The 56,508-nt window shown below is 72.5% G+C and carries 48 protein-coding genes, 1 tRNA gene, 1 pseudogene and 1 riboswitch (2 of these 51 cut by a window edge); of the genes and pseudogenes, 27 read left to right on the top strand and 23 right to left on the bottom strand.

Going from position 1 to position 56,508, the window contains the following annotated elements; genetic code table 11:
• From AB0F71_RS03550 to AB0F71_RS03535, 4 genes are all read right to left on the bottom strand, one after another.
• Positions 1-227, bottom strand: partial view of a hypothetical protein gene (locus AB0F71_RS03550; RefSeq protein WP_360227426.1) — the 5' portion only. 301 nt of this gene lie to the left of the window's left edge; the window shows 227 of its 528 coding nt (coding positions 1-227); its start codon is at positions 225-227; the stop codon falls past the left edge of the window.
• Positions 215-1,837, bottom strand: a complete 1,623-nt coding sequence (locus AB0F71_RS03545; RefSeq protein WP_360227423.1) for an alpha/beta hydrolase — start codon at positions 1,835-1,837, stop codon at positions 215-217. The genes AB0F71_RS03550 and AB0F71_RS03545 overlap by 13 nt, the downstream gene beginning before the upstream one ends.
• A 3-nt stretch (positions 1,838-1,840) precedes the next feature.
• Complete coding sequence (locus AB0F71_RS03540; protein ID WP_360227420.1) at positions 1,841-2,242, bottom strand: hypothetical protein; 402 nt, start codon at positions 2,240-2,242, stop codon at positions 1,841-1,843.
• 380 nt (positions 2,243-2,622) lie between these two features.
• Positions 2,623-3,177: a YbjN domain-containing protein gene (locus tag AB0F71_RS03535; RefSeq protein ID WP_360227417.1), complete on the bottom strand. Its 555-nt coding sequence runs from the start codon at positions 3,175-3,177 to the stop codon at positions 2,623-2,625.
• A gap of 336 nt (positions 3,178-3,513) precedes the next feature.
• On the opposite strand from AB0F71_RS03535, the gene AB0F71_RS03530 reads away from it, so the two are divergent.
• Positions 3,514-3,795 carry a helix-turn-helix transcriptional regulator gene (locus AB0F71_RS03530; protein WP_360227414.1) on the top strand — a complete coding sequence of 94 codons (282 nt, stop codon included), beginning with the start codon at positions 3,514-3,516 and terminating at the stop codon, positions 3,793-3,795.
• A gap of 79 nt (positions 3,796-3,874) precedes the next feature.
• Here AB0F71_RS03530 and clpB read toward each other — a convergent pair whose 3' ends face one another.
• A complete protein-coding gene (gene clpB / locus AB0F71_RS03525) occupies positions 3,875-6,481 on the bottom strand; it encodes an ATP-dependent chaperone ClpB (protein WP_360227411.1) in 2,607 nt (868 codons plus the stop codon).
• Between the two features lie 131 nt (positions 6,482-6,612).
• Positions 6,613-7,545, bottom strand: a complete 933-nt coding sequence (locus AB0F71_RS03520; protein WP_360227408.1) for a LysR family transcriptional regulator — start codon at positions 7,543-7,545, stop codon at positions 6,613-6,615.
• A 70-nt stretch (positions 7,546-7,615) separates the two neighbouring features.
• On the opposite strand from AB0F71_RS03520, the gene AB0F71_RS03515 reads away from it, so the two are divergent.
• The 6 genes from AB0F71_RS03515 (at position 7,616) to AB0F71_RS03490 (ending at position 14,438) form a co-directional block, all read left to right on the top strand.
• The gene (locus AB0F71_RS03515) at positions 7,616-8,824 is read left to right on the top strand and encodes a TDT family transporter (RefSeq protein WP_360227405.1); all 1,209 of its coding nucleotides are present in this window, start codon (positions 7,616-7,618) and stop codon (positions 8,822-8,824) included.
• 743 nt (positions 8,825-9,567) lie between these two features.
• On the top strand, positions 9,568-10,563 hold the full coding sequence (locus tag AB0F71_RS03510) for a LuxR family transcriptional regulator (protein WP_360227402.1): 996 nt from the start codon (positions 9,568-9,570) through the stop codon (positions 10,561-10,563).
• Entirely contained in the window at positions 10,553-11,542 is a 990-nt protein-coding gene (locus tag AB0F71_RS03505) for a LuxR C-terminal-related transcriptional regulator (protein WP_360227399.1), read from the top strand. Before AB0F71_RS03510 ends, AB0F71_RS03505 begins: the two co-directional genes overlap by 11 nt.
• On the top strand, positions 11,535-12,509 hold the full coding sequence (locus AB0F71_RS03500) for a LuxR family transcriptional regulator (protein ID WP_360227396.1): 975 nt from the start codon (positions 11,535-11,537) through the stop codon (positions 12,507-12,509). The genes AB0F71_RS03505 and AB0F71_RS03500 overlap by 8 nt, the downstream gene beginning before the upstream one ends.
• The gene (locus AB0F71_RS03495; protein WP_360227393.1) at positions 12,506-13,471 is read left to right on the top strand and encodes a LuxR family transcriptional regulator; all 966 of its coding nucleotides are present in this window, start codon (positions 12,506-12,508) and stop codon (positions 13,469-13,471) included. Before AB0F71_RS03500 ends, AB0F71_RS03495 begins: the two co-directional genes overlap by 4 nt.
• The gene (locus tag AB0F71_RS03490; RefSeq protein ID WP_360227390.1) at positions 13,464-14,438 is read left to right on the top strand and encodes a LuxR family transcriptional regulator; all 975 of its coding nucleotides are present in this window, start codon (positions 13,464-13,466) and stop codon (positions 14,436-14,438) included. Before AB0F71_RS03495 ends, AB0F71_RS03490 begins: the two co-directional genes overlap by 8 nt.
• A gap of 7 nt (positions 14,439-14,445) precedes the next feature.
• Here the strand turns inward: AB0F71_RS03490 and AB0F71_RS03485 are convergent, their stop codons facing one another.
• The 6 genes from AB0F71_RS03485 to dnaK form a co-directional block, all read right to left on the bottom strand.
• Positions 14,446-15,072: a hypothetical protein gene (locus AB0F71_RS03485; RefSeq protein WP_360227387.1), complete on the bottom strand. Its 627-nt coding sequence runs from the start codon at positions 15,070-15,072 to the stop codon at positions 14,446-14,448.
• 588 nt (positions 15,073-15,660) lie between these two features.
• A complete protein-coding gene (locus AB0F71_RS03480) occupies positions 15,661-16,659 on the bottom strand; it encodes a hypothetical protein (RefSeq protein ID WP_360227385.1) in 999 nt (332 codons plus the stop codon).
• 217 nt (positions 16,660-16,876) lie between these two features.
• Positions 16,877-17,434: a helix-turn-helix domain-containing protein gene (locus AB0F71_RS03475; protein ID WP_360227719.1), complete on the bottom strand. Its 558-nt coding sequence runs from the start codon at positions 17,432-17,434 to the stop codon at positions 16,877-16,879.
• Positions 17,435-17,456: 22 nt separating this feature from the next.
• Positions 17,457-18,611 carry a molecular chaperone DnaJ gene (gene dnaJ / locus AB0F71_RS03470; RefSeq protein WP_360227382.1) on the bottom strand — a complete coding sequence of 385 codons (1,155 nt, stop codon included), beginning with the start codon at positions 18,609-18,611 and terminating at the stop codon, positions 17,457-17,459.
• Positions 18,612-18,834: 223 nt separating this feature from the next.
• Positions 18,835-19,455: a nucleotide exchange factor GrpE gene (grpE, locus tag AB0F71_RS03465; RefSeq protein WP_360227379.1), complete on the bottom strand. Its 621-nt coding sequence runs from the start codon at positions 19,453-19,455 to the stop codon at positions 18,835-18,837.
• The gene (gene dnaK, locus AB0F71_RS03460; protein ID WP_360227376.1) at positions 19,452-21,299 is read right to left on the bottom strand and encodes a molecular chaperone DnaK; all 1,848 of its coding nucleotides are present in this window, start codon (positions 21,297-21,299) and stop codon (positions 19,452-19,454) included. Before dnaK ends, grpE begins: the two co-directional genes overlap by 4 nt.
• A 389-nt stretch (positions 21,300-21,688) precedes the next feature.
• Between dnaK and AB0F71_RS03455 the strand changes: the two genes are divergently transcribed.
• From AB0F71_RS03455 to AB0F71_RS03440, 4 genes and pseudogenes are all read left to right on the top strand, one after another.
• Positions 21,689-23,911, top strand: coding sequence for a (Fe-S)-binding protein (locus AB0F71_RS03455; RefSeq protein ID WP_360227373.1), 2,223 nt, complete (start codon positions 21,689-21,691; stop codon positions 23,909-23,911).
• Between the two features lie 354 nt (positions 23,912-24,265).
• Positions 24,266-25,339 (top strand): annotated as a pseudogene (locus AB0F71_RS03450) (NDP-sugar synthase); the annotation flags it as partial.
• A gap of 319 nt (positions 25,340-25,658) precedes the next feature.
• Positions 25,659-26,621, top strand: a complete 963-nt coding sequence (locus AB0F71_RS03445; protein ID WP_360227370.1) for a Yip1 family protein — start codon at positions 25,659-25,661, stop codon at positions 26,619-26,621.
• A gap of 133 nt (positions 26,622-26,754) precedes the next feature.
• Entirely contained in the window at positions 26,755-27,645 is an 891-nt protein-coding gene (locus tag AB0F71_RS03440) for a metal-dependent hydrolase (protein WP_360227367.1), read from the top strand.
• Between the two features lie 137 nt (positions 27,646-27,782).
• On the opposite strand, the gene dcd is transcribed toward AB0F71_RS03440, so the two are convergent.
• Positions 27,783-28,358, bottom strand: a complete 576-nt coding sequence (gene dcd, locus AB0F71_RS03435; RefSeq protein WP_360227364.1) for a dCTP deaminase — start codon at positions 28,356-28,358, stop codon at positions 27,783-27,785.
• A gap of 70 nt (positions 28,359-28,428) precedes the next feature.
• Positions 28,429-28,650: a hypothetical protein gene (locus tag AB0F71_RS03430; protein WP_360227361.1), complete on the bottom strand. Its 222-nt coding sequence runs from the start codon at positions 28,648-28,650 to the stop codon at positions 28,429-28,431.
• 278 nt (positions 28,651-28,928) lie between these two features.
• Here AB0F71_RS03430 and AB0F71_RS03425 point away from each other — a divergent pair.
• The 5 genes from AB0F71_RS03425 to AB0F71_RS03405 all read left to right on the top strand — a co-directional run bounded on the left by AB0F71_RS03425 (position 28,929) and on the right by AB0F71_RS03405 (position 33,032).
• Positions 28,929-29,002, top strand: a tRNA-Gly gene (locus tag AB0F71_RS03425).
• A gap of 537 nt (positions 29,003-29,539) precedes the next feature.
• A complete protein-coding gene (locus tag AB0F71_RS03420) occupies positions 29,540-29,797 on the top strand; it encodes a hypothetical protein (protein ID WP_360227358.1) in 258 nt (85 codons plus the stop codon).
• Positions 29,797-31,005: a putative T7SS-secreted protein gene (locus AB0F71_RS03415; RefSeq protein ID WP_360227355.1), complete on the top strand. Its 1,209-nt coding sequence runs from the start codon at positions 29,797-29,799 to the stop codon at positions 31,003-31,005. Before AB0F71_RS03420 ends, AB0F71_RS03415 begins: the two co-directional genes overlap by 1 nt.
• 14 nt (positions 31,006-31,019) lie before the next feature.
• Positions 31,020-31,364 carry a DUF6086 family protein gene (locus AB0F71_RS03410; protein ID WP_360227352.1) on the top strand — a complete coding sequence of 115 codons (345 nt, stop codon included), beginning with the start codon at positions 31,020-31,022 and terminating at the stop codon, positions 31,362-31,364.
• A gap of 1,170 nt (positions 31,365-32,534) precedes the next feature.
• A complete protein-coding gene (locus AB0F71_RS03405) occupies positions 32,535-33,032 on the top strand; it encodes a hypothetical protein (RefSeq protein ID WP_360227350.1) in 498 nt (165 codons plus the stop codon).
• A gap of 490 nt (positions 33,033-33,522) precedes the next feature.
• On the opposite strand, the gene AB0F71_RS03400 is transcribed toward AB0F71_RS03405, so the two are convergent.
• Both AB0F71_RS03400 and AB0F71_RS03395 read right to left on the bottom strand, forming a co-directional pair.
• Positions 33,523-34,191 (bottom strand): response regulator transcription factor, encoded by a 669-nt coding sequence (locus AB0F71_RS03400; protein WP_360227347.1) that lies wholly within the window; start codon positions 34,189-34,191, stop codon positions 33,523-33,525.
• Complete coding sequence (locus tag AB0F71_RS03395) at positions 34,188-35,420, bottom strand: sensor histidine kinase (RefSeq protein ID WP_360227344.1); 1,233 nt, start codon at positions 35,418-35,420, stop codon at positions 34,188-34,190. The genes AB0F71_RS03400 and AB0F71_RS03395 overlap by 4 nt, the downstream gene beginning before the upstream one ends.
• Positions 35,421-35,824: 404 nt before the next feature.
• On the opposite strand from AB0F71_RS03395, the gene AB0F71_RS03390 reads away from it, so the two are divergent.
• The 7 genes from AB0F71_RS03390 to AB0F71_RS03360 all read left to right on the top strand — a co-directional run bounded on the left by AB0F71_RS03390 (position 35,825) and on the right by AB0F71_RS03360 (position 42,569).
• A complete protein-coding gene (locus AB0F71_RS03390; RefSeq protein ID WP_360227341.1) occupies positions 35,825-36,385 on the top strand; it encodes a heme-binding protein in 561 nt (186 codons plus the stop codon).
• 195 nt (positions 36,386-36,580) lie between these two features.
• Complete coding sequence (locus tag AB0F71_RS03385; protein WP_360227338.1) at positions 36,581-37,003, top strand: hypothetical protein; 423 nt, start codon at positions 36,581-36,583, stop codon at positions 37,001-37,003.
• A 55-nt stretch (positions 37,004-37,058) separates the two neighbouring features.
• Entirely contained in the window at positions 37,059-38,006 is a 948-nt protein-coding gene (locus tag AB0F71_RS03380) for an NAD(P)-dependent oxidoreductase (RefSeq protein WP_360227716.1), read from the top strand.
• 152 nt (positions 38,007-38,158) lie between these two features.
• Positions 38,159-38,737, top strand: a complete 579-nt coding sequence (locus AB0F71_RS03375) for an NAD(P)H-dependent oxidoreductase (protein ID WP_360227335.1) — start codon at positions 38,159-38,161, stop codon at positions 38,735-38,737.
• A 406-nt stretch (positions 38,738-39,143) separates the two neighbouring features.
• Complete coding sequence (locus tag AB0F71_RS03370; RefSeq protein ID WP_360227332.1) at positions 39,144-40,283, top strand: LPXTG cell wall anchor domain-containing protein; 1,140 nt, start codon at positions 39,144-39,146, stop codon at positions 40,281-40,283.
• Between the two features lie 203 nt (positions 40,284-40,486).
• Positions 40,487-41,713 (top strand): hypothetical protein, encoded by a 1,227-nt coding sequence (locus AB0F71_RS03365; protein ID WP_360227329.1) that lies wholly within the window; start codon positions 40,487-40,489, stop codon positions 41,711-41,713.
• A 79-nt stretch (positions 41,714-41,792) separates the two neighbouring features.
• Positions 41,793-42,569 carry a MerR family transcriptional regulator gene (locus AB0F71_RS03360; protein WP_360227326.1) on the top strand — a complete coding sequence of 259 codons (777 nt, stop codon included), beginning with the start codon at positions 41,793-41,795 and terminating at the stop codon, positions 42,567-42,569.
• A 47-nt stretch (positions 42,570-42,616) separates the two neighbouring features.
• Here the strand turns inward: AB0F71_RS03360 and AB0F71_RS03355 are convergent, their stop codons facing one another.
• Positions 42,617-43,756: a helix-turn-helix domain-containing protein gene (locus AB0F71_RS03355; RefSeq protein ID WP_360227323.1), complete on the bottom strand. Its 1,140-nt coding sequence runs from the start codon at positions 43,754-43,756 to the stop codon at positions 42,617-42,619.
• Between the two features lie 367 nt (positions 43,757-44,123).
• Here AB0F71_RS03355 and AB0F71_RS03350 point away from each other — a divergent pair, with 367 nt between their 5' ends.
• Together AB0F71_RS03350 and AB0F71_RS03345 are read left to right on the top strand one after the other, a co-directional pair.
• The gene (locus AB0F71_RS03350; RefSeq protein WP_360227320.1) at positions 44,124-44,726 is read left to right on the top strand and encodes a SigE family RNA polymerase sigma factor; all 603 of its coding nucleotides are present in this window, start codon (positions 44,124-44,126) and stop codon (positions 44,724-44,726) included.
• Positions 44,723-46,162, top strand: a complete 1,440-nt coding sequence (locus AB0F71_RS03345) for a hypothetical protein (RefSeq protein ID WP_360227317.1) — start codon at positions 44,723-44,725, stop codon at positions 46,160-46,162. The genes AB0F71_RS03350 and AB0F71_RS03345 overlap by 4 nt, the downstream gene beginning before the upstream one ends.
• A gap of 106 nt (positions 46,163-46,268) precedes the next feature.
• Here the strand turns inward: AB0F71_RS03345 and AB0F71_RS03340 are convergent, their stop codons facing one another.
• Both AB0F71_RS03340 and AB0F71_RS03335 read right to left on the bottom strand, forming a co-directional pair.
• On the bottom strand, positions 46,269-47,768 hold the full coding sequence (locus AB0F71_RS03340) for an aminopeptidase P family protein (RefSeq protein WP_360227314.1): 1,500 nt from the start codon (positions 47,766-47,768) through the stop codon (positions 46,269-46,271).
• Between the two features lie 124 nt (positions 47,769-47,892).
• The gene (locus AB0F71_RS03335) at positions 47,893-49,344 is read right to left on the bottom strand and encodes a PP2C family protein-serine/threonine phosphatase (RefSeq protein ID WP_360227311.1); all 1,452 of its coding nucleotides are present in this window, start codon (positions 49,342-49,344) and stop codon (positions 47,893-47,895) included.
• A gap of 618 nt (positions 49,345-49,962) precedes the next feature.
• On the opposite strand from AB0F71_RS03335, the gene AB0F71_RS03330 reads away from it, so the two are divergent.
• The gene (locus AB0F71_RS03330) at positions 49,963-50,643 is read left to right on the top strand and encodes a bifunctional DNA primase/polymerase (protein ID WP_360227308.1); all 681 of its coding nucleotides are present in this window, start codon (positions 49,963-49,965) and stop codon (positions 50,641-50,643) included.
• Between the two features lie 218 nt (positions 50,644-50,861).
• Here the strand turns inward: AB0F71_RS03330 and AB0F71_RS03325 are convergent, their stop codons facing one another.
• From AB0F71_RS03325 to AB0F71_RS03310, 4 genes are all read right to left on the bottom strand, one after another.
• Entirely contained in the window at positions 50,862-51,845 is a 984-nt protein-coding gene (locus AB0F71_RS03325) for a DUF5926 family protein (protein WP_360227306.1), read from the bottom strand.
• 162 nt (positions 51,846-52,007) lie between these two features.
• Positions 52,008-52,553 carry an ATP-binding protein gene (locus tag AB0F71_RS03320; protein ID WP_360227304.1) on the bottom strand — a complete coding sequence of 182 codons (546 nt, stop codon included), beginning with the start codon at positions 52,551-52,553 and terminating at the stop codon, positions 52,008-52,010.
• A gap of 283 nt (positions 52,554-52,836) precedes the next feature.
• Positions 52,837-53,661, bottom strand: coding sequence for a glycerophosphodiester phosphodiesterase family protein (locus AB0F71_RS03315; protein ID WP_360227301.1), 825 nt, complete (start codon positions 53,659-53,661; stop codon positions 52,837-52,839).
• Positions 53,662-53,762: 101 nt separating this feature from the next.
• Entirely contained in the window at positions 53,763-55,175 is a 1,413-nt protein-coding gene (locus AB0F71_RS03310) for a cytosine permease (RefSeq protein WP_360227298.1), read from the bottom strand.
• A riboswitch (TPP riboswitch) is annotated at positions 55,168-55,316 on the bottom strand. It overlaps the preceding gene by 8 nt.
• Positions 55,317-55,524: 208 nt before the next feature.
• On the opposite strand from AB0F71_RS03310, the gene AB0F71_RS03305 reads away from it, so the two are divergent.
• Positions 55,525-56,508 carry the 5' portion of a trypsin-like peptidase domain-containing protein gene (locus tag AB0F71_RS03305; protein WP_360227295.1) on the top strand. 954 nt of this gene lie beyond the right edge of the window, so 984 of the gene's 1,938 nt are visible here — the first part of the coding sequence; the start codon lies at positions 55,525-55,527; the stop codon falls past the right edge of the window.

The raw sequence follows: 56,508 nt of genomic DNA, 5'->3' as shown, positions 1-56,508 counted from the left end.
CCGTCGCTGTCCCGGTCGGCGACTGCGGTCACCGGTTGCGGGAGGGCGGCGAATACGTCGGCGAAGTACGCCTCGGTCTTCTGTTTGGCCTGCTCATGGGTCATCGTCGGGCTGTCGTCCGTACCGGCGCAGGACGTGGCCATCAGCAGGACGGCGACGGCCGGCAGCGCCAACCTCGCGGCCTTGGTAAGGCGTTGGTGGGTCCCGTTCGCCATCACGGCCGCCATGTGCCGGCGATGACCCTGCCGAATTCCTTGACCGCGTCCCCATTTGGATTCCAGTAGTGGGAGTGATCGCTGTCCCCGGCCTGCAAATGCCGGGCTCCGAAATCGGAACTCATAGGATCCTGCCTGAACCACTCGCTTCGCGCTACCGCATACATCCCGGAGTCCTCGCTTCCCCGGGCGACGTATACGTGGGACGGGTCGATGTTCAGTTCCCTGGCGTGGTCGACGCCGACGCCGGGACTGCCGACGAGGATGACGTCGTCGACTGGTGGCTTGAGGTCGCGCATGGTGTAACCGACTGCGAGGGTTCCGTAGCTGTGGCCCATGAGGATGTTGTGCGACGGTGCGCCCTCGTGGGTCGAGCGCAGCCCGACCTGGAAACGGGCCAGATCCTTCTCCGCGTTCTCGGCGAAATGGTCCATTGCTGCGTCCGGGATCTTGTTCTGCGGCGCGTCATACCCGACCCACGCGATTGCCGCGGTGGACTTGGTTCGGCCTTCCGTGGTGGCTGCCTTCACCATCTCGTCCGCCTTGTCGACGTCGCCGCTGACCGCTGCGAACTTGGAGGTGGTGCCAGGGACGAAGGTCACGACGTTGTCGGCCGTGTCGGGGTTGTTGACCGAGACGATTGCCCGGCCGTTGCCCTTGGTGTCGAAGCCGAGGAGGAAGGCCGGCGTGTTGCCACGGGCGGCCAGTTTCTTGCCGTCCAGGCGGCTTTCGATGTCGTCGATTCCCTTGAGTTTCTCCCGCAGGTCGATGTTCTTGGCATCCCAGGCCATCCAGTCCGGGTTGGTGATGGGGCCCTGCCCGCCATCGATCTTGTGCGGTGGCTCGGGGCCCAGATGGTCGAGTTGGAGTTGGAGGTTCTGCTTGGCGTTCTTCATGTTGATGCGGTTGGCCTGGTCGCGGGCGACGGCGGGGATGCCGTCGAGGTTGCCGACCTGGTCGGGGTGGTCGTTGATGAACTTCTGACGCTCGCTGTCACTGAGGCCGTTCCACCACTGCTTGACGGAGGCCGGGTCCGTGCCCGCGGCGGGTATCTGCTCGCGGGCGGTCTCGGCCGCCTGGTCCTTCGCCACCGTGGCGGCGTCCAGGCCGGTGCCGTTGCTCGCGTTGGTCGCGAGGTGGTTCAGCCTGGCACTGATCTCCTGGTCCGCGTGGTCGGCTTCACTGAGTGCGGCGGCGATGCGATTGCTGATGGCGATCGCCGTCGTCTCGGCGCCGGCGCCTGCGTAGTTCGGGGACGTGGGCTCCTTGTCCCACGTGATGCGGCCGTCAGGGGCGACGTTGAGCTTCGCGTTCTTGGCGTCGTCCAGGGCGTAGATCAAGTGGGCCTGCGCCAGCGCGAATTGTTCGGCGGCCTTGGCAAGTGCCTTGCTGACGAAGTCGAGCTCACTGTGCGCGGACTGGAGTTCGGTGCCCAGGAACTGGATTCGGGCATGGGCGTGGTCGGCGGCGGTGCCGGTCCAGTGCGAGTTGGTGAGTCGGTCGACGACCTCGTGCTGCCAGGACTCGATGTGCTGGCCGAAGGCCGAGTAGAGCTTGTCGAAGGCGTTCTTCGCGATGGTGATGTTGTTGATGTTGGCGTCGTAGAGCGTCTTGATGTTCATCGCTTACTCGGCCGCCTTCGCGCTGGAGGGCTTCACCGGGCCCGGGACGACGGTCGTGCCGAAGGGGTCCGGCTCGTCCGGGATCGGCGCGGCCGGGTTCCTCATACTCGTGTGGACGTCCTTCTCTACCTGGCGGTAGTAGGCGGCCGATGCGGCGAGCTTGGTACCGACGTCCCCCATGTCGCCGGCGAGCTTGTCCAGCAGCGTCTTCCAGTTGGTGCCGCAGTCTCGCACCGCGGCGGCCGTCAGCCACCCCTGCAGCGTGCCGGCGGCCTGGCTGCACGGCTCCGTCACCTTCGAAGTCTCACCCGGTATCAGACCCCCGACGTGCTGCGCGCTCTGTGCGCAGCCGTCCAGCTCAGCCGGATTGACCTTGAACTCCAAGGCCAGATCAGGATCCGCCATGTGTTCCCCCCTGTAGCCGGCCCCGAGGCGTTGCCCGCAGCCCGCATTCCCCCAGAAATGATTACTGTCGGATAGTAATCGGTTGCTTCTAGCGGCGATCGGTGGACCTGGGCGTTGGGATGAACGCGAGCGGGGCATGGACAACCGAGGGATGGGAGCACTCGCAGGCGGACCCGGCATCTTGGCAGGGCCACCGCATTCGCCCTCAGCTCGCCAGCGAACAGGTAGGCGAGCAGGGCTTGACCCAGCCGAGCCGAGCCGAGCCGGGGCTGGGGACAAGGACGGCCAGGCGGCCGGGAGGGCGCGGGAGGGTACGGGAACGGCCCGGCCCCCGGCGTCTGCCGGGGGCCGGGCCGCAGGGGTGCGCGGCGGGGCCGGGATCAGGCCTCCTCGCCGTCCTCGCTGCCGCCGTCCTCGCCCTCGATCTCGTTCTGCAGGCCGAGGCGCTCGACGATCCACTGCTCGAAGCCGACCGCGGCCTGGGTCCAGTTCGCGGTGGTGGTGACGAAGTAGTCCAGGTTGACGCCGGTGCCGACGATCATCTGGACCTCGCCGATCAGGCGGACCACGCCGTCCTCGTGGGTGTGGGTGTACACCTTGGGCCAGAGGGTCTCGCGGTTCCACTCGTCGATCAGGTCGAGGATCTCGCCCTTCTTCTCCAGCGGGTACGCGCGGTCGTAGAAGGCACGGACCGCGAAGAGCTCCTTCTGCTCGCCGCGGAACATGTAGTAGACGCGGAAACCTTCCCAGGGGGCGGTGAGGTCGCCCTCCTCGTCCACGACGTGCTTGAGCTGCATCTGGTCGAGCAGCTGGGCGACCAGGGCCTGGTCCGGGACGACGATCGGCGGAGGGCCGGCCGGCCGGCCACCCTGGCCACCGGGCTGGCCGCCCTGGGGCACGCCGAACGACGGGATGGACGACGGGTCGATGCTCATGGGGGGTCCTCTTCCTCAGTGCACGTGGTGGCCGGCAATGAGAGGCCGCCCTTTCCACCTCCCATCCTGCCTCATTCGGGGCTCCGCTCACAGGGGAGGCGGGGGGCGCGTCGATCTTCGTACCGGGGTGTCCGGAGGCCTCCGTCACGCACGGTGCCCGGGGTGCGGCGGCCCCGTCGCACGCCCGGCGCGCGCGTGAGCCAAGTCACGCGCCCGGCGCCCGGGTTCGCCTGCCGTGCGAGCCGGATGCGGTTAGCGTGCGACGGAACCGGCCCGGGGCAAAGGCCTTTCCTCCCGGGCGAGTTGAGGTGTTTTGAACCGAAGGGGGGAACGGGGATGGAGCGTACGGTGACGGGGGAGGGCGCCTCGCTCGGGGCGTTGCTGCGGAACATCCGGCTGGACCGGGGGATGACGCAGGAGCAGTTGGGGGAGGCGTCGGGGCTGAGCGTGCGGTCGATCCGCGACCTGGAGCGGGGGGTGTCCTGCCCGCGGGTGTCCACCCTGCGGCTGCTCACCCAGACCTGGAACCTCCCGGAGTCCCAGGGGGCCGAGCTGCACCGGATGGCCCGCGCCTGGCGGGACCGCGCGCGGCGGGAGCAGCGGGCCTCGGGGGAGTGAGCGGGTGCCCGGCGGCCGCCCCCTCGCGCGGGCAAGGGGGCGGCCGAGAGCGGTGCCGGTGACGGGAGGGGGCCGGTGGCTACTTCTCCAGCGGGCCCCGGCCGCGGACCGTGAGCCGGTCGCCCTCCTCGTCCCGCTCGACCAGGACGGTGTCCCCGTCGTGCACCTGGCCGGAGAGGATCGCCCGGGCGAGCTGGTCGCCGATCGCGGACTGCACCAGCCGGCGCAGCGGGCGGGCGCCGTACGCCGGGTCGTAACCGGTCAGTGCCAGCCAGTCGCGGGCCGCCGCGGAGACCTCCAGGGTGAGCCGCCGCTCGCGCAGCCGCTCGCCGAGGCGGGCCACCTGGAGGTCCACGATCCGGCTGAGCTCGGCGGTGCCCAGCGGGTCGAAGACCACGATGTCGTCCAGCCGGTTGAGGAACTCCGGCTTGAACGCGGCCCGGACGGAGTCCAGCACCAGGGCCTTCTTCCGGTCCTCCGGGGTGGTCGGGTCGACCAGGTAGTGCGAGCCCAGGTTGGAGGTGAGGATCAGGATCGCGTTCCGGAAGTCCACCGTGCGGCCCTGGCCGTCGGTGAGCCGGCCGTCGTCCAGCACCTGGAGCAGCACGTCGAAGACCTCGGGGTGGGCCTTCTCCACCTCGTCCAGCAGCACCACGCTGTACGGGCGGCGCCGGACCGCCTCGGTGAGCTGGCCGCCCTCCTCGTAGCCGACGTACCCGGGCGGGGCGCCGACCAGACGGGCGACCGAGTGCTTCTCGCCGTACTCGCTCATGTCGATCCGGACCATCGCCCGTTCGTCGTCGAACAGGAAGTCGGCCAGGGCCTTGGCGAGTTCGGTCTTGCCGACGCCCGTCGGGCCGAGGAACAGGAAGGAGCCGGTCGGGCGGTCCGGGTCGGCGATGCCCGAGCGGGTGCGCCGCACGGCGTCCGAGACGGCCTGCACGGCCTCCGTCTGGCCGATCAGGCGGCGGCCCAACTCCTCCTCCATGCGCAGGAGTTTGGCGCTCTCGCCCTCCAGCAGCCGGCCGGCCGGGATGCCCGTCCAGGAGGCGACCACGTCGGCCACGTCGTCCGGGCCGACCTCCTCCTTGACCATCGAGGCGGAGGCGTCCTGGTCGGCGGCGCGCTCCTGGGCCTCGGCGAGCTCGGTCTCGGCGGCCGGGATCTCGGCGTACATCAGCTTGGAGGCCCGCTCGAAGTCCCCGTCGCGCTGGGCCCGTTCGAGCGCGCCGTGCAGGCCCTCCAGCCGCTCCTTGAGCTCGCCGACCCGGTTGAGGCTCTTCTTCTCCTGCTCCCAGCGCGCCGTCAGCACGCTCAACTGCTCGTTCTTGTCGGCCAGATCGCGCCGCAGCCGGGCGAGGCGGTCGACCGAGGCAGGGTCCGACTCCTTCTCCAGGGCCAGCTCCTCCATCCGCAACCGGTCGACGGAGCGCTGGAGTTCGTCGATCTCGACCGGGGAGGAGTCGATCTCCATCCGGAGCCTGGAGGCCGCCTCGTCGACCAGGTCGATCGCCTTGTCGGGCAGGAAGCGGGAGGTGATGTAGCGGTTGGACAGGGTCGCCGCGGCGACCAGGGCGGCATCCGAGATCTGCACCTTGTGGTGCGCCTCGTACCGGCCCTTGAGGCCGCGCAGGATGGCGATCGAGTCCTCCACGCTGGGCTCGCCGACCAGCACCTGCTGGAAGCGGCGCTCCAGGGCCGGGTCCTTCTCGATCCTCTCGCGGTACTCGTCCAGCGTGGTGGCGCCGACCATCCGCAGCTCGCCGCGGGCCAGCATCGGCTTGAGCATGTTGCCCGCGTCCATCGCGGAGTCGCCGCCGGCGCCCGCGCCGACCATGGTGTGCAGCTCGTCGATGAACGTGACGACCTGCCCGTCGGAGGACTTGATGTCGTTCAGGACGGCCTTCAACCGCTCCTCGAACTCGCCGCGGAACTTGGCGCCGGCCACCATCGCGCTGAGGTCCAGCGCGACCAGCCGCTTGCCGCGCAGCGACTCCGGCACGTCACCGGCCACGATCCGCTGGGCCAGGCCCTCGACCACGGCCGTCTTGCCGACGCCGGGCTCGCCGATCAGCACCGGGTTGTTCTTCGTCCGGCGGGAGAGCACCTGGACCACCCGGCGGATCTCGTGGTCCCGGCCGATCACCGGGTCGAGCTTGCCGTCCCGGGCGGCCTGGGTGAGGTCGGTGCCGTACTTCTCCAGGGCCTTGTAGGTGCCCTCCGGATCCGGCGACGTGACCCGGCCGCTGCCGCGGACGTCCTTGAAGGCGGCGAGCAGCGCCTTGGGCGTCGCGCCCTGCTGCGCCAGCAGCTCGGCGACCGCGCCGCCCTCGGCGGCCAGGCCGACCAGCAGGTGCTCGGTCGAGACGTACTGGTCGTCCAGGTCGTCCGCGCGCCGGCCGGCCTCGGTGAGCACGGCGAGGGTGTCCCGGGCCAGCTGCGGGGCGGCGACCGTCGAGCCCATGGCGCTGGGCAGCGCCGCCAGCTGGCGGCGCGCCTCGGCGTCGACCCGGGCGGGGTTCGCCCCGACCGCCTCCAGCAGGGGCCGGGCGATGCCCTCGGGCTGCTCCAGCAGGGCGATCAGGATGTGCACCGGCCTGACGTCCGGGTTGCCTGCGGCGCCCGCCTGCCGGATCGCGGCGGACAGGGCGTCCTGGGTCTTGGTGGTGAACTTGCTCGCGTCCACTGCTGGGGGATCCTCCCTCGTCGTCCTTCACTGCTGCTAGATACAGCATGCACTAAGTTGAGTGTATTCCGCTCAACTTTTCGGCGGAAGGCTTTTCGGGGCTGGTGGCTCGGCGCCGGGCCCCGCGCGGTTCAGGCCTCCCGCCGCGGGTGCTGGCGGACGCTCCGCCGGGTCAGCCCCAGCAACTCCCGGGCCGGCCCGCCCGGCCGCTGCCCGGCCGGCCACACCGCGCGCAGCGGCCGTCGCAGGTCCAGCTCCTCCGCCAGCGGCACCTCGACCAGCCGCCGGGTGGCCAGCTCCTCCACCACCGCCAGCTCGCTCAGGCAGACCGGCCCCGCCCCGGTCATCGCCGCCCCCTTCAACGCCGTGGACGAGGCCAGCTCCATCCGGGGCTGCACGGTGCCCCCGTACGGCGCCAGCGCCGCCTCCAGCACCTCCCGGGTGCCCGAGCCGGGCTCGCGCAGCACCAGCGGGGTGGCCGCCAGCTCCGCCCCGGTCAGCGGGGTGCGGCGGCGCGCCCAGCGGTGGCCGGGCGCCACCACGACCACCAGCCGGTCCGCCGCCACCACCGCGCCGGCCAGCCCGGGCGGGGTCGTCGGACCCTCGACGAAGCCGAGGTCGGCGTCCCCGGCCAGCACGTGCCCGGCGACCTCCGCCGAGTTCGCCGTCCGCAGCGTCACCGCCGTCCCCGGGCTGGCCTCGGACAGTGCCAGCAGCCAGCCCGGCATCAGGTACTCGGCGACGGTCAGACTGGCCACCACCCGCAGCTTGGCGTCCCGCCGCTCGCGCAGCGCGTCGATCCCGGCGTCCAGCGCCTGCGCCGCCTCCAGCACCTGGCGGGCCCACTCGACCACCAGCCGGCCCGCCTCGGTCGGCCGGCTGCCCCGGGGCGAGCGCTCCAGCAGTGGGACGCCGATCTGCCGCTCCATGCCCTTGATCCGGGCGCTCGCGGTCGGCTGGCTCACGCCCAGCTCGGCCGCGGCCCGGCCGACGCTGCCCAGCCGGGCCACCGCGAGCAGCAGTTCCAGGGCGCCCAGTTCGGGGACGTGCGGGGAGAGGGGCATAGGTTCAGGCTATGCCCTCATAGAACCCGCGGCGCTACCGGCGGCCGGGCCGCTCGGCGACGGTGGAACCATGTCCACCTCGGCCGTTGTCCGCCCGCTCGCCAGCTCCGCCGCTCCTGCCCGCTCCTCCGAGCAGCCCCGGCCGTCCCGTCCCCCGCGCCCTTCCGGTCCCTCCCGCGGCCCCCGGTCCTCCCGGCTCTCCCGGCTCTCCCGGCTTCCCCGCCTCGACCTGGCCCAGCTCGGTCCCAACTGGTACGCCGCCGTGATGGGCACCGCGATCGTGGCCAACGGCGCCGCCGCCCTGCCGGTCCACCTGCCCGGGCTGATCGGCTTCGGCGAGGTGATGTGGGCGCTCGGCGCGGCGGCCCTGGTGCTGCTGGCCGGCGCCCGCCTGGTGCACCTCACCCGGCACCGCGAGGCGGCTCGCACCCAGCTGCTGGACAACCCGGCCACCGCCGTCTTCTACGGCTGCCCGCCGATGGCCCTGCTGGCGGTCGGCCTCGGCACCCTGCTGCTCGGCTCCCGGGTCATCGGCACCGGCCCCGCCGTCGCCCTGGACGCCGTGCTGTGGGGCGTCGGCACGCTCTACGCGCTGACCGTCGCGGCCGGCATCCCGTACCTGATGATCACCCGGCACCGGGTGTCCGCCCTGGAGGCCAACCCGACCTGGCTGCTGCCCGTGGTCGCCCCGCTGGTCGCCTCCGCCTGCGGCCCGGCCCTCGTCCCCCACCTGCCCACCGGAATGCCCCAGGAGGCCATGCTGTACGGCTGCTGGGCGCTGTTCGGGATCGGCCTGCTGGCCACCCTGGTGCTGCTGCCCGTGGTGTTCACCGGCCTGTTCCACAGCAAGCTCCCCACCCTGGTGCTCACCCCCGCGCTGTTCCTGGTGCTCGGCCCGCTCGGCCAGTCCGTCACCGCGATCCACCAACTCGCCGACGCGGCCCGCCCGGTGCTGCCCGCGCTGGCGCCCGTCCTGCTGCCGCTGGCCGAGCTGTACGGGGTCGCCGTGATCGGCGTCGCGATGCTCTGGCTGGCCGTCGCGCTGGCCGCCAACCTGCGCGCCCGGCGGGCCGGGATGCCGTTCGCGATGACCTGGTGGGCGTTCACCTTCCCGGTCGGCACCTGCGTCACCGGCGCCTCCGCGCTCGCCCGGCACACCGGCTTCGGCGGCTTCACCGGGCTCTCCGTCGGGCTCTACCTGCTGCTCGGCACCGCCTGGGTGCTCGCCGCGACCGGCACGGCCACCGGGCTGCTGCGCGGACGGCTGCTGGCGCGCTGAGCGCGGGCGCGCTGAGCCGGACGCCCTGAGCCCGGCGCCCTGAGTCGGGCGCCCTGAGCCGGACGCCCTGAGTCGGACGTCCTGAGCGGGGCGCCCTGCTCGGTGCGGCCGGCGCGGGCTGAGCTGCGACGACCCGCGCGGCGGCCGCCCGCACTCAGGAGCATGCCGCCGTTGCAGGAACGCGCAGCTGCACGATGACGGTGAACTGCCAATCGCTGCGCGCCGCCCGTACCCCCCGCTGGCCTCGGCCTTTACCGGAATCCCGGCCCCCGCCCGCGGCCCCGCACCCGCTGCGGGATGCAGATAACTGCAATTGCGCGAACCTGCACTCGGACGGCACTTGTTCACCGGCCGTCACGCTGTGAGGGTGGAGGTACGCCAGGTCGTCCGGGCACCGCAGTCCGATGGTGGCGACCAGCTCTTCAGAACTGACCACGAGTGCAACGTCCCGCACGCGTGGAACGGGGGGGAAGAGCCCCGGCCGGGATCCATGTGTGGTGATGGAGCCCGAACCGGTACCGGCGAGGCGTTGCTGCTCCGCCTCGACGGAATCGCCTGGACCTGGCGTACCGATGGCGGCCCCCGGGACCCCGTGTGCGACGGCACCCGGACCCGGGGGCCCGCCTTCCGGCCGGTAGCGTGGGACGCCCGGCCACCGGCGCCCGCGGACCGCGCGACCCGCGGCCCCGCGCGCACGGACGGGGACAGGCAAGGGGAGAGGCGTCCGGCAGGGAGAGTACGACGTGACGGCGGAACCGGCGGTCGCGCCGCACCAGGCGGCACCCGAGGGCGAGGAACCCGACGAGGCCGCCCGACAGCTCTACCTCGCCGTCATCGCCGAAGGCGGCCGCATCCCGTTCGCCGACGTCTCCGACGCCGACCGGGCCGCGCTGCGGCAGCTCCTCGACATCGGCCTGGTCATGGTCAACCGGATGGACCACTGCTACACCGCCGTCAGCCCGCGCTCCGTCAGCGACCGGCTCGGCGCCGAACTCCGCAGCGAGGCAACCCGGTTGCTGGTCCGCGCCGAGAACCTCCCCGGCGCCCTCGACGGCCTCACCCGCGCCTACGACGCGATGCCCCGCCCGTCCGGCACCTCCGGCGGCGCGGTCTACGTCGAGGGCCACGTCCACATCCGCCAGCGGATCTCCCAACTGGTCTCCGACTGCCGCTCCGAGGTCCTCACCGCCCAGCCCGGCCACCGCCCCGCCGACACCCTCCAGGTCGCCCTCGCCCAGGACGTCCAACTCCTCCAGCGCGGCTGCTCCCTGCGCACCGTCTACCAGCCCGTCGCCCTCGTCGAACCGGCCGCCCTCGCCTACGCCGAGCAGGTCACCCGGTACGGCTCGCAGATCCGGGTCCTCGACGAGCCCTTCCAGCGCCTGATCGTCTTCGACCGCAGCGTCGCCGTCATCTCCGCCAACGACGACAACAGCACCGCCGCGTTCATCAGCGACCCGGCCACCCTCGCCTTCCTGATCGGCGGATTCGAACGCGACTGGGCCCGCGCCGACACCGCCGAGGCCGCCGCCGCCCTCGGCCAGGGCCCCGCCCGCACCATCCCCGACCGGGTCGGCCGGCTGCTCGCCCGCGGCCTCACCCAGCGCGCCGTCGCCACCCGGCTCGGCCTCAGCGAACGCACCGTCGCCGGCCACATCTCCCGGCTGCGCGACCGGTACGGCGCCCAGACCCTCTTCCAGCTCGGCTGGCTGATGAGAGGCGCCCGCGATGACCGATGAGCCCGGCCCGGCCGAACGCGCCCTCTACCTCGCCGTGGTCCGCGCCGGCGGCCGGCTGCGCCCGGAGGACCTCGCCCCCGCCGACCGCGCCACCGTCGCGGCCCTCGTCGCCCGCGGGCTCCTCACCCCGACCGCCACCGGCTACACCGCCGCCAACCCGCGCGCCCTCGGCGACCGGCTCGGCACCGAACTCCGCCTCCGGGCCGTCCGGCTGCTGGTGCACGCCGAGCGGCTGCCGGGGACCCTCCAGCCGCTCTCCCGCGCCTACGAGGCGCTCCACCGGCCGTCCGGGGGCGTCGATGGCGCTCGGCTGGACTGCGCTCGGCTCGATGGCGCTCGGCCCGACGGGGTCGGGGTCGACGTTGGTGCCGGGGGCGGTGCCGCCGCCGTCCGCCAGTGCATCTCGGAACTCCTCGCCGAGTGCAAGGAGGAGTTCCTCGCCGCCCGCCCCGGCCACCACTCCGCCGAGGTCCTCCAGACCAGCCTCGCCCAGGACCTCGCCCTGCTCCGCCGCGGCTGCTCGATGCGCACCCTCCACCAGCCCGGTGCCCTCGCCGACCCCGCCACCCTGCGCCAGGTCGCCCTCCGCAGCGGCGAGGGCGCCGAGGCCCGGGCGCTCGCCGAACCGTACGAGCGGATGCTGGTCTTCGACCGCTCGGTGGCCGTCATCCCCGCCGTCGAGGACCGCAGCCGCGCCACCGTCGTCACCGACCGCACCACCGTCGCCTACCTGGTCGCCCAGTTCGAACGGGACTGGGCCCGCGCCACCCCCGCCGACCGCAACCTCGGCGCCCCCCACCCCACCACCGTCCGCATCGGCCGGCTGCTCGCCCGCGGCCTCACCCAGCGCGCCGTCGCCACCCGGCTCGGCCTCAGCGAACGCACCGTCGCCGCCCACATCTCCCGCCTCCGCGAGCGCTACGGCGCCCAGACCCTCTTCCACCTCGGCTGGCACCTGCGGGGGGAACGCCATGGCTGACCCCACCGCCCTCCTCGCCGCCGCCCTCCCGGACGCCGCCGCCCGCGCCCTCTACCTCGCCGTCCTGCGCGAGGGCGGCCGGATCCGCGCCGCCGAGGTCGGCCCGGGCGACCAGGAGGCGCTCGGGCGGCTGGTGGAACTCGGGCTGCTGGTGCCGCAGTTGCTGGACGGGTCCTACAGCGCCGTCGACCCGCGCACGGCCATCGAGCGAATCGGTGGCGAGATCCGCCGGCAGAGCATTCGCCTGCTCGCGGAAGCGGAGCAACTCCCCGAGCTGATGGACGAGCTCACCCAGGCCTACGACACCAGCCCGAAGCGGCGGAGCGCCTCGACCGGGGCGCGCTACGTCACCGGGAAGGAGGAGATCCGGCACGAGATCGACCGGCTGACCGAGGCGATGCCCGGAGACGGCATGTCGGCTCAACCCGGCGGCCCCCGCCCGGCCAACGAGCTACCGGACTCACTACGGCGCGCCCGCCGCTTCCACGAACGCGGCGGCACCGTGCGCTCCCTCTACGAGATCTCGGCCAAGTACGACCCGCCGACCGTACGCTTCGCCGCCCAGGCCTCCCGGCTCGGCGCCACCACCCGCGTCCTCGCCGTACCGTTCAGGCGCTTCCTGATCTTCGCCCGCACCGTCGCCGTCATTCCCGCCGCCGCTGACTACAGCACCGCCGCCGTGGTCGACGATCCGGCGACGGTCGCCTTCGCGGTCGACACCTTCGAGACGCTCTGGCAGCAGGCCGAGGGCGTCAACTGGGCCGCGCTGGACGACGGTTCCCTCGGCTCCGCCGTCCACGAGCAGGTCGGCGCCCTGCTCGCCCAGGGCCTCACCCAGCGGTCGGTCGCCACCCGCCTGGGCCTGAGCGAGCGCACGGTGGCCGGCCACATCGCCCGCCTCCGCGAGCAGTACGACGCCGAGACGCTGTTCCAACTCGGCTGGCAGATGCGGGGTGAACGGTCATGACCGGCCTCAGCGGCGCCCTTCCGGACGCCGCCGCCCGTGCGCTCTACCTCGCCGTCCTGCGCGAGGGCGGCCGGATCCGCGCCGCCGAGGTCGATCCGGGAGATCGGGAGGCGCTCGGGCGGCTGGTGGAACTCGGGCTGCTGGTACAGCAGTTGGTCGACAACTCGTACAGCGCCGTGGACCCCCGGTCGGCCGCCGAACGCATCGGCGCCGAGATCCGCAGGGCCGGCGCCCGGCTCCTGGTCGAGGCGGACCAGGTCCCCGAGCAACTGCGCGACCTCACCCATGCCTACGACACCGCACCACGCCGGAAGCCGGGCCTGGGCCGGGCCCGGGTCATCACCGGCAAGGCCGAGATCCGGCACGAAGTCGAGCAACTGACCCAGGAGTTCGCCGGCGAAGCCCTGAGCGCCCAGCCCGGCGCCGCGCGAGACGCAGGCCAGCTCGCAGAATCCCTCGTCCGCACCCGCCGCTACCTCGAACGCGGCGGCGCCATCCGCTGTCTGTTCGAGCTCGGTGCCCGCACCGACCCCGGGGCCGTGGCGTACGCGGCGGCAGCCACCGCGCCGGGCTGCGCGATCCGGGTGCTCGACCGTCCGTTCAAGCGCTTCCTGGTCTTCGACCGGACCGTGGCCGTCATCCCCGCGGACCCTGACCTCAACAGCGCCGCCGTGGTCGACGACCCGGCGACGGTGGCCTTCGTCGTCGAGGCCTTCGAGCAGCTGTGGCAGCGGTCCGACAGTGTCGACTGGGCGTCCCTGGACGGCGGCGCGCCGGAGTCGGACCTCCGTGACCAGATCGCCCGCCTCCTCACCCAGGGCCTCACCCAGCGGTCGGTCGCCACCCGCCTGGGCCTGAGCGAGCGCACCGTCGCCGGCCACATCGCGCGCCTGCGGGAGTCGTACGACGCGGAGACGCTGTTCCAACTCGGCTGGCAGATGAGGGGAGCCCGCGATGCCTGAACCGGTAGTCGACCTGCCCGATGCCGCCGCGCGCGAGCTGTACCGGGCGATCCTGGCCGAGGGCGGCCGGATCCGTGTCGGTGAGATCCGCCCTGAGGACAAGTCCGCCGTGAAGCAACTCGCTGACCTCGGCCTGCTCGTCCTCCGTACCGCCGACGGCACCTACAGCGCGGTGAACCCCCGGGCCGTCGGCGAGCGCATCGGCGCGGACCTGCGGGAGGAGAGCGCCCGCCTCCTCGCCCGTGCCGCCGCCGTCCCGGACCTGTTGGACGACCTGACCCAGGCCTACGACACCGCGCCCCGTCGCGCCGATCCCGTCGGCGGGGTCCGGCGGGTGGTCGGCATGCCGGAGATCCGGCACCTGATCTCGCAGCTGGTCAAGGACTACCCGCATGAGGCCCTCGCGGCCCAGCCCGGCGGGCCCCGTCCCCACGACCACATGCAGGACTCGCTCGACCACAGCCGCCGCTACGTCGAAGCGGGCGGGGCGATGTTCACCGTCTTCGAACCGTCGGCCTGCTCCGATCCACGGACGGTCGAGTACGCGCTGCACTCCACTCAGGCCGGCGCCCCGATCCGGCTGCTGGAGGGGCCCTTCACCAAGACGCTGATCTTCGACCGCACCGTGGCCGTGATCCCGGCCACCCTCGACCACACGGTTGCCGCCGTGGTCGAGGACGCCGCGATGGTCGCCTACCTGGTGGGGGTCTTCGAGCAGCAGTGGCAGCACGCCCAGGCCGTGGACTGGGAGTCACTCGCAGCCGGTTCCGCCCCGATCGCCCACGAGCAGGTGGGTCGCCTGCTCGCCAGGGGTCTCACGCAGCGGGCGATCGCTACCCGGATGGGCCTGAGCGAACGGACCGTGGCCGGTCACATCGCCCGGCTGCGCAAGGTGTACGACGCGGAGACCCTGTTCCAGCTCGGCTGGCAGATGCGGGGAGCCCGGACGGGGGAGTCCGGTGGGTGAGCCCTGCTCAGCCAGTGGCGGCGCCGGTCGGCCAGTAGCCGGGGACGGAGGTCTGCTGCCGGGGGACGTTGAAGCGGTCGCCGGGGGCGGTCCAGAAGCCCTCGCGGAGGGAGAGCGCCATGCCGGCCCAGTCGAGGGCGGTCTCCACGGTGTGGTGGAGGGCCTCCTGGGACCAGGTGTCGTCGAAGACCAGCGGCAGGACGGGGGCGACCTGCTCGATGGTGGCGATCAGGGGGTTGTGGGTGATGGCCTCGTCGACGAGCAGGACGATCGGCTTCCGCAGCGCCGACGCCCAACCGAGTTCGAGGCTGACGCCGGCCGAGAGCGGGGCGCCGACGTAGGCGAACACCAGGTCAGCGGACTGGAGCGCGCGGAAGTCGGAGGGGACCCGGGGCTCGGGCGCCCGACCGGCGACGGTCCAGGCGTCGCTGTGGTGCGCGCTGTACACGGCGGCACCGCTGCGGAGGAGGGTGGTGCGGAGCGTCGTCAGCCGCGTCCGGCTGGCGAGCGTCACCACGCTGTCCGCGGGGCCGGTCAGCCGCATCAGCGGCGCGGCCAGGAACACACGTGCACGCCGACCCTCAGGGGCATTGCTGAGGTGATGGGAAGCGGAGCCCTGGTAGTGGTCAGTCATGTCGACTCCATTGAAAGGCCGACCGGGTCGGGGGGACGGGGCCCAGCGGCTGCTGCTGTTTGGTGGTACTCGCGCCGAGACGGTCGTTCAGGGGAATTTGATGTGAACACATCCGCTGTGTCACGCTCGTACGTGGCGATCAGTCGGTGCACTGATCGTGTCGTTGAGCCGGCCTGTGCGTCCACTGGCCCGAGGTGTCATCTCGCTGCATGGCAGAGAGATGACATGCTGACGTGCCTTCGAGAGAGGGCGGGACTTTGGAAGGGTTGGGCCGGGCAAGAGCGTTGCGAAGGACTCCCTCGCTGACACGTTCGGGATCGTGCAGCATAATCAGCGCTGCGGCTCATGCGCTGCCGATTCGCTGAGCGTTCAACATTGTCCGAAGGGGAGTGGTCACAGTGCGTGAGGCGCGTCGGTGGGCGACCGCGATAGCACTGGCTGTAGTGACGGTTCTGCTGAGTTCGGCTCCCGTGCATGCTGACGTGATCTGGACCGCGCAGCCCGCTACCTCCCAGGCTCCGACCCCGGGCCATCAGAAGCTCGCCGCTGCCACCATTGCGGATGACGTGATCTGGACTTGAGCCTGCCTCAGTAGGGTGTCTCCGGGTCACTGAACAGCGGCATGGTGCGGTGACTTTCGGACAGCTTCCAGCCTAGCTGGAACAAGGTGTCGGCAGCGTATTCGTCACGAAGCTCGGCAATGTGCCGGGCAAGGGTTCGCTCGCTCAAGCCCAGGTTCCTGGCTATGACACGGTGGCCGATGCCCTGCAACATCATCCTGAGGATGTTCTCGCGGAGCCTGGACACGACCTCCGGCGGAACATCGAGACCGCCCTGGAAAGGGATGGCGCGTTCCCAGAAGCTCTCGAACAGGCTGACCATGAAGCCGATCACGGCCTCGTCCTGAATGAACGCGGCTCGTTGCTGGTCGCCACTGACAGGAATGATCGCGGCAGTGCGATCGACGATGATCATCCTTGTGAACGGTTCGCCCAACGTACGAACCTCGCCGCCGGCCGCGGTCATGGCCGCTACATAGGCGCGCGTGGGCGCGGAGTACCGCGTGCTCGGCTGGTACAACGTGCGTCGCGAGACTCCGCGGCGCAGCATGTCCGTGTCCAGGGCGATGGCTGCCTCGGTCGGGAAGGAGCGGGAGCCCCCACCCGGTTGGGCACTCAGTACCTCCTCGCGACTGCCTTCCATGAGCTCGACCAGTCTGCGGTTGATCTCGGCCAGACCGTGAAGGTGCTCGATCGGGCCGCCGTCATGCGCCTCGCTCCCCCCGTTGCCGTAGGCATGGGTGAGCTCCTGGAACTCGGCAGGCAGGGCTGCGGCCCGGCTGAGTAGATCGAGGGCCCTGCGCTGCCATGTCGCGGTGAGAGCACTGGCGAGCTGCTTTGGGTCGACGGCGACAAGCATTCCCGGATTCTCGATATCCGGTACCAACAAGCCGATATCGACCAATTCGCGGAGGGAGTCGCGGTCGCCTTCCTCGGCCATGGCAGCGATCACTCTTCCAGGCTCCCGAAGAACGGCCATGTAGAGAGATCTCGCATCAGGGGAGAGCTGGCTGTTGGCGTTGGCCATGGGACCGGATGCCTCCGTCCCGCCCATCTGTTGCTCCCTGCCTCGGCTTGGACCTTTCGGCCTTACTCGGTTGTATTCACTACCAGATTTCGATGCAACTGTCGCATGACAGAACCCGCTTTCACACGGCAGGAAGGAGCCTGCCACGCCGACGCAGCCGCCGGCACCCCCCGAACAGGAGGGAGCCGGCGGCTGGTGGTGCGGTGCGGGCCCCGGGTCAGCGCTTGGGGCGCCAGACGACGAGGGCGCTGGACTGGGGGGTGGGGGGCTGGTACGGGACGAGGTCGCGGCGGTAGGAGGCGTGGACGGCGGCCTCGCGCTGCTGGAGGGCGGTGGCGGCGCCCTCGAGGGAGTCGACCAGTTCGGTGATGCGCGACTGGAGGGCGCTGACCTGGTTCTCCAGCTCGATGATCCGCTTGATGCCGGCCAGGTTGATGCCCTCGTCCTGGGAGAGCCGCTGGACCTCGCGCAGCTGCTGGATGTCGCGGGCCGAGTAGCGGCGGCCGCGGCCGGCGGTGCGGTCGGGGCAGACCAGGCCGAGGCGGTCGTACTGGCGCAGGGTCTGCGGGTGCAGGCCGGAGAGTTCGGCGGCGACCGAGATGACGTACACCGGGGTGTCCTCGGTGAGGACGTACTGCGGCGCGGCCGCGGCGCGGCGGGGGCGGCCGCCGGCGGGGCCGCCGGGGAGGCCCTCACCGAGGCCCGGGCCGATCGGGCCGCCCGGACCGATCGGGCCGTTGGCGTTCGCCGGGTCCATCGGGTTCGTCGGGTTCATCGGGTTCGGGGACATCTGGTCGTCACGCTCCCTTCGCCGCCCGGAACAGAGCGGCTCGTGGGTCGTCGGAGGCGGTGGCCTCGCGGTACTGCTCCAGGGCGTCCAGCGCGTCGCCGTCGACGTGCTGGGGGACGACGACCTCGACGGTGACGAGGAGGTCGCCGCGGGTGCCGTCCTTGCGGGTGGCACCCTTGCCGCGGGCGCGCATGGTGAGGCCGTTGGCGCTGCCCGGGGGGAGCTTGAGCTTCACGGCGGGGCCGTTCAGCGTGGGCACCTCGATGGTGGCGCCGAGGGCGGCCTCGGGGAAGGTGACCGGGACGGTGACGGTGAGGTTGTCGCCCTTGCGCCCGAACACCGGGTGGGGGTCGACGTGCACGGTGACGTAGAGGTCACCGGGCTGGCCGCCGCGTTCGCCCTGGGCGCCCTTGCCCTTGAGCCGGATCCGCTGGTCGGCCTGGACGCCGGCCGGGATGCGGACCTGCATGGTGCGGGCGGAGCTGGCCCGGCCGCTGCCGTGGCAGTCGGGGCACGGGTCGTCGACGATCATGCCCCGGCCGCGGCAGTCCTTGCAGGGCTCGGAGAGCGCGAAGGCGCCCTGGCCGCGGCTGACGGTGCCGGCGCCGACGCAGGTCGGGCAGACCCTGGGGGTGGTGCCGCTCTTGGCACCGGTGCCGTTGCAGAGCCGGCAGGGGGCCTGGCTGGTCATCCGCAGCGGTACGGTCGCGCCGTCGACGGCCTCCTCGAAGGAGAGCGTCACCTCGGTCTCGACGTCGGCGCCGCGCCGGGGCTGGGCCTGCCGGGCGCCGCCGCGGTTGAAGAGTCCACCGAAGACGTCGCCGAGTCCGCCGCCACCGCCGCCCTGGGTGCCGGTGAAGAGGTCGCCGAAGTCGAAGCCGTAGCTGCCGGCGCCGCCGGGGCCGCCGGTGCGGAAGCCGCCGTTGGCGAAGAGGCTGCGGGCCTCGTCGTACTCCTTGCGGCGCTTCTCGTCGGAGAGGACGTCGTACGCCTCGGAGATGTCCTTGAAGCGCTCCTCGGCCTTGGCGTCGCCCTTGTTCGCGTCCGGGTGGAACTCGCGCGCCAGCTTGCGGTAGGTCTTCTTGATCTCGGTGGCGGTGGCGTCCTTGGGCACGCCGAGGACCTTGTAGTAGTCCTTCTCGACAAAGTCCTTGCCGCTCATGCGCCCACCTCGCTCCGCCCGGAAGCCGCAGAGCGGTTCACGCACCCCTCGATGGTTCGCTCGCTGTGCTCGCTCACCGCTCCCGACACCTCCCGATGTCCATCGTCACTGCGCTGTCAACAGCCGCCGGAAGAAGCGCTGCTGACAGCGCGCTGCGGAGCCGGCCGCCGTACTGGCCGGCGTACGACTCCGCAGCGCACTGGTTGTCAGCTGTCACAGGTTGTCAGCTGTCCGAGCCACCGTCGGACTTGTCCTTCTCGGCGGACTTCGCCTCGGCGTCCGGGCCGGGCGTCGTCTGGGTGCCGGGCTGGGGCTCGGCCACGGCGACCATCGCCGGGCGGATGATCCGCTCGCCGATGCGGTAGCCGGGCTGGAGGATCTGGACACAGGTGTCCTCGGTGACGTCCGAGGAGTAGCTGTGCATCAGCGCCTCGTGCTGCGTCGGGTCGAAGGGCTCGCCCTCCTTGCCGAACTGCTGCAGGCCCAGCTTGGCGACGACCGTCTCCAGGGAGTCGGAGACGGACTTGAAGCCGCCCGTCACCTCGCCGTGCTCGCGGGCGCGGCCGATGTCGTCCAGGACGGGGATCAGGGACTCCAGGATGTTGGAGACCGCGATCTCGCGGACGGTCAGCCGGTCGCGCTCGACCCGCTTGCGGTAGTTCTGGTACTCGGCCTGCAGCCGCTGCAGGTCCGCGGTGCGCTCGGCCAGCTCGCGCTTGGCCGCGGCGAGCTCCTCGGGGGCCTCGCCGGCACCGGCCGAGGCGGCTTCCTCGGCGGCCTTGATCACGGCCTCCTCGGCGGCGGAGTCGTCGCCGGGCTTGCCGCCCTGCGGCTTGTCCGTCATGCCGACGCACCACCCTTGGGCTTCTCGTCGTCGACGATCTCGGCGTCGACGACGTCGTCCTCCTTGGCGTGGGCGGAGTCGCCGGCCGAGGCGGCACCGGCACCTGCGGCGTCGGCGTTGGCGTAGAGCGCCTGGCCGAGCTTCTGGGCGGTGGTGGAGACCTTCTCGGAGGCCTCGCGGATCTTCGCGATGTCCTCGCCCTTGAGGGCTTCCTTGAGCTCGCCGATGGCGGTCTCGACCTCGGTCTTGACGTCGGCCGGCAGCTTGTCGGAGTTGTCGGCGATGAACTTCTCGGTCGAGTAGACGAGCTGCTCGGCGGAGTTGCGGGTCTCGACGGCCTCGCGGCGCTTGTGGTCGTCCTCGGCGTACTGCTCGGCCTCGCGGCGCATGCGGTCGACCTCGTCCTTCGGCAGCGAGGAGCCGCCGGTGACGGTCATCTTCTGCTCCTTGCCGGTGCCGAGGTCCTTCGCGCCGACGTGCATGATGCCGTTGGCGTCGATGTCGAAGGTGACCTCGATCTGCGGCAGGCCGCGCGGCGCCGGCGGCAGGCCGGTCAGCTCGAACATCCCGAGCTTCTTGTTGTACGCGGCGATCTCGCGCTCGCCCTGGTAGACCTGGATCTGCACGGACGGCTGGTTGTCCTCGGCCGTGGTGAAGATCTCGGAGCGCTTGGTCGGGATCGTGGTGTTGCGCTCGATCAGCTTGGTCATGATGCCGCCCTTGGTCTCGATGCCGAGGGACAGCGGGGTGACGTCGAGCAGCAGGACGTCCTTGACCTCGCCCTTGAGGACACCGGCCTGGAGCGCGGCGCCGATGGCGACGACCTCGTCCGGGTTGACGCCCTTGTTGGCGTCCTGGCCGCCGGTCAGCTCCTTGACGAGCTCGGCGACGGCGGGCATGCGGGTCGAGCCACCGACCAGGACGACGTGGTCGATCTCGGAGAGCGAGATGCCGGCGTCCTTGATCACGTTGTGGAACGGGACCTTGCAGCGCTCCAGCAGGTCCGCGGTCAGCTGCTGGAACTGGGCGCGGGTGAGCTTCTCGTCCAGGTGCAGCGGGCCCTCGGCGGAGGCCGTGATGTAGGGCAGGTTGATCGAGGTCTCGGAGGACGAGGACAGCTCGATCTTGGCCTTCTCGGCGGCCTCGCGCAGACGCTGCAGGGCCATCTTGTCCTTGGACAGGTCGACGCCGTGGCCGGACTGGAAGACCTTGACCAGGTGGTCGACGACGCGCTGGTCCCAGTCGTCGCCGCCGAGGTGGTTGTCACCGTTGGTGGCCTTCACCTCGACGACCCCGTCGCCGATCTCCAGCAGGGAGACGTCGAAGGTGCCGCCGCCGAGGTCGAAGACCAGGATGGTCTGGTCGTCCTTGTCCAGGCCGTAGGCCAGGGCGGCCGCGGTGGGCTCGTTGACGATGCGCAGGACGTTGAGGCCCGCGATCTCACCGGCCTCCTTGGTGGCCTGGCGCTCCGAGTCGTTGAAGTACGCCGGGACGGTGATGACGGCGTCGGTGACGGTCTCGCCCAGGTAGGCCTCGGCGTCCCGCTTGAGCTTCTGCAGCACGAAGGCCGAGATCTGCTGCGGGTTGAAGTCCTTGCCGTCGATGTTGATCTTCCACCCGGTGCCCATGTGGCGCTTCACCGAGCGGATGGTGCGGTCGACGTTGGTGACCGCCTGGCGCTTGGCCACCTCGCCGACGAGGACCTCGCCGTTCTTGGCGAAGGCGACGACGGACGGCGTGGTCCGAGCGCCCTCGGCGTTCGTGATGACGGTGGGCTCGCCACCCTCCAGAACGCTGACGACCGAGTTCGTCGTACCGAGGTCGATGCCGACCGCGCGTGCCATCGTAGATACCTCCACGGAAGAGTTGAGCTTTACAGGCTCAAGGATGCACGACCCGGCGGGTAGCGTCAACAGCTATGAGTGCTCGGCACTCAACTTTGCTGATATCCCCGCTGACATCGGCGCTGACATCGACCCGGAGGGGCGGGCCGGTTCGGGCGCTCGCGACGGGGCGGCGCGCGTGCGGTCACGTGACTGCCGCCATAGCTTGGGAACCTTCTGGAGGACTGTTGGCGACCTGTAATGTCCGGGCCGTCGGCCCGGCAAGTTACCGACCAGTACAATCACTCGGAAACCCGCGGGCCCGCAGAACGCAGAACGTAGAAACGTAGACCGCAGAAGCGCAGAACCGCAGACACTGCTCAACCGCAAGCCGCAGGAGACGGAGAGCGATGCAACTAGCAGCGATCGTCATCTCGCTGGTCACGTTCGTGATCGGCACCGCGCTCGCCCTCCGTGCGGCGTGGCACATTTTCAGGGTCGTGCTGACCGGCGCGCCGGACACCACCCGCTTCGGCAGGCCCGCCCAGCGCGTGAAGACCCTCGCGACCGAGTTCTTCGGCCACACCCGGATGAACCGCTGGGGGATCGTCGGCATCGCCCACTGGTTCGTCGCGGTCGGCTTCTTCAGCCTGGTGCTCACCATCGTCAACGCGATGGGCCAGCTGTTCGACGCCGAGTGGGAACTGCCGATCATCGGTCACTGGATGATCTGGCAGCTCTTCGTCGAGCTGGTCGGCACCCTGACCACCCTGGGCATCGCCACCCTGATCGTGATCCGGCTGATGAGCCTGCCGTCCCGGTCCGGCCGCAAGTCCCGGTTCGCCGGCTCGATCGCCTGGCAGGCCTTCTACGTCGAGTACACGATCCTCGGCATCGGCCTGTGCATCCTGATGCTCCGCGCCCTGGAGGGCGCCCTGGCCGGCGTCGACTCGTACGGCCCGGAGCACCTGGTCTCGTACCCGATCACCTCGGCGCTGAGCGGGCTGTCGCACGGCACGCTGGAGAACCTGGTCTACCTGTTCGCGATGCTGAAGATCTGCATCTCGTTCGCGTGGGCGATCACCATCGGCCTCAACCCCTCGATGGGCGTGGCCTGGCACCGCTTCCTCGGCTTCTTCAACATCTACTTCAAGCGCGAGGAGGACGGCAGCACCGCGCTCGGCGGGCTCCGTCCGATGACCAGCAAGGGTCAGCCGATCGACTTCGAGGACCCGGCCGACGACGCCGTCTTCGGCGTCTCCCAGGTCGAGCACTTCTCCTGGAAGGGCATCCTCGACTTCTCCACCTGCACCGAGTGCGGCCGCTGCCAGTCGCAGTGCCCCGCCTGGAACACCGGCAAGCCGCTGTCCCCCAAGCTGCTGATCATGAGCCTGCGCGAGCACGCCTACGGCAAGGCGCCGTACCTGCTGGCCGGCGGCGGCAAGGACATGGAGGGCACCGAGCAGGCCACCGCCGAGCAGCTCAAGGACGTCCCGGCGGCCGCCCTGGCCGAGGCCGAGCGCCCGCTGATCGGCACCGCCGAGGAGAACGGCGTCATCGACCCGGACGTGCTGTGGTCCTGCACCACCTGCGGCGCCTGCGTCGAGCAGTGCCCGGTGGACATCGAGCACGTCGACCACATCGTCGACATGCGCCGCTACCAGGTGATGATCGAGAGCAACTTCCCGACCGAGGCCGGGACGATGCTCAAGAACCTGGAGAACAAGGGCAACCCGTGGGGCATGGCCACCAAGGCCCGCCTCGACTGGGTCAAGGAGCTCAAGAAGGAGACCGGCATCGAGGTGCCGGTGATCGGTGAGGACATCGACCCGGCCGAGGTCGAGTACCTCTACTGGGTCGGCTGCGCCGGCGCCCTGGAGGACCGCGCCAAGAAGACCACCAAGGCCTTCGCCGAGCTGCTGCACACCGCGGGCGTGAAGTTCGCCATCCTCGGCAAGGAGGAGACCTGCACCGGTGACTCCCCGCGCCGCCTGGGCAACGAGTTCCTCTTCCAGATGCTCGGCGCGCAGAACGTGGAGACGCTGAACGCCGCGCTGGAGGACGCCCCGACCAAGCGGATCGTGGCCACCTGCCCGCACTGCTTCAACACCATCGCCAACGAGTACCCGCAGCTCGGCGGGCACTTCGAGGTGATCCACCACACCCAGCTGCTGCAGCACCTGATCGACGAGGGCAAGCTCGTCCCGGTCAACCCGGTCGAGGGTCTGATCACCTACCACGACCCCTGCTACCTGGGCCGCCACAACAAGGTCTACAGCCCGCCGCGCGAGATCATGGACAAGGTCCCCGGTCTGCGCCAGCAGGAGATGCACCGCCACAAGGAGCGCGGCTTCTGCTGCGGCGCCGGCGGCGCGCGGATGTGGATGGAGGAGCGCATCGGCAAGCGGATCAACACCGAGCGCGTGGACGAGGCGCTGTCGCTCAACCCGGACATCGTCTCCACCGCCTGCCCGTTCTGCCTGGTGATGCTCTCCGACTCGGTCAACGGCAAGAAGAACGAGGGCGCGGCCAAGGAGCACCTCAAGGTGGTCGACGTGGCCCAGCTGCTGCTCGACTCGGTGAAGGCGACCCCGCCGGCCGAGGCCGAGGAGCCCGCGACCGTCGACGCGTAGCCGCGGTGACCGCAATCACTGCGGTCACTTCGGTCACTTCGGTCACCGCAATCACCGCGGTCACCGTTCGCTGTTCGACAGTTCTGCAACAACCGCCCGGCCCGGTGGACGCCGCCAACGCGCCCGCCGGGCCGGGCTTTTCGGTGCCCCGGGCGACGGCCGGCGGTACGGCGGGCGGACGGCGAGTGACGTCAATCGCACGGCCGCCGGACGGGCATTCGGTCGGAAGGAAATACAGTAGGCGCCGGACCGGCCGCGCGCCGGTCGACCCGTTCACGACGGGCTCAGACCACTGACGGAGGTATCGGCCCGCCGGGCCGGGCCGCGGAGAGCACAAGGGGAACAGCGCAGACCATGACCGAGGCGATCATGCTCGTCGGTGGTAAGGGCACGCGACTGCGTCCGCTGACCACCCACACCCCCAAGCCGATGCTGCCCGTGGCAGGCGTCCCGTTCATCGCCCACCAGCTGGCCCGTGCGGCCGCCGCCGGCGTCACCCGGGTGGTACTGGCCACCTCCTACCTGGCCGAGGTGTTCGAGGACCACTTCCAGGACGGCACCCCGTACGGGATCGAGCTGGTCTACCTGACCGAGCGCGAGCCGCTGGGCACCGGCGGGGCCATCCGCAACGCCGCCTCCGGGCTGACCTGCGGCCCGGACGAGCCGGTCCTGGTCTTCAACGGCGACATCCTCTCCGGCCTCGACATCGCCGCCCTGCGCGACGGCCACGTGGCCGCCGGGGCCGACGTCACCCTGCACCTCACCCGGGTGGAGGACCCGAGGGCCTTCGGCCTGGTCCCGACCGACGAGAACGGGCGGGTGCTGGAGTTCCTGGAGAAGCCGGAGACGCCGGAGCAGATCGTCACCGACCAGATCAACGCCGGCTGCTACGTCTTCACCCGGTCCGTGATCGACCGCATCCCGGCCGGCCGCGAGGTCTCCGTCGAGCGCGAGACCTTCCCCGAGCTGCTGGCCACCGGCGCCCTGCTGCGCGGCGTCGTCGACACCTCGTACTGGCTGGACCTCGGCACCCCGGCCGCGTTCGTCCGCGGCTCGGCCGACCTGGTCCTCGGCAAGGTCGACTCCCCGGCCGTCCCCGGCCCCACCGGTGACGCCCTGCTGCTGCCCGGCGCCACCGTCCACCCGGGCGCGGTGCTCAGCGGCGGCACCGTGGTCTCCGCGGACGCGGTGGTCGAGGCCGGCGCGATCGTCGAGGGCAGCGTGATCCTGCCCGGCGCCGTGATCGGCCCGGACACCCTGGTCAAGGACTCGATCGTGGGCGCCTACGCCACCGTCGGCGACCGCTCGGCGCTGGACGGCGCGGTGATCGGCGACGGCGCGATCGTCGAGTCCGACAACGAGCTGCCGAGCGGCATCCGGATCGCCTGCGGCACCCTGCTGCCGGTCGGCGCCGTCCGCACCACGGCCGGCCCGGGCGGCTGCCCGGCCGGCACGGCCGCGGCCGCCTCGGTGCACGGGCCGTCGGTCAGCGCCCCGCGCTAGCGGCTCCGCAGCGGGCCCCGGGCGTCCCGGTCGGACGACTTTCGGACCCGTTCGTCTCAGGCTCGCTGCAAACCGGCCCCGGCTCCGTCCGGGGCCGACGCGCATTGGGCCGGACGGGTACCTTCGGAGCGTGGCTGGTAATCGATACGACAGCGGTCAGGGCGCCGACCGTCCGCACGGCGGGTGGTCGGCGCCTCCGCCGCCGCCGGGGGCGCCCGGGGGGTACGGGCGGACGGACGGCCCCGTGGACGGGCCGGAGTACTTCACGGCCGCGCACCCGGCGGCAGCGCCCGGCGGGCCGGGTGCCCCGGGCACCCCGGGCGGCGGCGCGGGCGGTCCCGGGAGCACGGCCGGCGGCGGGTACGACCCCTACGCGGCCGACCCGTACGCGGCCGACCGGCCGGGCAACACCCGGGCCTTCCCGACGGCCGGCGACCCGTACCGGGGCGGCGCCCCGTACGGGCAGCAGCCGCCGCCCTACGGCCACGAGGGCCAGGGCCGGCCCGGCTCGTACGGCCAGGGCCCGGACCAGGGCCAGTACGGCTACGACGACAACGGCGGCTACGGGCAGCAGCCCCCGTACGGCCAGGAGCAGCCCCCGTACGGCCAGGACAACGTCACCGTCTACCGCGCCGGCGGCCAGTCCGCCCCGCACGTCAGCGGGCCCCGGCCGCAGTGGCGCGAACTGTTCGTCGGCATCTTCCGCACCCCGACCGCCATCTTCGACCGCACCCGCGACCACCAGGTCTGGCTGCCCGCCCTCAGCGTCTCGCTGCTGTACGGCGTGCTCGCGGTCCTCGGCATCGGACTGACCCACGACGACATCGTCAACTCCACCTTCTCGGTCGCGCTGACCGGCCTGCTCGCCGCTGCCGTCTGCTTCACCGTGGCCGGCGCCGTCTTCGGCGCGGTCACCTACGCGCTGGCCCGCCAGCTCGGCGGCGACGGCCCGTGGAAGTCGACGGTCGGCCTGGCCGCGCTGATCGGCTGGCTGACCGACGCGCCCCGGCTGCTGCTCGACCTGGTGCTGCCCTCGGGCAGTGCGGTGGTGCAGGTGGTCGGCTGGGCGACCTGGATGCTCTGCGCGTACCTGCTGACCACCATGGTCCGGCGGGTGCACGACCTGCCCTGGGGCAAGGCGGCCGCCGCCGCGGCGGTGCAGCTGCTCGCGCTGCTGGTGCTGATCAAGCTGCCGACGCTCGGGTGAGCGGGCGGCAGCGGCCGACGTGATCAAGGTCCCTGCCGCCGGTGCTGGGCCGACAGGCAGAATGGTGGGCGGGTCCGGCCGGAAGGCCCGGGCCCGCCCACCCTCGTTCGTCGACCACCAAGCGGAGCCAGCCATGACCCTCCCCACCACCCACGTCAGCTTCCCGGCCGGGGCGGTGACCGGAGAGTCCCCCGTGCTGGCGGTGCACCCGCTGGCGGACGGCCGGTACGCGGTGGTGACCGCGGCCACCCCGTTCCACCCGCTCGACCACACCTGGCCCGACCAGCCGGCCGACCACGGCACCCTCACCGTCGACGGCACCGAGCTGGCCGTGGTGGACTGCCTCACCGGCGCGGTCGGCCCGGACGGCGGCGCACCGCTGGTCGGCGCCGAGATCCCGGTCAAGCGCGGGGACGAGGAGTGGTCCTGGCTGGTCCTGCACGTCCTCGCCGCCGACCCCGGCGACCTCGTCGGCCGCACCGCCGTGCTCGCCGTCGACACCGAGCGCCGGGCCGCCCTGAGTGCCTCGCACAGCGGCTGCCACCTGCTCGCCCTCGCCCTCAACGCCGCGCTCGCCCCGCGCTGGCGCAAGGACCCGGGCCGCTCCGACGCCTTCGGCAACCCCGACTTCGACAGCCTCGCCATGGCGAGCTCGGTGATGGACACCCAGGCCAGCACGGACACCTACCGGCTCGGCAAGTCGCTCAAGAAGAAGGGCTTCACGGTCGACGCCACCGAGGAGTTCCCCGCCCTCGCCGACGCCCTGCCCGCCCTCACCGAGGCCGTCAACGCCCGGCTCGCCGCCTGGGTCGCGGCCGACGCCCCGGTCCGGATCGACGTCCCCGGCCCCGAGCTGACCGCCCGCCGCCAGTGGCACTGCGAGCTGCCCGAGGGCGGCGCGCAGATCTTCTGCGGCGGCACCCACCTGCACCACCTCGGCGAGCTCGCCGAGCTGCGCACCGAGCTGCGGCTGTCCGAGGACGGCGCCGAGCTGGTCGCCGTCACCAGCCCCAAGCGGGCCTGACACCGCCGGGCGGCTCCGCCGTCCGTCGGGGACCGCCGGCCGTCCGGCCCCGCCGTCCGTCCGGAAACGCCGCGGGCGGCCACCCCCCTGGTCGAGGGGGTGGCCGCCCGCTGTGCGTGCGCTCTGCCGCGGCGCGGTCAGACCTCGCTGCGGTGGAAGTTCAGGTACGAGCGGGACGGCGTCGGGCCGCGCTGCCCCTGGTAGCGCGAGCCGTAGCGCGCGGAGCCGTACGGGTGCTCGGACGGCGAGGAGAGCCGGAACAGGCACAGCTGCCCGATCTTCATCCCCGGGTAGAGCTTGATCGGCAGCGTCGCGACGTTCGACAGCTCCAGCGTCACGTGACCGCTGAAACCGGGGTCGATGAAGCCCGCCGTGGAGTGGGTGAGCAGGCCCAGCCGGCCCAGGCTCGACTTGCCCTCCAGCCGGGAGGCCACGTCCTCGGGCAGCGTGATGACCTCGTACGTCGAGGCCAGCACGAACTCGCCCGGGTGCAGGATGAACGCCTCGTCGCCGTCCGGTTCGACCAGCCGGGTCAGGTCCGGCTGCTCCTCGGAGGGGTCGATGTGCGGGTACTTGTGGTTCTCGAACACGCGGAAGAAGCGGTCGAGGCGCACGTCGATGCTCGACGGCTGGATCATCGCCGGGTCGAACGGGTCGATGACGACCCGGCCCAGGTCGATTTCGGTCCGGATGTCCTTGTCAGAGAGCAGCACGCTTCGAGGTTACGTGCACGACGGGGCCCCGGACGAATCCGTCCGGGGCCCCGTGTCCTCCCGTCGGCCGTCAGGCCAGGAACTCAGCGGCCTCCAACCGCATCGCCCGAGCCAGTTGGGCCGTCGACAGCTCCCGCACGTCGGCCAGCACCGAGCTCCGGAGCCGTCCGCACTGCGGACAGCGGATCAACCGCCCGGGCCCGAGCCGCCCGGGACCGAGGTTCTGCATCGGGAACGTGGTGGTGCTGAACAGGTGCCCCTCGGCACAACGAACGACGGCGCGCTGCTCCATCGATCCCCTTCCCATCCCTAACCCAGTACTCACCCGTACTCATCGCGCCCCGGCGGCCTGGCCCCGGGACAGCGTCACATTAGGGGATGTTCCGGACATTCCACACCGTGGCTCGCCGCCCCGACCCCACACCCACCGGGGCACTGGCACGCGGCCCAAACAGTACGCCCCCGGCCCGCCCCCACCGGGCTCCGCCACGGCCCGGGACCGGCCGTGCAACCACTGTCGCGGATGGGGTACAGTGACACTGGAATGAGCAGTCTCTGACGGCTCATCAGGCGGGCGTAGTTTAATGGTAGAACATGAGCTTCCCAAGCTTAGAGCGCGAGTTCGATTCTCGTCGCCCGCTCCAGCAGTAAAGGCCCAGGTCAACGACCTGGGCCTTTCGCGTTGTCTAGACCAATCCGACTCCGCCCGTGCCAGATCCGTGCCCGAACGCGGCTGGGTGATCTTTGAAGTCACGCCTCTTCCGATCGCTGCGCGCCTGGAGGGCCGAGCCGCAGGGCGGCTCTCGGGGCGATGGAGGCGCTAGCGGCAGTGAGCCGGGCTGGCGGCGATCCTCTGCTCGGGAGAAGCGACTGTCACCGTGGCGAGCCGAGTCGTCGAGGCTGTGTGCCCCGTGAAGGTGGGGGCGCGGCTTGCTGCCGACCGCTGCTGTCCTGATCGGTGTGCTGATTCACAACTCTTGACCTCTATTTGGCAGTTGATCGATAGAAGATTCGATCATCCCATCGCAGGATGGGATAGGTCGCCGCGGTGGGTTCCACAGCGGCCCGGGCGGGATGTGATGTCGGCAGGGTGCAAGGGGGATGCGGTGCAAGACGGTTACTCGGTAGATCTGGGTGCGTTAAGGGAGGCGGCCGCAGGCGTGAATGGCACTCTCGAGCAGGTGAGCCAGCGGAAGGTCGCCGACATACCCCACGACTCGTCGGCGATCGGGCATGGCCACCTGGCGAGCACGCTGTCCGATTTCCTGAGTCGATGGAATCGTGGTGTGGACAACCTTGCCAAGGATGGCAAGGAGATCAGAAGTCGGCTGACGCTCAGTGTGAATGCGTACACCAAGGCTGAGCAGGACGCACACCAGCATGTCGTGCAGAGCGGCAACATGGTGACCGCTCCCGGGGCCGATCCCGGAGCGCGCTGATGGCGGCCGAACTCGGGACCACGAGCGATCCGAAGTCGTTGGTCCCCGGAAATCCGGCGGCGATCTACGCGACCGAGGCCGAACTGCGTTCCTATGGAGACCACCTGCATCAGGCAGGAGCCGGACTCCAACGGATCGACACGGTTGACGGCTGGCGTGGAGACGCCGGAGACGCCTTCCGCCACGCATTCCATGGGCAGCCGGGAAAGTGGCTCCAGGCTGGCGACGCATTTCACGATGCTGCAGACGCACTCAAGAGCTATGTCTCGACTCTGGTGTGGGCACAGGCCCAGGCAGCTACAGCGGTCAGTCAGTGGAACTCCGGCGACAAGGCAGCCGCGGGTGAAACGCTGCGCGGTGCCAGAGAACAGCTGTCATCTGCTGGTGACAGTGCAGCTTCCAAAGTTGGGAAGGCCCGTGACCTGGCGCCGCCCAAGCCGGGCTTCTGGTCCCGCCTGGGCGACGACATTGGTGGGTTCTTCTCCGATGCCGGACATTTCGTCGAGAAAGCCGGAGAGGTGGTTCTTGGCGACCTCGCGTCGGTGGGCAACGCCATGGTGCATGACCCGGGTGCTGTGCTCCAGCTGGCAGGTGGGCTCGGCCTGGCCGTGCTCGGCGCGGGCGGCGAGATCGGCGGCTTCGCCCTCGACGTCACTGGTATCGGGGCGGTGCTGGGCGTGCCGGTCAACGTCATCTCAGCCGTGGCCATCACCGGCGGTCTCGGGATGGCCGGCGTTGGTCTGAACACGATCATGCATGACGCGGCTGGTCCAGATCGGGTCAACATGAACTCCGACGGCGGCGGTGGCGGTGGCGGTGGAGAGACCGGCGGCGAGCCTGTCTCGAATCGCGTCCGGCCCCCTCGGGAGGGTGACACCAACTACGTTGTCGACAATCCATCTGATCTTTCGGATACGATCACCGATATCGATCGGGTGGAGAACGGGACCCTCTGGGAGGAGAAGACGGCCACTGGCCAGGACCCGCGGATGGACCCCCAGAAGTGGGTGCAGAAGAATGTTGTCAAGAAGCTCGACTCCTATGTCCGCGCTCGTCCCTATCTTGAGGGTTACGAGAATGCCCCACTCGGAATGGACTTCACGGAGCCGGGAGCAACACCCCAGTTCAGGGCTGCGGTTGAACAAGCTGTCGAGGATTGGAAAGCCGCCAATCCGGGCGTGGATGTATCAGTTAGGTGGGCGCAGTGAGTTGTACTTTCCAGGTGGGGGACGAGATCGTGTGGGATCCGTCGAACACGGTGGCCAGGTTGTTCACCGGAGAGGCGGCGGCGGTGGCATCTGCTTTCGGGCTGCATTCGGGAATCGGTGAGATCATCGAGGACGAGTGCGAACTCGATATCCCGGTCCTGGAGGCCTTTGTCGCCGAACTCGTGCGGCGGTACCACGAGGCGACCCACCCGATCCTCCGATCGCTCACGGTGGGGTTCATCGCTACGGCGTCGGTTCTGGTCGAGCGGGCCGGCGGGCAGCTTCCGTCTGGTGAGCCGGACCAGGTCGCGGCCTGGGCCCAGTTGCGCCAGGAGCACGCGAGGTCGATGCCGCGCTGAACGGGACCGGACCGGTCGCGGGAGCGCCCTCGGCTATGTCTCTCTGCCGCGGGCACTCGTCGGCCAGTTCCACCGGATGGGTCGATACCGGGAACGCGGATGAGTGTGCTGCGGTGCCAGGAGCGGTCGTACCGGGCGCCGCAGCACACGGCGCTGCGCAGGTGTCCGCAGTTCGGCGACTGTGCAGTCCCAGGTGGTCATGGCCTACCTCGCACCCCACCGGCGTGCGACGGTCAGACGGTCGTCTCATTCTCGCCGTTCGCCGTGCGGTCTGGCACTCTACGGCCTGAACCGGCTGTTGCCTGGTGCCACGGCGTTGCCGGGCTCCGAGACGCTGGGCAAGCCCTGCCATGCGGGTAGCCGTCTGGGCGAATGCGTCATGGATCAGCCGTTCGCCGGTCCGTGTCGGCGGCGGGCGGCTGCACTTCCCGACGTAGTTCACGCCAAGCGCGAACGACACCGGTGGCCCTTTCCAAGACCACTCGCGCCCTCTCTAGTAGGACGCCCACAAGCGAGACGCCCCAGATCAGGAGGACACTCCACTCGGCGATGGCTCCCAACACGACAGACCTCGAAAGGATGGCGGGCTGATCTCCCCAGCACCATCCTCCGAGCGGGCGCCAGCGAAGTCTGTACCTGTCGGGCGACATTGATCGAACCTGTATTCGATCTGCCGGGATCCTTCTGGTGCGGTTGCGGCGCGTGCCAGATCCGCGCCAGAAGGGGCGGTGAAGGACGAACGGCAGCGGTCGGCGCAGCGCATCCGAAGGGCTGGTGGCGCGCCCGTATCGATGCAGGTCAGGAGCCTTTTGTGGTCCGGAAGTCCAAGGATTCCCAAGCTTAGAGCGCGAGTTCGATTCTCGTCGCCCGCTCCGTACCGAGAGCCGCAGGTCATCTGACCTGCGGCTTTCGGCGTTTTGGGGGCGGGCGGGGCGGGGGCGTGCTGGGGTGGGGTGGGGGGTGGGCCGCGCCCGGTGGTGGGGTGCGGTGGGGCCCGGGCGGGGGAACTGTCCGTGCCCGGGTGTCGTCCAAGGAGTGACGGAATGCCTGCCCGGGTTGAACGCCGGGGGGAGTACGGAGGGCCCTGTGCAGTCAGGTGGTGCCGAGCTGAACCTGGGGTGCCCGGACGGTTTCCGCGCTGGTGCGGTGGCCGTGCCAGACTGGTGGCCGGTGTTGGCCCCGGATGTGACGGTCGATCAACTCGACGCCGGGGAGCGGTGCGAGGAGCTGCTGCGGGAGACCGTGGAGGCCCTCCGGCCGGTGCCGGCGTGGCAGGAGGCGGTGCCCCGGGCGGGGGTGCGGTTGGCGGCGCCGGGGCGGCGCGGGCCCGAGGTGCTCTGGTACGTGACCCGGGGGCGGGACCTGTTGACCGTCGTGTCGCCGGGCCGGCGGGCGGAGCTGGCGGGCACGGTGGAGCGGCTGTGGCGGCGGCGGGGGTGGACGATCACCTCGTTGAACGCCGGGCGGGACCGGCCCGGGGTCGCCGCGACGACTCGGGACGGTTCCCAACTGGTGCTGTGCTTCGGTGAGTTCGGTGAGATCCGAGTGACCGCGAGCCTGCTCGGGGTGGCCCGCTCGGAGCGGGTGCCCGAACTGCCGGGAGCGGGTGAGCCCGATCCGGCTCCGCTGCCGTACGTGCACTGCGCGTACTGGAGCGCGCTGGTGTGACGGGTGGGGGCGGGTTACGGGGGAGGCGTGGAGCGAGTCCCCCCGGACCCGCTCCACGCCGCCACGTCGCGCGGCTTCGGCGCTGCCGCTCCCCCCGACACCCCGGCAGCCTCGCCGTTCCCCCCTGGCACCACCCTCCGGCGAGAGCGTCCGCACAGACCCGGCGAGTCCCCACCCCCGGGGACGTCGTGTTCTCACGCTAACAAACCGCGTGGTTGGTTTGTCAATAGTGAGATCCACGAAAAATCCACAATCGTGGCGATGTGGTCGGGTCGGTGTGATGGGCGTCCCACCAGGCAGTTGTGACCTCGTCAGGGGTGCCCGCGGCCGGCCCCGAGGCCGTACCGCCCGCCCGGGACGCGAGGAGCGCGCGGCCTGGAAGCCGACATTCCATGCATCATGACAGCACGGAGTGACACCGCGCGAGTGCCCAGCGCAGTGGAGGGGTGGGTCCGGCGGGCTCGCCGGGGCAGGCGGGGCCGGGGCGCGGTCAGCGCAGCAGTCGGCGCTCCTTGGCCACCGCCACCGCGCCCGCCCGGGTGTCCACGCCCAACTTGTCGTAGATCCGGCCGAGGTGGGTCTTCACCGTAGCCTCGCTGATGAACAGCGCCCGGGCGATCTCCCGGTTGCCCAGCCCCCGCGCCAGCTGTTCGAGGATGTCCTGCTCGCGCTCGGTGAGCTGCGGCGCGGGCGCCCGCATCTGCGCCATCACCCGGGAGGCGACCGGCGGGGAGAGCACCGTCCGGCCCCGGGCGGCCGCGTGGACGGCGGCGAACAGCTCCTCCGGCCGCTCGGCCTTCAACAGGTAGCCGGTGGCCCCGGCCGCGATGGCCCGGGTGATGTCGGCGTCGGTGTCGTACGTGGTGAGGACCAGGACGTGCGGCCCGCCCGGGGCGGCGGTGATCCGCCGGGTGGCCTCCACGCCGTCGATGCCCTCGCCGAGCTGGAGGTCCATCAGCACGACCTGCGGGGCCAGTCCGGCCGCCAGCGCGACGGCCTCCTCCCCGGTGCTCGCCTCGCCGACCACCTCGATGTCGCCCGCGCTGGCGAGCAGCGCCAGCAGGCCGGCCCGGACCACCGCGTGGTCGTCGCAGACCAGCAGCCGGACGGCGGCGGAGCCGTCCGGTGCGTCGCTCGACGGGGTGCGCGCTGCGGTCATCGGTGCTCCAGGGGGATAGCGGCGGAGACGACGGTGCCCTCGCCGGGGGTGCTCTCCACGGTCAGCGTGCCACCCAGCTGCCGCAGCCGGGCGCGCATGGCCGGCAGGCCGTACCCGCGGGTGCCGCGGGTCGCGCGGTGCCCGCCCGCCGCCGGGTCGAAGCCCTGCCCGTCGTCGGCGACGTCCAGCACGGCCTGGTCGCCCAGGAAGGACAGGGTGATCGCGGCCGCCGAGGCCCCGGCGTGCTCCCGGACGTTGGCCAGCGCGCCCTGGGCGATCCGCAGCAGCGCGGACTGCACGGCCGCCGGCAGCGGGACGGGCGCGCCGTCCAGGTGGAAGCGGACCGGCAGCCCGCTCTCCGCGGACTCCCGTTCGGCCAGCGCCCGCAGCGCGCGGTCCAGGGTCCCGCCGTCGGCGAGTTCGGCCGGGGCGAGGTCATGGACGAAGCGGCGGGCCTCGGCGAGGTTGCGGGCGGCCACCTCGGCGGCGGTGCGGACATGGGTACGGGCGGTCGCCGGGTCGGCGTCCCAGGTGCGGTCGGCGGCCTGCAACAGCATCTGCTGGCTGGACAGGCCCTGCGCCAGGGTGTCGTGGATCTCCATCGCCAGCCGCTCGCGCTCGGCGAGCGTGCCCTCGCGCCGTTCGGTGGCGGCGAGTTCGCGCCGGGTGCGGACCAGGTCGGCGATCAGCGCGCGCTGCCGGGCGGCCTGCCGGGCCATGAACAGGAACACCCCGGTGGCCAGCGCGGCCACCGCGGGCGGCAGCAGGACGAGGGTGGCGTCCGTGGTGCCGGGCAGCCGGACCTCGGCGATCACCACGAGCAGCGTCAGGGCCGCGACCAGCGGGATCGCGGCCTTCGCGGGCAGTGCCCGCAGGCCGGTGTAGATCAGCGGGACGGCGCACCAGGCGAAGCTCGGCGCGAGCAGCACCAGCACCACCCAGAGCGCGACCACCAGCGCCAGCGGCCACCGGCGCGGCCGGCCCGGCGGGGTCGGACGGCGGTGGTCGAACCAGGAGGCGGCCGGCTGGGCGACGGCCAGGGCGGCGCTCAGCCCGATCACCCAGGGGATCCGGGGGCTCCCGGCGTGGTGGGTGAGGTAGCGGCTGAGCGCGGCGGCGAGCAGCAGCAGGAAGGCGGAGTCCAGCAGCAGCGCCAGCCGTCCGGCGTCCGGGTCGCCGGCGTCGAGCCCGCGCGGGGGCGGACCGGCGGACGGGCGGGGCTGCTGCACGGGGGCTCCTGGGGCTACGTACGGGCTCCGGACGGGGCTCGGCCGACGGTGCGGCTGGGGCTCGGCCGACGGTGCTCAGGGCCCGGCCGAGGGCCGACGGCCGAGCAGTGTCGGGCGGAGCGGTGAGGACCGGCGCCCGGTGCGCCGACCTGCGCCGACCTGCGCCGTTCCCTCGATGCTGACCCGTCCGGCCCGGTCCCGCATCAGCCGATCGGTTGACACCGGCGTCCCCCATCATGACCGGACGGTCGCGCCGGACCGTCGATGCCGCGCGCCCGGTTCCGGCCGGAGGATCGGAGCAGAGCCGGGCGGCCCCCCCGCCGCCCGGCCCGAACCCGCCGCGGGCCCCGTGGACCCTGTGGACCCCGCGGCCCCGCCGTCCCGTTGAGTTGAGGAGCTGGACCATGAAGAAGACCTCCGTGCGCACCCGGGTGCTGACCGGCACCGTCGCCGTCGCCGCACTCGCCGCCGCCGGTGTCGGCGCCGTCTCGGCCAGCGCCGAGACCACCGAGACCCCGGCCGCCCCCGCCGCGGTGAAGGCCGACACCCAGAACAAGAACCTCGCCCAGAGCACCGGCCTGACCATCGACGCCGCCACCCGCGCCGCCCAGGCCGCCCTGGACGCGGCGACCAAGGCCGGCCAGCACGTCTCCGTCGCCGTGGTCGACCGGGACGGCGTCACCCGCGTGCTGCTCAAGGGCGACGGCGCCGGCCCGCAGGCCCCGGAGTCGGCCGAGCGCAAGGCCTTCACGGCGGTCTCCTGGAACGCCCCGACCTCGGAACTGGCCAAGCGCCTGGCCCAGGCCCCGAACCTCAAGGACATCCCCGGCACGCTGTTCCTGGCGGGCGGCGCCCCGGTGCAGTCCAAGGGCGCTCCGGTCGCCGGCATCGGTGTCGCGGGCGCGCCCAGCGGGGACCTGGACGAGCAGTTCGCGCAGGCCGGCGTGGCGGCCCTGGCGAAGTGACCCGCCCCGGCCGGCCGGCCCGCCGCCGGGGCCGACCGGCCGGGCGAACTCCCGTACCCGGCACCCGCCGTGCTCCCGGCCGACGGCCCGCGGTGGAACTCGTTCGGGTGAACAAGGGGAGGGTCGCCGCAGAACAGGCGGTGACCCTTTGAAAAGCCGGTGTCGTTGTCAGTGCCGCGTGGCAGGCTTCCCGGTATGACGGCGTGGACCCTCAACGACATCGAACGTGCGATCCGCTCCTCCTGGGGTGTCGACACCTGCGCGCCCGAGGACCAGGCCCGCTGGCGTCCCGACAATCCCGCCCGCGGCCAGTGCGGTGTGACGGCCATGGTGGTGCACGACCTGCTCGGCGGCGAGCTGATGATGGGCGAGGTGCACGTCGACGGGGTCCGGACGGACCTCCACTGGTGGAACCGCTTCGCCACCGGCTTCGAGATCGACCTCACCCGGGAGCAGTTCGGCCCGGGCGAGTTGGTCGGCCCCGGCCGTCCGGTCGCCCGCCCGGCCCGCCCCGGTCGGCTCCAGGCCCAGTACGAGCTGCTGCGCCACCGCGTGGTCACCGAGCTGGAGCGCGGCGCCTCCGCCGGCCGTCTCCGCCGCCCGGCCCGGGTCGCGTAGCCGCCCGGCCGGCGCGGCGTCCCCGGCCCGGACGTCCCCGGCCCACCGAACTCCCCTGACGTACAGTCGCTTCCGGACGGACCGAGGTACGGGTGACGGCGGCGAACGGAGTGCGCGGATGAGCGGGGCGACGGTCGGTTTCGTGGGGCTGGGCGCGATGGGGCAGGGCATGGCCGGCAGCCTGCTGCGCGCCGGTCACGCCGTACGGGTGTGGAACCGCTCGCCCGAGCCGGTGGCCGCCCTGGTGGCCCAGGGCGCCGAGGCGGCCGGCTCGCTCGCCGAGGTGTTCGCCGCCGACACGGTGGTCTCGATGCTGGCCAACGACCAGGCGGTCGAAGGGCTGCTGCTCGACCCCGGGCTGCTGGCGGGCGCGAAGGCGACCCTGCACGTCAACATGGCCACCGTCTCGCTCGCCCTGGCCGAGCGGGCCGAGGCACTGCACGCCGAGCACGGCATCGGCTACGTCGCCGCGCCCGTCCTCGGCCGCCCGCCGGTCGCGGCGGCGGGGAAGCTCAACATCCTGGTCGCGGGCGCACCCGAACTGCTGGACCGGGCCGAGCCCCTGTTCGCCGCGATGGGCGAGCGCAGCTGGCACTTCGGCGACCGCCCGGCGCAGGCCAACACGGCCAAGATCAGCACCAACTTCCTGCTGGCCTGCGCGATCGAGTCGATGGCCGAGGCGTGCAGCCTGGCCGAGGCCCACGGGGTCCGGCCCACCGACCTGGTCGAGATGCTCAGCGGCACGCTCTTCCCCGGGCCGGTCTACTCCGGATACGGCTCGATGGTGGCCGAACGCCGCTACGAGCCGGCCGGGTTCCGGCTGCCGCTCGGGCTCAAGGACGTCGGCCTGGCCCTGGAGGCCGGGGCGGCGAAGCACGTCCCGCTGCCCTTCGGTGGCATCCTGCGGGACGCCTTCCTGGACGCGCTGGCGCACGGCGACGGCGAGAAGGACTGGGCGGCCGTCGCCGAGGTCGCCCGCCGCCGGGCCGGGCTGCCGGACTGACCGACCGCCGCCCCCGCCTCGACTCCCGCCCGTCCCCGCTTCCGCTCCCGCCCCGGAGTCGGAGCCGGGACGAGCGGGGCGGGCGGTGGAATACCCGGCGGTCCGCCGGTGCTCGTTCGGGTGTCCACAGCACCTGATCAGGGGGAGTACCGATGACCGACCAGCCGTCCGGCGCCGGGGCGCCGCGCCGTTTCCTGTTCCTGGACGCGAGCTCGCGCGTCGACGGCAACACCGCACAACTCGCCCGGCTGGCCGCCGAGTCGAGCCTGCCCGAGGGCGCCGAGCAGCAGTGGCTGCGGCTCGACGACCACCCGCTGCCGCCCTTCCAGGACCTGCGGCACACCGGTGACGGCCGCTACCCGGAGCCGGTCGGGCACGAACGGACGCTGCTGGAGGCCACCTTGGCGGCCACCGACCTGGTCCTCGTTTCACCGCTGTACTGGTACACGATGCCGACCAGCGCCAAGCTCTACCTCGACTACTGGTCGGCCTGGTTCCGGGTGCCCGGGGTGGACTTCCGGGACGGGATGCGCGGGGGCACGCTGTGGGACGTCACCGTGCTGGCCGGCACCGAGGAGCACGTCCAGCCGCTGATCGGCACCCTCAAGCTGACCGCCGAGTACATGGGGATGCGCTGGGGCGGCGCGCTGATCGGCAACGGCACCCGCCCGGGGGACGTCCTGCGCGACGAGCGGGCGCTGATCGCGGCCAAGTCCTTCTTCGCGGGCTGACCCGATCGACGACGGCCGGGGTCGGCCACCTGACGCCACCTGACGTCGCCCGACGCGACCCGACCCCGACCGCCGCTACGGGCCCCGCCGCCAAGAGTCCCGCCCCGGCCCCCGCCACGGACCGATGCATTCGCGCCACCCGGGTCCGTGCGCTACCGTCCTCCCGGGCGTGTACCCGTCACTTTGCGGCCGCCCTTTGCCGGAGTGCAAAAGCCCTACCGGCGGACGGAGTTGGGCGATTCGGACGCCCCGGGCCCGGCCGTACGACGGAACCGGGCACCCGCCTTCCGAAGTGGCCGAATCGTTCGGTACTCTCCGTCGGACTTTCAGCTTCGCGGGGGAGTAGCGGCGTCTGTGGCCGCCCCCTCGCGCCCGGGCCTCGCCCGGACACTTCCGTGAGGTCTCCTTGTCCATACGTCGCAGTCTTGCCCTGGCCGGCGTCGCCGCGCTCACGTCCTCGCTGGTGCTCACCGGCGCCCAGGGCGCCATGGCCGTCGGCTCCACCGGCACCCCGTCCGCCGCCGCTCAGGCCGCGCAGGCGAAGCACCAGAACCTCGACCTCTCGGTGCGGGGAGTCCCGGACACCTTCGTCGCCGGCGGTGACGCCCGCGTCTTCTCCTACCGGATCCAGAACTCGACGAAGAACGACTTCGTCGCCTTCCCGCTCCTCAAGTTCAAGAACAAGGCCGGCACGCTCAAGGCCAAGGACCTCAAGGTCGAGTACCAGCTGCCCGGCAGCGGCACCTGGCGGACCGGCTCGATCGCGCCCGGCGGCGGTGACGGCGACGACAGCGCGGTGCTGATCCTGCTCGGCGGCGTGAACGACGGCGGTCCCGCCGACGACGCGCTGCTCTACCTCGCCCAGGGCAAGCGGATCGACATCGACGTCCGGGTCTCCTTCACCAAGGACACCCCGCTGGGCAAGGCCGGCGTCGTCCCGGTGGTCTTCTCGGCCAACGCCGACGACGAGTCCGACAACGGCCACTTCAGCTGCGAGGGGATCAAGGGCGCCGGCTTCACCATCAAGGCCGGTGGCGGTGGCAAGCCCACCCCGACCCCCACCCCCACCAAGACCGGCAAGCCGACCCCGAGCACCAGCGCGTCGCCCTCGGCCACGACGACGGGGACCCCCACCACGGCCCCGACCACCCCGGCGCCGACCACTCCGGCGCCGACCACCCCGGCGCCGACCACCTCGGCCCCGACCACCCCCGCGCCGACCACCCCGGCCACCGGCACCGCCTCGCCGTCGGCCTCGCCGACCGACTCCGGCGCGACCACCACCCCGGCCCCGACCGCCGGCAGCACCGACGTGCAGCAGCCGATCGACTTCCCGGTGGACGTCCCGAAGGTCACCCCGCCGAAGATCACCCCGGCCGTCGTCACCAAGGCCAAGACGGCCGCCGCCGACGCGGACAAGACCCTCGCCACCACCGGTGGCGGTGACAACACCACCATGATCGCGGCCGCCGGTGGCGCCGTCCTGGTCGCCGGTGTCGGCACCCTCGTCGTGCTCCGCCGCCGCAAGGCCGGCCAGCAGGGCTGATCCGGGCCCGCCCCGGGCCCGACCCGGAGGGCTCCGCTGAGGGAGCCCACTGCCGCCCGACCGCCGGCGGGGACGGACCTCCGTCCCCGCCGGCGCGGCGCCGCCGCTCCCCAATGGGCGGCGGCGCCGGGCGGAACGGGCTGTTCTCCTCCGTCACATAGGATGTCCGGCCGGAGGGGGCGGAACGGCGGGGAGAGGTACAGGTGCGGGGAGATCGCACGGCACGGGCCACCACCGACTACGAAGCCACGACCGGTCGGATCGCGGGTCTACCGCTCCGCCGGCACCACGTGCTGCTGACGGCGTGGACGGTGCTCTGGTTCTTCCTGGTGGAGCCCAGCGGCGGCTTCTCCTGGCACTACCTGCGCCAGGGCGAACAACTGCTGTTCAGCAGCCAGCCCGACGGCGGCCTCTCGCTCTACGCCCACCACCCCGAGCTGCAGATCGGCCCGGTCAGCCTGGCCGCCGCCCGGCTCACCGCCCCGTTCTCGCCGCACGCCGGCCAGCTGATCGCCGAGGCGGCGAGCGCCGGGCTCGGCCTGGTGATGCTGGTGCTGGTCGGCCGCACCGCCGCCCTGTACTACCTCGGCACCGGTACCAACCACCGTCGGCTCCAGCAGCGGCTGCTGATCGCCGGGCTGGCGTTCATCCCGATGTGGGTCGAGGTCTCGGTCCGCTTCGCGCACCTGGACGACGTCCTCGCGCTGTTCTTCACCACCCTCGCCGCGCACGCCCTGGCCCGCGGCAAGTCCGTCCAGACCGGGGTCTTCCTGGCCCTGGCGGTCGATTCCAAACCCTGGGCGATCGCCTTCGCCCCGCTGATCCTGGCCCTGCCCCGGCCCGCCTGGCTGCGCACCGCGCTCTGGTTCTGCCTGCTGGTCGCGATCGCCTGGCTGCCGTTCTACCTGGGCAACCTGGACACCCTGGCGGCGGCCAAGTTCACCATCCCGAACCAGCCCGCCTCCGCGCTGCGCTGGTTCGGGGTCACCGACCCGGCCACCCCCTGGTGGGACCGCCCGACCCAGTTCGCGCTCGGCATCGGCCTCGGCTGCGTGGCCGTCTGGCGGGGGCGCTGGCCGGCCGTGGTGCTGCTCGGGGCGGACGCCCGCATCCTGCTCGACCCGAGCGTCTACACGTACTACACGGCCTCGATCCTGCTCGGCACCCTGCTCTGGGACGCGGTCGGGCAGAAGCGGCTGGTCCCGTGGTGGAGCTGGATCGCGCTGGCCGCGCTGTACGGCGGCACACTGTTCCTGCCGTCCGACGCGGCCCGCGGCTTCGTCCGGCTCGCCTTCGTGGTGGTCTCCGCCGCGTACGTGCTGTTCTGGCCCACCCAGCAGTCCCGCCGGCCCCGGCCGCCGGCGCAGGACGGCGGGGAGGGCCGCCGGCGCGCCGCCCGGCGGCGCGAGCGGGAGCTGGTCGACGCCTGAGGCCTCCCGGGAAACACGGCTTGACCCTCACGCGACGTGAGAGCGGAGGGTGGTGGTCACCACCAGGGAGGAGCTCCGGATGAACGGGGACGCGGGTTACCCGGTCGGCGCCGTGGCGAAGATCGCCAAGGTGACCGTCCGCACCCTGCACCACTACGACGAGATCGGACTGCTGTCCCCCGCGGGACGCACCCGGGCCGGCTACCGCCGGTACGTGGACGCCGACCTCGACCGGTTGCAGCAGATCCTGTTCTACCGCGAGCTCGGATTCGCCCTGGAGGAGATCGCGGCGATCCTGGACGACGACTCGGTCAGCCCGACCGAGCACCTCCGGCGTCAGCACCGACTGCTGACCGACCGGATCAGTCACCTCCAGGAACTCGCCTCAGCCGTCGAACACGCCATGGAGGCACGCAGGATGGGCATTCAGCTGACCCCGGAGGAGAAGTTCGAGATCTTCGGCGAGGGCTACCAGGAGGAGTGGGAGCAGGAGGCCGAGCAGCGCTGGGGGAACACCGAGGCCTGGGCCGAGTCCCAGCGCCGCACCGGCGGCTACACCAAGGCCGACTGGCAGCGGATCCAGGAGGAGACGAGCGGGCTCAACGCCCGCCTGGCCGCGGCCGTCACCGCCGGCGAGCCCGCCGACGGCACCGCGGCCATGGACCTCGCCGAGGAGCACCGGCAGCACATCTGCCGGAACTTCTACGACTGCACGTTCACCATCCACCGCGGCCTCGCCTGCCTGTACGTCGAGGACCAGCGCTGGACCACCACCTACGAGGAGCTGGCCCCCGGCCTGGCGCAGTGGCTGCACGACGCCATCGTCGCCAACGCCGACCGGCACGAGAAGGCGTAGCGGTACGGGGGGCGCGCAGCGGCGCGGGGGTTCGCTGCGTGCCCCCGCTAGGCGACCCCGCGTCCGAAGGAGCGCCGGTAGGCGGTCGGTGAGGTGCGCATCACCCGGCCGAAGTGGTGGCGGAAGGTCGCGGTGCTCTCGAAGCCGACCGCCGCGGCGACCTCCTCCACCGTGCCCTCCGGCGACTCCAGCAGCGTCAGACTGGCCGCGATGCGCTGGGTGACGACCCAGCGCATCGGGCTGGTGCCGTTGCGGGCGGTGAAGTGCCGCAGGTACGAGCGGTCCGACATCCGGGCGGCCCGGGCCAGCACCGAGACGGTGAGCGGCTCGGCCAGGTGGTCCAGCGCCCACTGCATGCTGCGGGCGATCCCGTCCTCGTCCTCCTCGACCGGACGGACCGCGGCCTCGATGAACTGCGCCTGCCCGCCGTCCCGGTGCGGCGCCACCACGAAGCGGCGGGCCACGTTGTTGGCCACCTTGGCGCCGTGGTCCCGGCGCACCAGGTGCAGGCACAGGTCGATCCCGGCGGCGCTGCCCGCGCTGGTCAACACGTCGCCGTGGTCGACGTACAGCACGTCCGGGTTGACCCGCACCCGCGGGTACCGCTGCTGGAGCAGGTCGGCGTACCGCCAGTGGGTGGTCGCCTCCTTGCCGTCCAGCAGTCCGGCGGCGGCCAGCGCGAAGGCGCCCGAGCAGATCGAGACGATCCGGGCGCCGCGTTCGTGCGCCGTCCGCAGCGCCTCGACCAGGCCGGGGGAGACCTCGCCGCCGAAGGCGTTGCGTACGCCGGGGACGATGACGGTGTCGGCCGCGGCGAGTTCGTCCAGGCCGTGCCGGGCGGTCAGCGCGAAGCCGCCCACCGCGTCCAGGGGCGTACCCGGGCGGTCCGCGCACACCTTGAGTCCGTACCAGGGCGCGGCCAGCAGCCCGCCCAGCTCGGGCCGGGCCAGCCCGAACACCTCCACCACCACGCCGAGTTCGAACGGTGCCATGCCCTCGAAGGCGTACACCGCGAGGTCGTGCACGGGCTCCGGGCGGCGGCCGATGGCGACGGCCACCGGCCGCGGCCGGGCGGGCCGGTCCGCGGCGAACTCCTCGGCGACATCCGCGACGACATCCGCGACGACATCCTCGGCAACCTGCTGGGCGACCTGCTCGGCGACCTGTCCGGCGATCTGCTCGGCCATGCGAACCCCCTGCTCACGGGTGGCGGAACTGCCGGTGAGTGTAGTCGTCGCGGCCCTCCGGGAACTTCCCGCGAATCCCCCTGCAACCTCCACCCGTGCCACACGTCCATCAATACGGGGGCGGAGGGATCCGGGCGGAACACGGCTGCGAGGATCTCCCCGATCACGATCTTCATCAGGTGCCTGACGGTCGGGCGAGCACGCCGCCACACCGTCCTGGGGGAAAGCAGAACCGCACATGTCCATGGCCATCGGCCCGTCCGCCGCGCCGCGGTGGGGGCGCGGCTTCTCCGTCCGTGGAATCTGTGGAACCCGTGGAACCCGCGGAGCACGTGGAGTCCGGGGAGTCCGCGGAGCGGTCGTCGCGTTGTTCGGTGCGCAGGAGGCCGGCGCGCCGACCTCCACGCCCGCCGCGGAGCAGATGCCGGCGCAGCGCCGCGCCGGCTTCCGGCTGGTGCGCGGCGGACGCGGGCCTGCGGCGGACCGGCCCACGCTGACCGACCTGTACCACGCCCACCGGCTGGGCCTGGTCCGGATGGCGGTCCTGCTGGTCGACCACCAGGACCTGGCCGAGGACGTCGTGCAGGAGGCCTTCACCCAGCTCTACCAGCGGCACGGCGAGCACCTGGACGACCTCGACAACGCGCTCGGATACCTGCGGACCTCGGTGGTCAACGGCGCCCGCTCGATGCTGCGCCGCCGCAGGACCGCCCGGGAGTACGTGCCCCCGCACGAGGCCGACGCCCCCTCCGCCGAGGACCACGCGGTGCTCAACGACGAGCACCGACGGGTGCTCGTCGCCCTGCAGGAGTTGACCCCCCGCCAGCGTGAGGTGCTGGTGCTGCGCTACTGGTCCGACATGTCGGAGGCCCAGATAGCCGAGACCCTGGGGCTCTCCCGGGGCGCCGTGAAGTCCACTGCCAGCCGGGGCCTGGACGCCCTGGAGAAGCACCTGGAGAAGGTTCGATGACCGACAAGTTCTCCCGCCCGAGCGGCGGTGACGACGGCGGGCCGGCCGAGACCGCTACCGAACGGCTGCTCCGCGAGGCGATGGGCGCCCGTGCGTCCCTGATCACCGTCCACGACCTGCGCCCGGCCGCACCTCCGCGGGGCCGGGTCCGCAGGCTCCGCCCGGTGTACCTGACCGCCGTGCCGATCCTCGCCCTGGCCGCCTCCCTGGGGATCGGCCTGCTCGCCTTCCACGGCGACCCGGTCGCCAAGCAGGACGTCCCCCCGCCCCCGGCCGCGAGCATCACCTCGTCCCCGACCCCCAAGCCGGACGCGACCCCCACCCCGGACGCGTCGCCCACCCCCGACGGGACCGCCACCACGACCGGCGGTCCCGCCACGGACCGGCCGCTCGCCGACGCCGTCCCGTCCTCCTCCGGCTCGGGCGTGCCGACCGGGCCGGGTACGCCGTACACCTTCCGCGGCGTCAGGTTGAAGGTGCCGGCCGGCTGGAAGGCGGTGCCGCTCTCGGACCGGGCGCTCTGCCTGCTGAGCCCGGGCGCGCCGACCGATCCGCAACGGAACTGGTCGTCGGCCGTGTGCGCGCCGTACGGCGTCCAGGTCACGGTCTACAGCTCGGCGGGCGAACTCGAGGGCGGTGCCTGGCCGACGACCGCCGACCTGGACGCCCCGGCCGGCTGGGCGCACCAGGGCAGTTGCCCGGTCTGGGGCAACCCGCACCCGCCGGCGGCGGGGGAGATGAACAGCTCCGGTCCGACGAAGAGCACGGTCACCGTTGCGGGGAGTCCCGCGCTCAGGTCGCAGTGGCAGGTCACCTGCGGCAGCGACTCCTTCACGACCCAGCTGTGGGCCCTGCCCAAGGACCAGGTCTTCGTCTCGGCGCAGGGGCTCAAGTCCGACTACCAGCCCGGGCTGGCGTCCATCGTCAACAGCCTGGGCCCGAGCGGCCACCAGGCCCCGGTGGCGGCGGGGCCCGGCCCGAACGACCTCGCGGTCAGCATCGACGGGCTCGGCTCCGGCCAGCAGTTGCGGATCGGCAGCGCGGTCGCCACCTTCTCGGTGACCTTCCGGAACACCGGGCAGGGCACCTACGACCAGGTCCAGCCGCTGGTCTTCACGGACCGCTACGGGGGCACGCCGACCACGGCCGGCCAGCTGCTGCCCAACGACGGCAAGCTGGAGGTGCAGACGGACGGCGGCTGGTCGGCCCGGGCGATGTCCCGGGGGAGCGACATGTCCTACGCGGTGGCGCAGGACCAGGACGTCTTCTCGCTGGGCCCTGGGCAGAGCAAGCGGCTGACCTACCGGCTGACGATCGGGCCCAAGGACGGCACCGGGGACATGCCGCTGAGGGCGCAGGCCCTGCTGCCGTACCGCGGCAGCGGCGACCAGACCGTGCTCGGACACCAGGACATCGCGCTCAGGATCGTCCAGTAGCGGTAGCAGTAGCAGGAGCACGGAGGGCCCGGCCTCCCCGTGGCGGGGAGACCGGGCCCTCCGGTGTGCGCGTGCCCGTGCCCGTGCTCGGGCCCGGGGCTCAGGCTCAGGCCAGCGAGGCCATCCAGGCCTCGACCTCGTCGCTGCGGCGCGGCAGCCCGGCCGAGAGGTTCTCGTTGCCCTCGGCGGTGACCAGGATGTCGTCCTCGATCCGGACGCCGATGCCGCGGTACTCCTCGGGCACGGTCAGGTCGTCCTGCTGGAAGTACAGGCCGGGCTCGACGGTGAGCACCATGCCGGGCACCAGCAGGGCGTCGACGTGCTCCTCGCGCCGCGAGTGGGCGCAGTCGTGGACGTCCAGACCGAGCATGTGGCCGGTGCCGTGCAGGGTCCAGCGGCGCTGCAGGCCGAGCTCCAGGACCTTCTCGACGTCGTACACCGAGGCGTCCAGCAGGCCCCAGGCGAGCAGCCGCTCGGCGAGGACGCGCTGCGAGGCCTCGTGGAAGTCGCGGAAGCGGGCGCCCGGCCTGACCGCGGCGATGCCGGCCTCCTGGGCGTCGTACACCGCGTCGTAGATCTTCCGCTGCAGCTCGGTGAAGGAGCCGTTGATCGGCAGGGTGCGGGTGACGTCGGCGGTGTAGAGGGTGTGGGTCTCCACGCCGGCGTCCAGCAGCAGCAGCTCGCCGGGGCGGACGTCACCGTCGTTGCGGACCCAGTGCAGGGTGGTGGCGTGCGGGCCGGCCGCGGCGATGGTGCCGTAGCCGACGTCGTTGCCCTCGACCCGGGCGCGGCGCCAGAAGGTGCCCTCGATCCAGCGCTCGGAGGTGGCGACGGCCTGCCCGAGCTCGCGCACCACGTCGGTGAAGCCGTTGACGGTGGCGTCGCAGGCGGCGCGCAGCTCGCCGATCTCCCACTCGTCCTTGACCAGCCGCAGGCCGCTCAGGAACTCCTTGAACTCGGCGTCCTTGTCGGCGTCCAGCACCTCGGCGAGCGCGGCCTCCAGGCCGGCGTCGTAGCCGCGGACGATCCGGGTCGGCACGGTGGAGTCCTTGGCGCGCTCGGCCAGCTCCTCGGCGGCCTTGCGGACGTCGCGGGCGGGCAGGCCGAGCAGCTGCTCCTGCTCGGCCAGGCTGTGCCGGCGGCCGACCCACAGCTCGCCGTAGCCGTCCAGCCAGAACTCGCCGTTCTCGCGGTCCGAGCGGGGCAGCAGGTAGAGGGTGAACTCGTGGCCGGTGTCGCCGGTCGGCTCGCCGACCAGCACCGCGTCCTCGGTCCGGTCGCCGGTGAGGTGCACGTACTCGCTGGCGGCGCGGAAGTTGTAGTCGGTGTCGTTGGAGCGCACCCGCAGGTTGCCGGCCGGGACGACCAGGCGGACGCCCGGGTGGGCGGCGGACAGCGCGGCGCGGCGCGCGGCGGCGTACGGGGCCTGGGCGACCGGGGTGAGGCCGTGCAGCTCGGTGTCGGCCCAGCCGGTCCTCATCGAGGCGGACAGCTCGTCCGAGATCTCGCCGTAGAGGCCGTTCTTGCGGCCCTTGAACTGCGGCGGCTCCTCGCCGCCCTCGGCCTCGGGGTTCTCGGCCACTGCGGGGGTCCGGTCCTCGGTCACGTGCAACGCCTCCTTGGGGGTGGTACCGCCGCCCTCGGGGGAGGTGTCGGGTCGCGACACGCGCGGGCGGCCGTGCGTCCATGGTACGGACGCCCGGCCGCTCGCCGGTCCGGGGTTCGTACGCCTACTCGAAGCGCGCGGCCAGCAGCATCAGGTCGTCGGTGGCCGGGGCGGCGTCCGGGGCGGGGCAGACGGCCAGCAGGTGGGCGCAGAGCCGGTCCGGGTCGATCCGCACGTCGCGCGGGGCGTCGGCGGCGGCCCGGCGCAGGTTGGCCTGTCCGGCGTGCAGGGTCGGGCCGCAGCGGCGGGCCAGGCCCTCGGTGTAGAGCAGCAGGGTGTCGCCGCGCCCGGCGGTGAACTCGACCCCGGGGGCCTCCCAGCAGGCCAGCATGCCGAGCGGGGCGGAGAGCGAGGTCTCCACGAACTCGGCGCCGTGCCGGCCGACCAGGACGGGCGGGCAGTGCCCGGCCCCGGCCAGGGTGATCCGGCGCTCCTCGGGTTCGATCCAGGCGTAGACGGCGGTGGCGGTGCGGGTCGGCTCGGTGGTCTTGAGCAGCAGTTCCAGGTCGCCGAGGACGGAGACCGGGTCCTCGCCCTCCAGCACCGCGTACGCCCGCAGCGCGGCGCGGATCCGGCCCATCGCGGCGGCCGCGCCGGGGGCGGAGCCGGGGCCCGCGCCGGGGCCGTCGCCGGAGACCGAGCCGACGGTGAGGCCGACGGTGCCGTCCGGCAGCGGGATGGCGTCGTACCAGTCGCTGCCGCTGGAGCGGTCCAGGCCGGCCGGGGCGATCCGGGCGGCCAGCCGCAGCCCGGGGGTCTGCGGGAGGTGGTCCGGCAGCAGGCCGCGGCGCAGCGCCTCGGTGGTGCGCAGGGTGCGGTCCGCCTCCAGCTGCTTGGCGAGCAGCGGGGCGGCGATCTCGCAGTAGTGGCGGGCGAGTTCGCGCTGGCAGTCGGTGGGCTGGGCGGGTCGGTCGTAGAACCAGACGGCGGCGGCGAGCGGGCCGTCCTCGGCGGTGGCGAGCGGGAGGCCGTAGGCGCCGCCGAGGCCGAGGTGGACGGCGAGTTCGCGCAGCCGGGCGCCGACGGCCGGGTCGTCGGCGAGGTCGGCGGAGTGCAGCTGTTCGGGCCGGTCGTGCTCGCTCAGCAGCCGGGCGAGCAGGCTCTGTTCGGTCGGGACGGTCTCCAGGGCGCCGAGGCTGGCCCGGTCCAGGCCGAGGCCGACGGGCTGGCCGGTGCCGCCACCCGGCAGCAGGGTGACCAGGACGCCGCGGCCGGCGCCGAGCAGCGCGGCGCCGGAGGCGAGCACGGCGTCCAGGGTGGCGGTGGTGCCGCGGGCGCGGGCGAGCCGCTCGGTGTGCTCGTACAGGCTGGTGATTTCGGACAGGCGTCCGGCCAAACGGTCCTGCACGGTGGTGGACGGTGCCGTAGGGCCGTCGGTGCCGCCGTCCGGCGCGTCGGCGGGGCCGGGCAGGTCCGGCGGCGGGTCGAGGACGGTGAGCCCGCCCGCACAGCCGGTCTCACCCGGCTCTGCGGGCGGGGTCGACGGCTGGGCGGCCGACGCGTGGGACTTGGTCATGCCGCCACTCCTGACGCGGTGCTACGTGCCATGCGAAACCCCCAGGTACGGCCGATGTGGAGCGAGCACGGCCAAAGGACGCGTTTCGCCTCGATTCGCTACTACTCGTCATTGATCGACAGCAATGCCACCACTTCTACACAGGCCATTCGGGGCATGTCCAGATCCAGGACGACGCGGTGGCCGGTTCCACGTCCGCGGGACCCGGCCGGAGGGCGCGCACCGGGTGCGGCGCGCCGGTCGGAGCCGGAGGCATGGAGCGAGCCGGGAGCGGGCAGAACGGAGGGGACGGACCGGGTGGCCGTCCGGATCGTATGTCCGCGCCGCCCGCGATCCGGGCTGGCCGGAAGTCTCTCACTCGTACGGTGGAACCAAGCGCGCCCGGGCGGCGTCCATCCGGTCGCATACGGGATTCTCGTTCCAGGGGCTGTTCCAGTGCGCGGCCCTTCTCATGTCGTGCTCCACACCGTGCTCCACGTCGTAGCCGCGCCGTCCGCCGTGCCGCCCGCCCCGCTCCGCGCCTTTCCGGGGCCGTGCCGCCGCGGGCCCGTGCGGCGGGTCCCGACGGATGTCGGTGGGGCGGAGCGAACCGAGCGGTCAGGGAAAGGAACGAGCGCCATGCGTGAGAACCGGAAGAGCCCGAGGAGCCGGTCGCAGGAGCCCCGGGAGCGGCAGGAACCGCAGGAGTCGCAGGAGTCGTCCGCCCGGCTGGCCGCGGCGCTCACGGCCGCCGTCGAACACCGCTGGCCGGTGGTGCCCGGCACCGTGCTGTGCGGCGGCCGCTGTTCCTGCGGGGAGCCGGACTGCCCGGCGCCCGGCGCCCATCCGCACGACCCGTCCCTGCTGGCCGCCACCACGGATCCCCGGATGGTGCGCTGGTGGTGGGAGCGGCAGAACCCGGACGCGCCGGTGCTGGCCGCCACCGGCTCCGCGGTCTCGGCGGTCAGCCTGCCCGCGGCGGCCGGTGCCAGGGCGCTGGTCTACCTGGGCGCGCTGCGGCTGCCGCTCGGCCCGGTGCTCGCGATGCCGGGCCGCTACGCCCTGCTGGTGGCCCCGTACTCGCTCGACGCCCTGGGTGAGATGCTCGCCCAACTCCCTCTGGTGCCCGGCTCGTTGCGCTACCACGGGCCGGGCGGCTTCCTGCCGCTGCCGCCCGGCGGCGGGGCCGGGAGGGTGCGCTGGGTGCTGGCGCCGCGGCCGGCCGCGGACGGCGGGGTCCGGTTGCCGCAGGTCGGGCCGCTGCTGGGGGAGTTGGTGGAGGCGACGGTCCGGCTGGACAGCGGGCGCTCGACGTACTGACGGATCGCCGGGTCGGGCCGGACTCCGGGCCCGGTGGTGCGGGGCGTTCCGGAAAAACAAAAGATCCGGCCGCTGGCGACGGGGGATGCACCAGCGGCCGGACTCTTTAGACAGTAACAAGGATCCGCGCCCGCGCCAATTTCCAAGACGCCCTCCAGGCCCGGAAATTGCGGCTTCCCGGCGACAATGTGACGCGTATCACCCGGATCCTGCGCCCTTTAGTTCAAGGTGACCTGACGGTTCACCAGGTTTGCCCGGGCGCGCCGCTCCTCGGCGGTCAGCGGAGTCGGGTCGGCGAGGACGGCGGCGAGCCGCTCGCCGAACTCGGCGGCCGGCTTCTCGCAGTCGGTGGCGGTCATGGCGAGCGGGAGGTCCCACACCGGGACGGTCAGGCCGTGCGCGCGGAACGAGCCCACCAGGCGGGTGTCCGCGCCGAGCGAGGCCTCACCGGCGGCGTTCAGCCGGGCCAGGGCGTCCAGCAGCTGCTCCTCGGGCACGGTCATCACCCAGCGCAGGTGGTTCTTGTCCGGGGTGCCGCACCAGTAGGCGGCGTCGACGCTCGCGAGCTTCTCGGTCGGGATGGCGGAGGCGTTGGCGCGCTCCAGCGAGGCGGCGACCTCGCCGGTGGCGGTCTCGGCGTCCTCCAGCCAGAACTCGAAGCCGGTGTGCACGGTGGGCGTGAACGCGGCGGAGGTGTCCAGCAGGTCCTGGAGGCGGCGGCCGCCCGGGACGGTCCGGCGGGCCGGGACGGGGCTGCCCGGCTCGGTGGCCAGGGCCAGCTCCAGGGCGTCCGCGAGGTCGCGGCTGAGGTCGCCCGAGGAGGACTGGGTCTGCAGGCCGAGCAGGATCGAGCCGTCGGGGCGGCGCAGGGCCGGCCAGGCCAGCGGCAGCACCGTCGCCAGGGTCACCGACGGGACGTCGCCGCCGGCGCTCGCGGTCACCCCGGCGGCCAGCGTCAGCGGCGCCGTGGCGGCGGGCACCAGCTCGCGCAGCGCCACCCAGTCGGCCTCGCCCGGCAGGCCCTCGAACGGACGGTGCACCAGCTCCTGCACGGCGTGCGAGGCCTCCCGGCCGTGGCACGCCTTGTAGCGGCGGCCCGAGCCGCAGGGGCAGTCCTCGCGGGCCCCGACCACGGGGATCTCGCCCGTGACGGCGGTGGTGGACTGGCGCTGCGGCGCCTTCTTGGCGGCCTTCTTGCCCATGCTGCGGCTCTCCCGGGGACGGTGGTCCTGTTTCACGGGAAGCCTACTGAGGTTCCCCCGGCGCGCGGGAACGCGCCGGGGCGGGCGCCGTACGCCCGGCTGCCGGTCGGACGGGCGTCCGGCTGCCGGTCGGGCGGGGGCCCAGGGTGCCGTTCTGGGCGACTACGCGCTGCGGGCGGTGCCGCCCCCGGTGCGCCGGGCGTGCCGGGCGCGGGCGGGCAGCGCCGCCCAGACCGTGACCTCGCCGGGCGCGTCCCGGACGCCCCAGTCGCTGGCCAGTTGGTCGACGATGGCCAGGCCGCGGCCGCCGCGCGAGGTCAGCGAGGGGCTGGCGGGCAGCGGCCGGGTGGCCGCGCCGCCGTCGGTGACCTCCAGGGTGAGCACGCCGTCGGCGTGCATCTGCCAGCGGACCAGCACGCCGCCGTCCGGCTCGGTCGCGCCGTCCTCGGGCTCCCGGCCGCCCGGCGCCGGGTGCGTCCCGGAGGGGACGCCGACCAGCACCTGGTCCACCACCTCGGCCCGGGCACCGCGGCCCAGGGCGGGCAGCGGGCCCAGCGGACGGGCGTATCGACAGGCGTTGCTCAACAGTTCGGAAAGGATCAGAACAGCATCATCGATGACCGGTTCCGGTATCTGCCGGTCACCCAGATCTCGACGCAGTCGGCGCCGTGCGACCCCGACACTCGCTGGGCCGTGCGGCACTGCCATGGTCGATGAAGTCGGCACTTCACGCGCCACCATCAACGCCACCCCCGGACCTCCTTCAGCGTATGCCGAGGGATGGATGCCCCTTGGTAATGCGTCGGAAACGACCGTCGGGGGATCCTGCGGGCCCATTTCGGGCGATGCGACTCAGGGTCGACAAGAGGTCATTCCGTGCTCACCCTCCGTCGCCCGTGCGCAAGAATTCCGGCAATAACGTGCACGGAAGGTTTGACTGCCGACCAGGGCGATCAGGTTCTCCCGGGACGGCCGGGCGCCCGGCCCCGGCTCAGCGGCCGAGCTGGGCCAACACCTCGGCGGGCCTGTTGGTGATGATCGCGGAGACCCCGAGCTCCAGGCAGAGCTCGACGTCGGCCGGCTCGTCCACCGTCCACACGTGCACCTCGTGCCCCAGCTCGCGCAGCCGGGGCACCAGCTGCGGCTTGGCCTTGACCAGTTCGATGCCCGGGCCGGCGATCCGGGCCCCGCCCGGCAGCGGCTGCCCGGGGCGGAGGCGGCCCAGCAGCGGCAGCATCCGTTCGATCAGGAACACCCGCCGGTAGTCGGGCGCGGCGGTGGCCACCCGGTTCAGCGCGATCGAGGAGAAGCTCATGATCCGGGCGGACGGGCGGTCGCCGTCCGGGGCGGTGCCGATCTTGTACCGCTCCAGGGTGCGCAGCAGCTCGGCCTCGACCCGGCCGCGGAACCGCACCGGGTGCTTGGTCTCGATCGCCAGGTCCACCGGGCGGCCGCAGTCCACCACCAGTTCGAGCAGCCGCTCCAGCCGCAGCACGCCGCGCAGCTCGGGGTCGGTGCTGGGCCGGCCGGTCTTCCATGCGCCAAAGTCGTACGCCTCCAGCTCGGCCAGCGTCATCGCGGAGACGGTGCCGCGGCCGTTCGAGACCCGGCCGATCCGGCGGTCGTGCACGCAGACCAGGTGGCCGTCGGCCGTCACCCGCACGTCGCACTCGACGGCGTCCGCGCCCTCGTCGAGCGCGCGCCGGTACGCCGCGAGGGTGTGCTCGGGCAGGGCGTGGGAGGAGCCGCGGTGGGCGATCACCTGGACGGAGGGCGTGGTGCGCGCCGCCGCCGAGGGCAGTTCTGGGCTGGTCACGGCCCCAACGATAGGGGGCGCGGGTGAACCAGGGGCGAAGCCGGTCCCAACCTGTGGGCCGGCTCCGCCTCCGGTGGGTCAGACCCGGGCGGTGCGGCGGGTCAGGCCCGGGCGGTGCGGCGGGTCAGCGGGGTGAGGCCCCAGGTGGCCAGCGCCGGCAGCAGGAAGGCGAACAGCGAGGCCGAGGTCCACTCCTGCGGGGTGAAGTGCAGCGCCTGCTGGGCCGAGGTCCAGAAGTCCACCCACCAGTCGGCCACCGCGGTCGGCGCGATCAGCTGGTAGACGGCGAAGCCCAGCGCCCACGGCAGCAGCATCAGCCAGCGGGACGGCGCCCGCTCGGAGAGGTCCCAGCCGTGCCGGCCGGCGCCGAAGAAGTAGTCCACCGCCAGCACCGCCAGCAGCGGCACGAAGACCGAGCCGATCAGGCCGAGGAAGTTGCTGTAGGTGTCGGTGAACCGGTCGATCCGCAGCGCCAGCACGGTGGTCAGCACGCCGATCCCGCCGCTCAGCACCCGGCGGTCCACCCGCGGCAGCAGGTTCTGCAGCGACATCGCGGTCGAGTAGACGTTGGCGAAGGACTGGTCGGTCTCGCGCAGCACCAGCACCAGCAGGAACAGCCAGCCGGCCCAGACGCCGAGGAAGGAGTCGAAGATCCGGCTCGGGTCGCCGTCGGACCGGAGCAGCGCCATCAGCCCCAGCACGTAGCACCAGACCTGGGCGACGGTGTAGCCGGAGAAGCTGCCCCAGAAGGCCGACTTCGGGCTGCGCGAGTGCCGGGTGTAGTCGGCGGCCATCGGGACGAAGGAGATCGACACCGCGATCATCGCGTCGGTGGCGCCCAGGAAGCCGTGCCAGTTGCCCGCGCCCGGGTCCGGCACGCCCTGGCGGCCCAGCTGGACGGTGAAGTACACCATCGCGACCGCGACCGCCCCGGCCACGAAGCGGCGCAGCACCGCGATCGAGCCCAGCGGCCAGATCGTCAGCGCGGTGGTCAGCGCGCCCGCGAGCAGCACGAACAGCCAGCGGTAGTCGCTGGTGTGGGCCACGGTCTGGGCGCCCGCCGCGATGGTCAGCAGCTCGAACACGCCCCAGCCGACGCACTGGACGATGTTCAGCACGGTCGGCAGGTAGGACAGCCGGGTGCCGAACAGGCCGCGCAGGTTGGCCATCGCCGGGGCGCCGGTGCGGGCGCCGATCAGCGCGGCGACGCCGAGCATCGCGGTGCCGACCGCCGTACCGGTCACGATCGCCGTCACCGCGGCGGCCAGCGACAGCTCGCTGCCCTTCTCGCCGAGCACGGTCGCGGCGGTGGAGAAGCCGATCAGGCTGACGCCGAGGTTCATCCAGAGCGCGAAGTGGTCCCGGAAGCGCAGGGTGCGCGGCGGCTCGGTGTCCAGGACCAGCGGCGCCTCGACGCGGTGGTCCAGCAGCGCGGCACCGGCGCCGGCCGGGCCCGGGGGGAAATCCTTGGACGCGGGCGCGCCCGAAGAAGAGGATGGCGAAGCAGGCGGCATGGCCGATACTCCCTACGCCGGCATTACCCGGACAGGTTCCGGCGGTCAGCGCCCCCTCGACGGTCCGCCGGTCACTGGCCTGGCGTACGGTCGACATGCGCACTCTCAGCCTGGTCGGTCCAAGCTCCCGCGTGTCAGTTTGGAGCGACAGGCTAACCGGCACGGAGACGAACGCCAAAGGCCACGGGGTGCGCGGTCCGCATCGCGGGACGCCGGGCGGGGGTGGGGAGCCCCGGCTGTCGGTGGCGGCTAAGGATTCTTATGAGTTATTCAGAGGGGTCCTTACGGCAATCGAATCGTCGGTGCGAAAAACTATGGTCCTTGGTTCTGTCAGCTATGGAGGTCGTCCGTGAGCACCGAGCGCGAGGTTGGGCCCACCGGGCCGCAGGGGGAGCAGCCCGCGGGGGCCCCGGAGGCGGCGGGTGCCGCTTCCGAGGGCACCGCTCAGGGCGGCCACAAGCCGACCATGGCCTTCAGCCGGGTCCCCGAGCCGAAGGACGAGCCGGTGGACGGGCCGGTGGACGGGTCGACCGACGCCGCCCCGGCCGACAGCGGGTACCAGCCGACCATGGCCTTCGGCCGGATCCCGGAGCCGGCCGCCGCGAGCGCGGCGGCCGAGGCCGCCCCGGAGGCCCCGGCCCCGGCCCCGGCCGTCCCGGCCGAGGGCGGGCACAAGCCCACCGTCGCCTTCACCAAGGTGCCCGCGCCGGAGGCCCCGGCCGCGCCGGCCGCGGCCGCCGTCGAGGAGCCGGCCGTCGACCCGGTCACCGGCTACCTCGACGCCCCGCCGCCGGTCCTGCCGCCCGCGCCGCCCGCCGCACCCGCACCCGCCGCGGCCCCGGTCGCCGCCGCCCCGGCCGCGCCCGCCCTGCCGCCGGGCACCCCGGGCACCAACCCGTACGCGACCCCGACCCACGGCGTTCCGGCCGCCGGCGCCCAGGACCCGTACGGCGTTCCGGCCGCCAACGCCCAGGAGCCGTACGGTGCTCCGGCCGCCGGTGTGCCCGTCGCGCCCGGTGCGCCCGGTCACCACCCCTTCGGTGCCGGCCAGCCGCTCGGCGGCTGGGGCGCCGGCCACGACGCCGGTGCCGGCCACCCCGGCGGCCCCGGCGGTCCGCTCGGCTACCCCGCCGAGTACCCCGGCGGCCCGGGCGGCCACGGCCCGCGCAAGAAGCGCGGCGGCCTGGTGGCCCTGCTCGCGGCCGTCGCGCTGGTCGCTGGCATCGCGGGCGGCGCGGTCGGTGTGGTCGCCAGCGACCACAACAGCGGCAGCAGCTCGGCGGACGACCACCGCAGCACCACCGTCCAGGCCAGCAACACCCAGAAGAACGAG

Source organism: Kitasatospora sp. NPDC028055 (assembly GCF_040637885.1).
GTDB lineage: Bacteria > Actinomycetota > Actinomycetes > Streptomycetales > Streptomycetaceae > Kitasatospora.
This window is presented reverse-complemented; position numbering and strand designations above follow the sequence as displayed.

Bases quoted from the DNA above. Each gene is read 5' to 3' on its own strand.
- AB0F71_RS03310 (WP_360227298.1), bottom strand. From the start codon at position 55,175: ATGCCGCCTGCTTCGCCATCCTCTTCTTCGGGCGCGCCCGCGTCCAAG.
- AB0F71_RS03540 (WP_360227420.1), bottom strand. From the start codon at position 2,242: ATGGCGGATCCTGATCTGGCCTTGGAGTTCAAGGTCAATCCGGCTGAG.
- AB0F71_RS03455 (WP_360227373.1), top strand. From the start codon at position 21,689: ATGCAACTAGCAGCGATCGTCATCTCGCTGGTCACGTTCGTGATCGGC.
- AB0F71_RS03415 (WP_360227355.1), top strand. From the start codon at position 29,797: ATGGCGGCCGAACTCGGGACCACGAGCGATCCGAAGTCGTTGGTCCCC.
- AB0F71_RS03515 (WP_360227405.1), top strand. From the start codon at position 7,616: ATGTCCACCTCGGCCGTTGTCCGCCCGCTCGCCAGCTCCGCCGCTCCT.
- AB0F71_RS03355 (WP_360227323.1), bottom strand. From the start codon at position 43,756: ATGGCCGAGCAGATCGCCGGACAGGTCGCCGAGCAGGTCGCCCAGCAG.
- AB0F71_RS03500 (WP_360227396.1), top strand. From the start codon at position 11,535: ATGGCTGACCCCACCGCCCTCCTCGCCGCCGCCCTCCCGGACGCCGCC.
- AB0F71_RS03495 (WP_360227393.1), top strand. From the start codon at position 12,506: ATGACCGGCCTCAGCGGCGCCCTTCCGGACGCCGCCGCCCGTGCGCTC.
- dnaJ (WP_360227382.1), bottom strand. From the start codon at position 18,611: ATGAGCGGCAAGGACTTTGTCGAGAAGGACTACTACAAGGTCCTCGGC.
- AB0F71_RS03360 (WP_360227326.1), top strand. From the start codon at position 41,793: ATGAACGGGGACGCGGGTTACCCGGTCGGCGCCGTGGCGAAGATCGCC.
- AB0F71_RS03490 (WP_360227390.1), top strand. From the start codon at position 13,464: ATGCCTGAACCGGTAGTCGACCTGCCCGATGCCGCCGCGCGCGAGCTG.
- AB0F71_RS03440 (WP_360227367.1), top strand. From the start codon at position 26,755: ATGACCCTCCCCACCACCCACGTCAGCTTCCCGGCCGGGGCGGTGACC.
- AB0F71_RS03345 (WP_360227317.1), top strand. From the start codon at position 44,723: ATGACCGACAAGTTCTCCCGCCCGAGCGGCGGTGACGACGGCGGGCCG.
- AB0F71_RS03430 (WP_360227361.1), bottom strand. From the start codon at position 28,650: ATGGAGCAGCGCGCCGTCGTTCGTTGTGCCGAGGGGCACCTGTTCAGC.
- AB0F71_RS03325 (WP_360227306.1), bottom strand. From the start codon at position 51,845: ATGGGCAAGAAGGCCGCCAAGAAGGCGCCGCAGCGCCAGTCCACCACC.
- AB0F71_RS03505 (WP_360227399.1), top strand. From the start codon at position 10,553: ATGACCGATGAGCCCGGCCCGGCCGAACGCGCCCTCTACCTCGCCGTG.
- dnaK (WP_360227376.1), bottom strand. From the start codon at position 21,299: ATGGCACGCGCGGTCGGCATCGACCTCGGTACGACGAACTCGGTCGTC.
- grpE (WP_360227379.1), bottom strand. From the start codon at position 19,455: ATGACGGACAAGCCGCAGGGCGGCAAGCCCGGCGACGACTCCGCCGCC.
- AB0F71_RS03400 (WP_360227347.1), bottom strand. From the start codon at position 34,191: ATGACCGCAGCGCGCACCCCGTCGAGCGACGCACCGGACGGCTCCGCC.
- AB0F71_RS03535 (WP_360227417.1), bottom strand. From the start codon at position 3,177: ATGAGCATCGACCCGTCGTCCATCCCGTCGTTCGGCGTGCCCCAGGGC.
- AB0F71_RS03385 (WP_360227338.1), top strand. From the start codon at position 36,581: ATGACGGCGTGGACCCTCAACGACATCGAACGTGCGATCCGCTCCTCC.
- AB0F71_RS03520 (WP_360227408.1), bottom strand. From the start codon at position 7,545: ATGCCCCTCTCCCCGCACGTCCCCGAACTGGGCGCCCTGGAACTGCTG.
- AB0F71_RS03480 (WP_360227385.1), bottom strand. From the start codon at position 16,659: ATGGCCAACGCCAACAGCCAGCTCTCCCCTGATGCGAGATCTCTCTAC.
- AB0F71_RS03375 (WP_360227335.1), top strand. From the start codon at position 38,159: ATGACCGACCAGCCGTCCGGCGCCGGGGCGCCGCGCCGTTTCCTGTTC.
- AB0F71_RS03475 (WP_360227719.1), bottom strand. From the start codon at position 17,434: ATGAACCCGACGAACCCGATGGACCCGGCGAACGCCAACGGCCCGATC.
- AB0F71_RS03530 (WP_360227414.1), top strand. From the start codon at position 3,514: ATGGAGCGTACGGTGACGGGGGAGGGCGCCTCGCTCGGGGCGTTGCTG.
- AB0F71_RS03545 (WP_360227423.1), bottom strand. From the start codon at position 1,837: ATGAACATCAAGACGCTCTACGACGCCAACATCAACAACATCACCATC.
- AB0F71_RS03390 (WP_360227341.1), top strand. From the start codon at position 35,825: ATGAAGAAGACCTCCGTGCGCACCCGGGTGCTGACCGGCACCGTCGCC.
- AB0F71_RS03485 (WP_360227387.1), bottom strand. From the start codon at position 15,072: ATGACTGACCACTACCAGGGCTCCGCTTCCCATCACCTCAGCAATGCC.
- AB0F71_RS03335 (WP_360227311.1), bottom strand. From the start codon at position 49,344: ATGACCAAGTCCCACGCGTCGGCCGCCCAGCCGTCGACCCCGCCCGCA.
- AB0F71_RS03320 (WP_360227304.1), bottom strand. From the start codon at position 52,553: ATGGCAGTGCCGCACGGCCCAGCGAGTGTCGGGGTCGCACGGCGCCGA.
- AB0F71_RS03330 (WP_360227308.1), top strand. From the start codon at position 49,963: ATGCGTGAGAACCGGAAGAGCCCGAGGAGCCGGTCGCAGGAGCCCCGG.